The sequence below is a fragment of the Pseudonocardia phyllosphaerae genome, from assembly GCF_046546475.1.
Taxonomy (GTDB): Bacteria; Actinomycetota; Actinomycetes; order Mycobacteriales; family Pseudonocardiaceae; genus Pseudonocardia; species Pseudonocardia phyllosphaerae.
The window spans coordinates 1-57,671 of record NZ_JBKGXS010000015.1 but is presented as its reverse complement, the minus strand read 5'-3'; the positions used below and the strand labels follow the sequence as shown (position 1 = coordinate 57,671).

Annotated in this window: 45 protein-coding genes, 2 pseudogenes, 1 CRISPR repeat array and 1 other annotated feature (1 of these 49 running past the window's edge); of the genes and pseudogenes, 19 read left to right on the top strand and 28 right to left on the bottom strand. The window is 69.0% G+C overall.

Annotated features, from left to right (window positions below; translation table 11 throughout):
• Nucleotides 1-1,751, top strand: the final stretch of a protein-coding gene (gene mobF, locus ACLE50_RS22215; protein WP_410945561.1) for a MobF family relaxase. 2,641 nt of this gene lie to the left of the window's left edge; 1,751 of the gene's 4,392 nt are visible here — the last part of the coding sequence; its start codon lies beyond the left edge, outside the window; the stop codon is at nt 1,749-1,751.
• A gap of 5 nt (nt 1,752-1,756) precedes the next feature.
• Here the strand turns inward: mobF and ACLE50_RS22210 are convergent, their stop codons facing one another.
• The 7 genes from ACLE50_RS22210 to cas7g all read right to left on the bottom strand — a co-directional run bounded on the left by ACLE50_RS22210 (nt 1,757) and on the right by cas7g (nt 14,478).
• Complete coding sequence (locus ACLE50_RS22210) at nt 1,757-1,960, bottom strand: hypothetical protein (protein WP_410945560.1); 204 nt, start codon at nt 1,958-1,960, stop codon at nt 1,757-1,759.
• Nucleotides 1,961-2,347: 387 nt separating this feature from the next.
• Nucleotides 2,348-5,731: a CRISPR direct-repeat array (repeat unit 36 nt; unit sequence GCCTCGATGAAGGGCCGTTCCTGCCGGAACGGCGAC).
• A 182-nt stretch (nt 5,732-5,913) separates the two neighbouring features.
• The gene (gene cas2, locus ACLE50_RS22205) at nt 5,914-6,213 is read right to left on the bottom strand and encodes a CRISPR-associated endonuclease Cas2 (protein ID WP_410945559.1); all 300 of its coding nucleotides are present in this window, start codon (nt 6,211-6,213) and stop codon (nt 5,914-5,916) included.
• On the bottom strand, nt 6,210-7,796 hold the full coding sequence (gene cas1, locus ACLE50_RS22200) for a CRISPR-associated endonuclease Cas1 (protein WP_410945558.1): 1,587 nt from the start codon (nt 7,794-7,796) through the stop codon (nt 6,210-6,212). Before cas1 ends, cas2 begins: the two co-directional genes overlap by 4 nt.
• Nucleotides 7,793-8,797: a hypothetical protein gene (locus tag ACLE50_RS22195; RefSeq protein WP_410945557.1), complete on the bottom strand. Its 1,005-nt coding sequence runs from the start codon at nt 8,795-8,797 to the stop codon at nt 7,793-7,795. The genes cas1 and ACLE50_RS22195 overlap by 4 nt, the downstream gene beginning before the upstream one ends.
• Nucleotides 8,794-11,739 carry a type I-G CRISPR-associated helicase/endonuclease Cas3g gene (gene cas3g, locus ACLE50_RS22190; protein WP_410945556.1) on the bottom strand — a complete coding sequence of 982 codons (2,946 nt, stop codon included), beginning with the start codon at nt 11,737-11,739 and terminating at the stop codon, nt 8,794-8,796. Before cas3g ends, ACLE50_RS22195 begins: the two co-directional genes overlap by 4 nt.
• A complete protein-coding gene (gene csb2, locus ACLE50_RS22185) occupies nt 11,736-13,268 on the bottom strand; it encodes a type I-G CRISPR-associated protein Csb2 (protein ID WP_410945555.1) in 1,533 nt (510 codons plus the stop codon). The genes cas3g and csb2 overlap by 4 nt, the downstream gene beginning before the upstream one ends.
• Nucleotide 13,269: 1 nt before the next feature.
• On the bottom strand, nt 13,270-14,478 hold the full coding sequence (gene cas7g / locus ACLE50_RS22180) for a type I-G CRISPR-associated RAMP protein Csb1/Cas7g (protein WP_410945554.1): 1,209 nt from the start codon (nt 14,476-14,478) through the stop codon (nt 13,270-13,272).
• Nucleotides 14,479-15,072: 594 nt separating this feature from the next.
• On the opposite strand from cas7g, the gene ACLE50_RS22175 reads away from it, so the two are divergent.
• Nucleotides 15,073-15,771 carry an IS30 family transposase gene (locus ACLE50_RS22175; RefSeq protein ID WP_410945577.1) on the top strand — a complete coding sequence of 233 codons (699 nt, stop codon included), beginning with the start codon at nt 15,073-15,075 and terminating at the stop codon, nt 15,769-15,771.
• Between the two features lie 5 nt (nt 15,772-15,776).
• Here the strand turns inward: ACLE50_RS22175 and ACLE50_RS22170 are convergent, their stop codons facing one another.
• The gene (locus tag ACLE50_RS22170; protein WP_410945553.1) at nt 15,777-16,943 is read right to left on the bottom strand and encodes an IS110 family RNA-guided transposase; all 1,167 of its coding nucleotides are present in this window, start codon (nt 16,941-16,943) and stop codon (nt 15,777-15,779) included.
• A 200-nt stretch (nt 16,944-17,143) separates the two neighbouring features.
• On the opposite strand from ACLE50_RS22170, the pseudogene ACLE50_RS22165 reads away from it, so the two are divergent.
• A pseudogene (locus tag ACLE50_RS22165) lies at nt 17,144-17,596 on the top strand (IS30 family transposase); the annotation flags it as partial.
• Between the two features lie 141 nt (nt 17,597-17,737).
• Entirely contained in the window at nt 17,738-18,754 is a 1,017-nt protein-coding gene (locus ACLE50_RS22160) for a hypothetical protein (RefSeq protein WP_410945552.1), read from the top strand.
• Nucleotides 18,755-19,019: 265 nt separating this feature from the next.
• Here ACLE50_RS22160 and ACLE50_RS22155 read toward each other — a convergent pair whose 3' ends face one another.
• Both ACLE50_RS22155 and ACLE50_RS22150 read right to left on the bottom strand, forming a co-directional pair.
• Nucleotides 19,020-19,514 (bottom strand): deaminase, encoded by a 495-nt coding sequence (locus ACLE50_RS22155; protein ID WP_410945551.1) that lies wholly within the window; start codon nt 19,512-19,514, stop codon nt 19,020-19,022.
• On the bottom strand, nt 19,507-20,232 hold the full coding sequence (locus ACLE50_RS22150) for a RibD family protein (RefSeq protein ID WP_410945550.1): 726 nt from the start codon (nt 20,230-20,232) through the stop codon (nt 19,507-19,509). The genes ACLE50_RS22155 and ACLE50_RS22150 overlap by 8 nt, the downstream gene beginning before the upstream one ends.
• A 158-nt stretch (nt 20,233-20,390) precedes the next feature.
• Between ACLE50_RS22150 and ACLE50_RS22145 the strand changes: the two genes are divergently transcribed.
• The gene (locus tag ACLE50_RS22145) at nt 20,391-20,699 is read left to right on the top strand and encodes a transposase (RefSeq protein ID WP_410945549.1); all 309 of its coding nucleotides are present in this window, start codon (nt 20,391-20,393) and stop codon (nt 20,697-20,699) included.
• Nucleotides 20,700-20,714: 15 nt separating this feature from the next.
• On the opposite strand, the pseudogene ACLE50_RS22140 reads toward ACLE50_RS22145, so the two are convergent.
• From ACLE50_RS22140 to ACLE50_RS22125, 4 genes and pseudogenes are all read right to left on the bottom strand, one after another.
• Nucleotides 20,715-21,029 (bottom strand): annotated as a pseudogene (locus tag ACLE50_RS22140) (transposase); the annotation flags it as partial.
• A gap of 141 nt (nt 21,030-21,170) precedes the next feature.
• Nucleotides 21,171-22,082 (bottom strand): ATP-grasp domain-containing protein, encoded by a 912-nt coding sequence (locus ACLE50_RS22135; protein WP_410945548.1) that lies wholly within the window; start codon nt 22,080-22,082, stop codon nt 21,171-21,173.
• Between the two features lie 15 nt (nt 22,083-22,097).
• Nucleotides 22,098-23,597 (bottom strand): depupylase/deamidase Dop, encoded by a 1,500-nt coding sequence (dop, locus tag ACLE50_RS22130; RefSeq protein WP_410945576.1) that lies wholly within the window; start codon nt 23,595-23,597, stop codon nt 22,098-22,100.
• Between the two features lie 14 nt (nt 23,598-23,611).
• Entirely contained in the window at nt 23,612-24,976 is a 1,365-nt protein-coding gene (locus ACLE50_RS22125; protein WP_410945547.1) for a hypothetical protein, read from the bottom strand.
• Nucleotides 24,977-25,481: 505 nt separating this feature from the next.
• Here ACLE50_RS22125 and ACLE50_RS22120 point away from each other — a divergent pair.
• A complete protein-coding gene (locus ACLE50_RS22120) occupies nt 25,482-26,660 on the top strand; it encodes an ISL3 family transposase (protein WP_410945546.1) in 1,179 nt (392 codons plus the stop codon).
• Here the strand turns inward: ACLE50_RS22120 and ACLE50_RS22115 are convergent.
• Entirely contained in the window at nt 26,602-26,976 is a 375-nt protein-coding gene (locus tag ACLE50_RS22115) for a nuclear transport factor 2 family protein (protein WP_410945545.1), read from the bottom strand. The two genes, ACLE50_RS22120 and ACLE50_RS22115, sit on opposite strands and share 59 nt — an antisense overlap.
• Before the next feature lie 463 nt (nt 26,977-27,439).
• Between ACLE50_RS22115 and ACLE50_RS22110 the strand changes: the two genes are divergently transcribed.
• The 7 genes from ACLE50_RS22110 (at nt 27,440) to ACLE50_RS22080 (ending at nt 33,589) form a co-directional block, all read left to right on the top strand.
• Nucleotides 27,440-27,811, top strand: coding sequence for a 2OG-Fe(II) oxygenase family protein (locus ACLE50_RS22110; RefSeq protein WP_410945544.1), 372 nt, complete (start codon nt 27,440-27,442; stop codon nt 27,809-27,811).
• Nucleotides 27,812-27,905: 94 nt separating this feature from the next.
• The gene (locus ACLE50_RS22105; RefSeq protein ID WP_410945543.1) at nt 27,906-29,204 is read left to right on the top strand and encodes a B12-binding domain-containing radical SAM protein; all 1,299 of its coding nucleotides are present in this window, start codon (nt 27,906-27,908) and stop codon (nt 29,202-29,204) included.
• Nucleotides 29,149-29,943, top strand: coding sequence for a tyrosine-protein phosphatase (locus tag ACLE50_RS22100; protein WP_410945542.1), 795 nt, complete (start codon nt 29,149-29,151; stop codon nt 29,941-29,943). The genes ACLE50_RS22105 and ACLE50_RS22100 overlap by 56 nt, the downstream gene beginning before the upstream one ends.
• On the top strand, nt 29,940-31,040 hold the full coding sequence (locus ACLE50_RS22095) for an aminotransferase class I/II-fold pyridoxal phosphate-dependent enzyme (protein WP_410945541.1): 1,101 nt from the start codon (nt 29,940-29,942) through the stop codon (nt 31,038-31,040). Before ACLE50_RS22100 ends, ACLE50_RS22095 begins: the two co-directional genes overlap by 4 nt.
• Complete coding sequence (locus ACLE50_RS22090) at nt 31,037-31,588, top strand: AAA family ATPase (protein WP_410945540.1); 552 nt, start codon at nt 31,037-31,039, stop codon at nt 31,586-31,588. Before ACLE50_RS22095 ends, ACLE50_RS22090 begins: the two co-directional genes overlap by 4 nt.
• Nucleotides 31,588-32,958 carry a hypothetical protein gene (locus tag ACLE50_RS22085; RefSeq protein ID WP_410945539.1) on the top strand — a complete coding sequence of 457 codons (1,371 nt, stop codon included), beginning with the start codon at nt 31,588-31,590 and terminating at the stop codon, nt 32,956-32,958. Before ACLE50_RS22090 ends, ACLE50_RS22085 begins: the two co-directional genes overlap by 1 nt.
• The gene (locus tag ACLE50_RS22080; protein ID WP_410945538.1) at nt 32,933-33,589 is read left to right on the top strand and encodes a 2OG-Fe(II) oxygenase; all 657 of its coding nucleotides are present in this window, start codon (nt 32,933-32,935) and stop codon (nt 33,587-33,589) included. Before ACLE50_RS22085 ends, ACLE50_RS22080 begins: the two co-directional genes overlap by 26 nt.
• Here ACLE50_RS22080 and ACLE50_RS22075 read toward each other — a convergent pair.
• The gene (locus tag ACLE50_RS22075) at nt 33,571-34,146 is read right to left on the bottom strand and encodes a GrpB family protein (protein WP_410945537.1); all 576 of its coding nucleotides are present in this window, start codon (nt 34,144-34,146) and stop codon (nt 33,571-33,573) included. The genes ACLE50_RS22080 and ACLE50_RS22075 overlap by 19 nt on opposite strands.
• Nucleotides 34,147-34,199: 53 nt before the next feature.
• On the opposite strand from ACLE50_RS22075, the gene ACLE50_RS22070 reads away from it, so the two are divergent.
• The 4 genes from ACLE50_RS22070 to ACLE50_RS22055 are packed head-to-tail and all read left to right on the top strand — an operon-like array spanning nt 34,200 to nt 37,924.
• Nucleotides 34,200-35,489, top strand: a complete 1,290-nt coding sequence (locus tag ACLE50_RS22070) for an MFS transporter (protein ID WP_410945575.1) — start codon at nt 34,200-34,202, stop codon at nt 35,487-35,489.
• Nucleotides 35,486-36,100, top strand: a complete 615-nt coding sequence (locus ACLE50_RS22065) for a class I SAM-dependent methyltransferase (protein ID WP_410945536.1) — start codon at nt 35,486-35,488, stop codon at nt 36,098-36,100. The genes ACLE50_RS22070 and ACLE50_RS22065 overlap by 4 nt, the downstream gene beginning before the upstream one ends.
• Nucleotides 36,097-37,296, top strand: a complete 1,200-nt coding sequence (locus ACLE50_RS22060; RefSeq protein WP_410945535.1) for an ATP-grasp domain-containing protein — start codon at nt 36,097-36,099, stop codon at nt 37,294-37,296. The genes ACLE50_RS22065 and ACLE50_RS22060 overlap by 4 nt, the downstream gene beginning before the upstream one ends.
• Before the next feature lies 1 nt (nt 37,297).
• The gene (locus ACLE50_RS22055) at nt 37,298-37,924 is read left to right on the top strand and encodes a hypothetical protein (RefSeq protein ID WP_410945534.1); all 627 of its coding nucleotides are present in this window, start codon (nt 37,298-37,300) and stop codon (nt 37,922-37,924) included.
• Nucleotides 37,925-38,583: 659 nt separating this feature from the next.
• On the opposite strand, the gene ACLE50_RS22050 is transcribed toward ACLE50_RS22055, so the two are convergent.
• The 3 genes from ACLE50_RS22050 to istA all read right to left on the bottom strand — a co-directional run bounded on the left by ACLE50_RS22050 (nt 38,584) and on the right by istA (nt 41,848).
• A complete protein-coding gene (locus tag ACLE50_RS22050) occupies nt 38,584-39,258 on the bottom strand; it encodes a class I SAM-dependent methyltransferase (RefSeq protein ID WP_410945533.1) in 675 nt (224 codons plus the stop codon).
• Nucleotides 39,259-39,668: 410 nt separating this feature from the next.
• Nucleotides 39,669-40,478: an IS21-like element helper ATPase IstB gene (gene istB, locus ACLE50_RS22045; RefSeq protein WP_410945532.1), complete on the bottom strand. Its 810-nt coding sequence runs from the start codon at nt 40,476-40,478 to the stop codon at nt 39,669-39,671.
• A gap of 2 nt (nt 40,479-40,480) precedes the next feature.
• Nucleotides 40,481-41,848, bottom strand: coding sequence for an IS21 family transposase (gene istA / locus ACLE50_RS22040; protein WP_410945531.1), 1,368 nt, complete (start codon nt 41,846-41,848; stop codon nt 40,481-40,483).
• A gap of 310 nt (nt 41,849-42,158) precedes the next feature.
• On the opposite strand from istA, the gene ACLE50_RS22035 reads away from it, so the two are divergent.
• Nucleotides 42,159-43,405, top strand: a protein-coding gene (locus tag ACLE50_RS22035; protein WP_410945530.1) for an IS3 family transposase whose coding sequence is annotated in 2 segments (ribosomal slippage) — nt 42,159-42,450 and nt 42,450-43,405 — 1,248 coding nt in all. Because the reading frame shifts where the segments join, the coding sequence is not laid out codon by codon here.
• Nucleotides 42,440-42,568, top strand: a sequence feature (AL1L pseudoknot). (Overlaps the previous gene by 129 nt.)
• A gap of 440 nt (nt 43,406-43,845) precedes the next feature.
• Here the strand turns inward: ACLE50_RS22035 and ACLE50_RS22030 are convergent.
• The 9 genes from ACLE50_RS22030 to ACLE50_RS21990 form a co-directional block, all read right to left on the bottom strand.
• The gene (locus tag ACLE50_RS22030; RefSeq protein ID WP_410945529.1) at nt 43,846-44,988 is read right to left on the bottom strand and encodes an amidohydrolase family protein; all 1,143 of its coding nucleotides are present in this window, start codon (nt 44,986-44,988) and stop codon (nt 43,846-43,848) included.
• Nucleotides 44,989-45,009: 21 nt separating this feature from the next.
• Nucleotides 45,010-46,275, bottom strand: coding sequence for an MFS transporter (locus ACLE50_RS22025; protein ID WP_410945528.1), 1,266 nt, complete (start codon nt 46,273-46,275; stop codon nt 45,010-45,012).
• On the bottom strand, nt 46,272-48,680 hold the full coding sequence (locus ACLE50_RS22020) for a hypothetical protein (RefSeq protein WP_410945527.1): 2,409 nt from the start codon (nt 48,678-48,680) through the stop codon (nt 46,272-46,274). The genes ACLE50_RS22025 and ACLE50_RS22020 overlap by 4 nt, the downstream gene beginning before the upstream one ends.
• A gap of 72 nt (nt 48,681-48,752) precedes the next feature.
• On the bottom strand, nt 48,753-50,111 hold the full coding sequence (locus tag ACLE50_RS22015) for a preATP grasp domain-containing protein (RefSeq protein ID WP_410945526.1): 1,359 nt from the start codon (nt 50,109-50,111) through the stop codon (nt 48,753-48,755).
• Between the two features lie 16 nt (nt 50,112-50,127).
• Nucleotides 50,128-51,189 carry an amino acid--tRNA ligase-related protein gene (locus tag ACLE50_RS22010; protein ID WP_410945525.1) on the bottom strand — a complete coding sequence of 354 codons (1,062 nt, stop codon included), beginning with the start codon at nt 51,187-51,189 and terminating at the stop codon, nt 50,128-50,130.
• Nucleotides 51,190-51,204: 15 nt separating this feature from the next.
• Nucleotides 51,205-52,530: an FAD-binding oxidoreductase gene (locus ACLE50_RS22005; RefSeq protein WP_410945524.1), complete on the bottom strand. Its 1,326-nt coding sequence runs from the start codon at nt 52,528-52,530 to the stop codon at nt 51,205-51,207.
• The gene (locus ACLE50_RS22000; RefSeq protein WP_410945523.1) at nt 52,530-53,630 is read right to left on the bottom strand and encodes a hypothetical protein; all 1,101 of its coding nucleotides are present in this window, start codon (nt 53,628-53,630) and stop codon (nt 52,530-52,532) included. The genes ACLE50_RS22005 and ACLE50_RS22000 overlap by 1 nt, the downstream gene beginning before the upstream one ends.
• A gap of 51 nt (nt 53,631-53,681) precedes the next feature.
• Complete coding sequence (locus ACLE50_RS21995; protein ID WP_410945522.1) at nt 53,682-54,503, bottom strand: 2OG-Fe(II)-dependent halogenase WelO5 family protein; 822 nt, start codon at nt 54,501-54,503, stop codon at nt 53,682-53,684.
• A 614-nt stretch (nt 54,504-55,117) separates the two neighbouring features.
• Nucleotides 55,118-56,491 carry an IS110 family RNA-guided transposase gene (locus ACLE50_RS21990; protein WP_410945521.1) on the bottom strand — a complete coding sequence of 458 codons (1,374 nt, stop codon included), beginning with the start codon at nt 56,489-56,491 and terminating at the stop codon, nt 55,118-55,120.
• A 121-nt stretch (nt 56,492-56,612) separates the two neighbouring features.
• Between ACLE50_RS21990 and ACLE50_RS21985 the strand changes: the two genes are divergently transcribed.
• The gene (locus ACLE50_RS21985) at nt 56,613-57,440 is read left to right on the top strand and encodes an IS3 family transposase (protein WP_410945520.1); all 828 of its coding nucleotides are present in this window, start codon (nt 56,613-56,615) and stop codon (nt 57,438-57,440) included.
• The last annotated feature ends 231 nt before the right edge of the window (nt 57,441-57,671 follow it).

Below are 57,671 nucleotides of genomic sequence, written 5' to 3'. Positions count from 1 at the left end.
CGCTCGGCTACGCGGGCACCACCTACGCCGGCCAGGGATCCACCGTCGACACCACCCACACCGTGGTCACCCCGGCCACCCGCGCGAACTCGCTCTACGTCGGCATGTCCCGCGGCAGCGCCGCCAACACCGCGCACGTCACCACCCGGACCGCCCCCGACGACGCCGCCGACGGCAGCCCCGAACGGCACGAGCTGCGCCGCGACCCGGTCGCGGTCCTCGCGTCCATCCTCGACCGGAGCGAACACTCCCTGCCCAGGGCCGCGGTCACCATCGCCACCGAGTCCGCTGAGGACGCCGCAAGCACACGCACCGCCGTCGAGCTGCTCGCCGACGCCGCCCAGCTCGCCGCGACCGAACGCACCGCCACCGCACTCGACCGGCTCGTCGCCGACCGTGCACTGACCGAGGACCAGCGCAGCCGCATCGCCGCCGAGGACGGCACCCCCACACTGACCCGCGTCCTGCGGCGCGCCGAGCTCGCCGGTCACGACCCCGACGTCGTGCTCCGCGGCGCCGTCGGCCGTGGCCCGCTCGACGGCTCCCGCAACCTCAGCAACGTCGTCTACGCACGGATCCGCGACAGCCATCGGCTCGACCCGACGGGGGAGCGGTGGGCCGACTGGATCCCACGAACCGACAACCCCGAATGGCGCGACTACCTGACGCGCCTTGCCCGCGCCGCGGACGACCGGGCGTCGGATCTCGGCGCCGAGGCAGCCGAGGACCCGCCCCGGTGGGCGACCGACGCGTTCGGCGACGTGCCGACCGACCTCCGCGAGCTCGTGCAGTGGGAGGACCGCGTGGGGCGGATCGCCGCCTACCGCGAAGCCCGTGGCCACCACGATCCGAGCGAAGCACTCGGCCCGGCCCCGCAGCCCGGGAAGGTGGAGGAGTTCGCCGCCCACCGCGCCGCCTGGCGGGCCCTCGGACGCCCGGAGATCGACCGCGAGCAGTTCGAGTTGTCCAACGGACAGCTCCGCATGCGGGTCCGCGCCTACGAACGCGAACTCGCGGCGGCACCACGGTATGTCGCCAACGAACTCGCCGGCACCCGTCAGGCCGCCGCCGACCGTCGAAAGGATGCCGCGCTCCACCGTGCCTCGGCGCAGAACACGCTCGACCCGGCCGAGCGCGGACGGCTCGACACCGCCGCCACCCAGGCAGCTGCCACCGCCGAACTCCTCGACGCTCGTGCCCGGCAGCTCCAGGAGATCGACGAGGCCCGGGCGACCTGGCTGGCCCACACCGCACAGACCCGGCTCCAGGCCGAGCTGTCGAAAGCCGAGCTGTCCGCCCGCGACGCCGACGACGACCCGAACGACCACGTGACCGCCGCCGAGTGGAAGGCCGCGCACGACGCGGCGACGGCAGAGGACGATCGCCTCCGCGAGATCGGCGAGGACGACGTGGACGAGGTGCACGACGACAGCGCGGCACCCGACACCGACACAACGGTCGTCGAGCCGGCAGCAGAGAGCCTGCGGGAGGACATCCGCGACGAGACGACGAGCCGTGCAGCGCCTCGGCTGGAGGACTCGGTCCGGGTCCCGGACGCGGAGGAGACCAACGATCACCTGGAGTACGCCCGGCGGGTGCTGGACGAAGTCCGGTACCGCGACAGCGCCGAGGAACCCGACGACGAGGTCGCCCGCCGGCACACCGGGGAGGGTGACACCGACGAGCGGGATTCAGACGGATCCGACGTCGACCGTGAGGATCGCGAGGCGGCCGTCGACGAGGTGCCGTGAGCCGCTCACTGCTCCCCGGCCGCCTGGTCGGGGAGCGCGACGGGTGGTGGGCCTTGGCCGCGCCAGGCCCATCGGAGGGTTGCGCGGACGCCGTCACCCCAACCGGGGCGGCGCTGGGCACGTCGCGGATAGAGCTCCTCGAAGCGTTCGGCGGCCTGGTACTCGGCTTCGATGAGCTCCGCGTAGGCGGACTCGCGGGTCTGGGTCACGGGAGCCTCAGCGGGATGAGACGGCCCGTTCGACGGGCGGCTCTCCGCGCGGGCCAGCCACTCACACGTCGAGACGACGGCAGCTGCGCACCAGGCCGACTCGCTGCGGGGGCCGTGCGTGTCGATGTTGTGCTGGGCGGCAGACCAGACCGCCTCGAAGTCGCGAGCCGGTACGCGGAGGTTCGCCTCTGCCGCTCCCAGATCCCTGGAGCCCGGACCACCCATCCTGGAAGGATGACACGTGGACACGTCGTGGCGTTCTGGGACTGGAGCTCGCACCACTTCTAAATCGCCGCCGGCTGAAGGCGGCCCGTTCGCAGCTACAAGGTCCGCTTCAGCCTGAACAGCGACCCAAGGGCGTGACCCACGCCGGGAAGGCGCGTTCGTGCCTCGATGAAGGGCCGTTCCCGCCGGAACGGCGACCGGCCGCAGTTCGAATCCGGCGCAGCAGGTCGCGGCGGGCCTCGATGAAGGGCCGTCCCTGTCGGAACGGCGACCACCCGTGCTTCGGCGGAGGGTGTGACGGTCGTCCAGCCTCGATGAAGGGCCGTTCCTGCCGGAACGGCGACGGGGCTGTAGCCCTTCAACCCGACGCCGGCCTGGTTCGGGCCTCGATGAAGGGCCGTTCCTGCCGGAACGGCGACATGCCCCTGGCCTCGTTACCGCCGGTGTTCACGTCCACGCCTCGATGAAGGGCCGTTCCTGCCGGAACGGCGACACGGACCAGGTTCGGCATGGCCAGGATGTGGCCGCCTCGATGAAGGGCCGTTCCTGCCGGAACGGCGACCGGACGGGTTCCGCTTCAGGAACTCCACCGACGCCCGGCCTCGATGAAGGGCCGTTCCTGCCGGAACGGCGACCCAGGTCCGACTCCCGGTCCTGTCCGCGCTGCCCGTCGCGCCTCGATGAAGGGCCGTTCCTGCCGGAACGGCGACAACTGGATGCCCTCGTCGGACAGCCGACCGACGGGCTCGCCTCGATGAAGGGCCGTTCCTGCCGGAACGGCGACGGCGTGCCCCCGTCCGCCCGAGCGTTCGGGTTCCGCAGGCCTCGATGAAGGGCCGTTCCTGCCGGAACGGCGACGCCCGGGTGGGACCGGGTCGAACAACGGTGCGTCGCCTCGATGAAGGGCCGTTCCTGCCGGAACGGCGACCCAGATCGGAGTAGGACTGGCCCTGCACCTGCGGCCCGCCTCGATGAAGGGCCGTTCCTGCCGGAACGGCGACGGCGACGAAGCACTCCTGGACGTCGACGTCCCCTGGCCTCGATGAAGGGCCGTACCTGCCGGAACGGCGACAACCCCCCGACCAGTTCACCGTCGGGCGACTCCGCGCCTCGATGAAGGGCCGTTCCTGCCGGAACGGCGACAGGAGAACCCAGCCCAGCGGGACGTGTCCCCCGCGCTGCCTCGATGAAGGGCCGTTCCTGCCGGAACGGCGACGGTCCGAAGGGTGACCCCGGGGAATCGTCGGACACGCCTCGATGAAGGGCCGTTCCTGCCGGAACGGCGACCGGCACCCGCACAGCGCCCCGCTCCACCGCCGCATCCCGCCTCGATGAAGGGCCGTTCCTGCCGGAACGGCGACCACGGGACGAAGCGTTCGACCTCGTGCGGTCGTCACAGCCTCGATGAAGGGCCGTTCCTGCCGGAACGGCGACGCGCCGGCGGCACCCCGATCCTCGAGGACGGCATGCGGCCTCGATGAAGGGCCGTTCCTGCCGGAACGGCGACCAGCGACACGATCAGGTCACCGAAGCGCGTGTCGACGCCTCGATGAAGGGCCGTTCCTGCCGGAACGGCGACGCGGTCTTCCCGTCCCACGTCCACCGCAGCGTCCCCAGGCCTCGATGAAGGGCCGTTCCTGCCGGAACGGCGACCGGGCCTCTTGCACCCCGGCGCGTCCGGCGCTGGGGGCCTCGATGAAGGGCCGTTCCTGCCGGAACGGCGACCAGCCGTCGCGGCGCCATCGAGCGCGAGGCCGCCCGGGCCTCGATGAAGGGCCGTTCCTGCCGGAACGGCGACGTTCTGGGGCCAGACCCTCAACACCATCGCGTCCCTGCCTCGATGAAGGGCCGTTCCTGCCGGAACGGCGACGGGCTCACGATCGGCGACCACGTCTGGTCCGGTGACCAGCCTCGATGAAGGGCCGTTCCTGCCGGAACGGCGACCCGGCACCGCATCCCTGGTCGCCACCGACCGCGAACCGCCTCGATGAAGGGCCGTTCCTGCCGGAACGGCGACCGGTTCGTGGCCGCGGCGGCCGGGTCGGCTTTCGCGCTGCCTCGATGAAGGGCCGTTCCTGCCGGAACGGCGACTCGCGGCGGCGCGCGATCGAACCCGTCGCGCAGCAGCCTCGATGAAGGGCCGTTCCTGCCGGAACGGCGACACTGGGAAACCCGGATGCGGGTCACCGACCGCAACGCCAAGCCTCGATGAAGGGCCGTTCCTGCCGGAACGGCGACTGTACTGCGGGGAGTTGGTGACAGCGGGGCTGTTCATGCCTCGATGAAGGGCCGTTCCTGCCGGAACGGCGACCGGATCACCTGATCGTCGTCGTCCAGGTCCCGCTGCACGCCTCGATGAAGGGCCGTTCCTGCCGGAACGGCGACGCGCCGTCCCGCAACGGGCCCGGCACGATCACGCTGAAGCCTCGATGAAGGGCCGTTCCTGCCGGAACGGCGACCCGACCGAAGCACCCGACCCGCGAGCGACCCGCACCTTGCCTCGATGAAGGGCCGTTCCTGCCGGAACGGCGACTCGACCGGTACGAGCCGTCGTGCAGCACGACCTCGCCTCGATGAAGGGCCGTTCCTGCCGGAACGGCGACCCGAGGAGCGCGACGCCGAACGCGCCCGGCTGGTCGCGCCTCGATGAAGGGCCGTTCCTGCCGGAACGGCGACCCGCTTCCCCGGTCGCCGCTGCCACCCCGCTCGACGTGCCTCGATGAAGGGCCGTTCCTGCCGGAACGGCGACAAGCCGAGGTGGACGCCGCCCTCACCGTGGGCGGGCCTCGATGAAGGGCCGTTCCTGCCGGAACGGCGACCCACGGCATCGACGCGGCCGCCTTCCGCTCGCGGCCTCGATGAAGGGCCGTTCCTGCCGGAACGGCGACCGGCAGTCAAAAACACCCGCCAAGCGCCGTCGGAATCCTGCCTCGATGAAGGGCCGTTCCTGCCGGAACGGCGACTCCTGCCAGCAGACACGCATCCGCCTGCACATCGACTGCCTCGATGAAGGGCCGTTCCTGCCGGAACGGCGACCGCCAGTCCGCGCGCTCTTTCAGCGACGCGAGATCGGCCTCGATGAAGGGCCGTTCCTGCCGGAACGGCGACTCTGTGACATGGTTTCGTCGCGGGGTGGGAAGTACGGGCCTCGATGAAGGGCCGTTCCTGCCGGAACGGCGACCGTCTCTCGCGGCGCTGCTGGTGAAGCTGCTGGGTACGCCTCGATGAAGGGCCGTTCCTGCCGGAACGGCGACGGTGCGAGTCGGCACGGCGGGCCCGAGCGTGATTGCGGCCTCGATGAAGGGCCGTTCCTGCCGGAACGGCGACATGTCGTCGACCGGGGCGCGGCAGGAGGGCGGCGACTTGCCTCGATGAAGGGCCGTTCCTGCCGGAACGGCGACGTCGCGTCGAAATTGGACCAGGGACTTCCGTCGGTCGCGCCTCGATGAAGGGCCGTTCCTGCCGGAACGGCGACGAAGCTGATCAACCATGCGGATCAGCTTCCCCCACGCCTCGATGAAGGGCCGTTCCTGCCGGAACGGCGACAGGGTGCCGATTATGCACCGTCTGACCTGCTGATCTACCGCGACCCCGCGAACCCTGCAATGCCAGATGATCTTCGCTCGCCGGTGGACGGCTGTTCGGACACTCCACAAGCCTGTGAGCTGGGCGAACTCGATGCGAGCGCTTCCCCGGGTTTTCGCGGTGGGGCAGGGTTCGCGGTGGTGTCACAGGATGATGGGGCCGTGTGGGGTGAAGCTGCGTCGCGCCCCGATGAACTCGACGCGGTGGGTGTGGCCACTGACGAGGGGCCCGAGGTCGCAGATCAGCAGCGAGTCGACTCCCGCTTCCAGGCATGCGGTGACAGCGGCCTTCAATCGGACCATACGGGCGGGTTTGATGTCGACGAGGAAGACGCTGTACTGCAGGCGGTCGCCGTAGGATTCGAGCTTCTTCGCGACGCGGACTCTGCGGTTGTCGGAGGTGACGTCGTAGGCGAGGACGTAGCGGTGGACGACGTCGCTCATCGGATCGTGATGCCTTTGTAGCGGGGTTGGGTTCCGTCGATGACGCCGAGGACGAGCCGTGCCTGGATCTCCATGGCACGTCGCCAGGTGACTCGGTAGCCGAAGGTGGGATGGCGGAACTCGGTGGTCGCTCGTCGTTCGTAGGCTGCGAGCAGTGCTGTGCGGCCGGTGTCACGGAGTCGTGCCGCTCCGGTGACGGTGGAGAACGAGGACGGCTTGAGCTCGCCGTTATTGATCGCGCCGATGACGACGGAGTCGGCGATCGGGGCCCGGAACTCTTCGGCCAGGTCGAGGGCGAGCGCGGGCTTGTTACGGCCGGAGGAATGCAGGAAACCGGCGTGTGGGTCCAGGCCGCAGGCGACGACGGCGCGGATGCAGTCGGCGGTCAGCAGACCGTAGGCGAAGTTCAGTGCGGCGTTGAGCGGGTCGGTTGCCGGACGTCGTGATCGGCCCGGGAACTCTGCCGGTTCGTTGAGCATCGAGGTGAAGTCGTGGAAGTAGCGGGCGGCGGCGTCGCCTTCGATGCCGAAGATCTCCTGCAGCGATCCGGCCGCGGACACCGCGCGTTGCAGGCGGCGGAGCTCGACCACCGAGGCCGGGGCGTCGCCGTGTCGTCGTAGGAGTGTCGCCTGGTTGGCGATCTTGGCGGTGACGAAGGCGCGGGCCATGCCGAGGTGGCCGTTCTGGGAGATCAGGTGTTGGCGCGACCGTGGGCCGCCGTTGGGGGAGTGGGCGGTGTTCGCCCAGCCGACGACGCGCCCGGTGCCGGAACACCAGATGATCGGGAGTCGGCGCCACAGCAGTTCGCGGATCAGGGCGGAGGAGGCGTCGACGTTGCCGTGCAGGACCAGCGCCAGGACGCGTTCGATGGGGACGGTGCCGAGTTCGTCGTCGCCTTTGACGACTCGTATGCGTCCTGCGCGGAGTGCGGCCCGGGCGCCTGGTGTGGCGACGTGCACGACTTGGGTGTCGGGGTCGGCGACCAGGACGCGGCGGGTGACGGGGGCGAGTGTGCGTTCGTCGGGGAGGCAGATTCCGGCGTGGGAGCAGGTTCGGCAACGTGGGTCGTCGACGAGTGGTTCGGGTGCGTGGTCGGCGGCGAGTACGGCTCGCAGCCGGGTCAGGTGGTCGAGGGCGGCGGTGATCTGGTCGGTGCCGACGGCGACGTCGACCCGTTGGTTGTGGTCGACGAAGTGGACGGCTGCCGCGGTGGCGTCGATGCCGGAGCTGCGCAGGGCCAGGGTCTGCAGTGCGAGCTGGACGACCATGGGTTCGGTGACGTGGGCGCGTCGGCGTACGGGGGTGGACTTGTACTCCACGACGGTGGTGGTGCCGTGCTCGTCGGTCTCGACGGCGTCGCAGCGTCCGACGATCCCCAGTTCGTTGTCGGTGACGTCGACCGCTCGACGGGTGGTGGGACGCGACCGGGCAGGGTCGTCACTGGCGCGGTGGGCAGCGATCCCGACCGCCATCTGGTGGGTGTCGGTGGTCTCGCCCATCGCTTCCAGCCAGGCTCGTCGCGGGCAGAAGGCGTGGTGGGCGACAAGGCTGATCGGGATCGGGTCCCCGATGCTGCTGGTCATCGTGGGGTCGCGGTCGGCAGAAGCTCGGCGCGTAGTGCGCGTCGTTCCGGTGCGTTGTCGCTGCCGAAGCGGCCGATCGGGAAGCGTGCCACTGCGTCGGCTCCACGGGCGTGCAGCCAGGTCTGGGCTGCTCGAACCGCAAGGGGGTCGGCGAGGTCGGGTAGCCCGGCACAGGCTGCCGTCGATAGTTGTCGTGCGGCGAGGATCGTGCGCAGTCGGGCGGGTCGCCACGGCGTCGTCCAGTAGGGCGTGGTGAACCATTCGCGTCGGGGGCGGCCGAGATGTCCGCTGGTGAGGGCGGTGTGATTGATGCGGGGGGCGAGTGGGAACTGGCCGATCGCCCAGAGGGCGCACCACACGACGGCGTTGTCGACGGGGCCCGGTGTCGTCAGTCCGGTCGCGGACACGCTGTCGGGTTTGCCGCCGAGCTCGTCGCGGACGGAGCTGCCGTCGAGGCCACCGGCGATCGTCCCGGCGGGGCGTGCGGCGAGCTTGTCGATCAGTGGGCGTAGCCGGTTGCCGACGAACTCCGACCCGCGGTTGCGGGGTTGCATCTCCCAGCGGCTGGCCCCGTCGTCCTGCAGTACCTCGCCGCGGATGTTGCGGCTCCAGTAGGCCGGTTCGCCGAGTGCGGCGAGGTAGCGCAGGTCGGACCAGGCGTGCTGGTCGGTCAGCTGTTGCAGTACCGCGTGCCGGGCGTCGCGGAGCTCGGACCATGCCTCGTCGGTCTTGAGCACGGTCAGCCGTGGGCTCATGACGCCACGCTTGTCGGCACCGAGGCTCTGACCGACCCAGGGTGAGCGACCGGTGACGTGTGCGCGCACGGCGGCGTCGACAACATCGGGGGCGAGGCCGTCGCCGTCGAGGGTGGGGGTGGAGTGGTCCCAGCGCATGCGCAGGTCGGTGATGCCGGAGGTCTCCAGGATGTCGGCGAGGCCGTAGAAGGCCATGTGGTGGACCAGGACCGCGGGGTCGGCGCCGGTCATGGCGAAGGTGCTCATCGGCCCTCTCCGGAGATCTGTCCGTCGGCCGCGCGGAGCACGGCCTCCAGGTAGGCGCAGGCCCAGACGCCGTGGCGGTGGTGGGTCTGTTCGATCAGTTGGTCCCAGCGGCCCTCGTCGAACAGGTCAGCCGCCGGACCGGTCAGGGCCGGTTCGGCGTGGGGGCCCAGGAGTTCGGTCGCGGTGTGGGGGAACAGGGCACGGCCGTGGCCGTGTGTCGTTCCGATCAGCCTTGCGACGAGGTCGGCCAGTGGTAACGCCTGGATGTGCTGCCAGGCCCGGACGACGGAGAACTGTTCGTGCCGCCAACGTGGTGGTAGGCCGCTGCGGTCCAGGCGCCGTTGCAGGGTGGCCGGGCCGACCGCGCTGCGGCTCTTGGCCAGCGGCTCCAGCTCCATGTCAGCGACGTCGTCGGGGGCGACGCCGAGGCGGACCTGGAACCGGTGGTCGGCCTTGCCGTCGTCATGATGGTGGCCGGCCAGGCGCAGGGCCTCGACGAGTTCAGCGGGGAGTCCGAGCAAAGTGCCCAGACGCTGTGCGCGTTCGGCGACAGCGGCCTGGTGCGCGGCGAGCGTCACCGGGCGTGGTGCCCGCGTCCATTCCTGGCGGACGTACTCGTCGGCCTCGGCGCGGCGTCCGTCGACGACGATCACGCGTACGGGGGCATCGTCGATGTCGCGCTGCACGATCAGGTCCACCACCCGCGGCGGCTTCTCCAGGAGCAGCTCGCCGGCCGCTCTCGACATCCGGTCGGTGTGGGTGGTCAGTTCCTTGGCGACGATCGTGCGTTCGGCGTCGGCGTCGAGCAGGTCCTCGGCGCCGATCTCGAGGGCCTCGCGCAGCCGGCGGGTCTCGGGGCCGTCGTGGTCGGGATCGTCGTGGGCGAGGTTGTCGTCGAGGTCGCGCCGCAACACGACCTCGCCGGGTTCCAGATCTCGGTCGAGCAGAGCGACGGCTTCGAGAACGTCGGGTGCGGTGTGGCGGCGGCTCGGGTCGTCGACGGGGACGACGGCCTGGGGCGTGGCGCGATCGTCCTGCACGTTCGGTGCGGTGAACAGCTCGACGCGGGCGTCGAGGACGACGAGGTCGCCGGGGCGGAGCCGGTCCTCCGGGCCTCCACCATCGGACTCCGGGTACAGGGTGATCGCGGTGATCTCGTCGCCGCGGACGCGGATCGCGGCGAGCCGACGGACGGGGGTGCGATCGGCGGCCGCACGCAGCGCGTCGCGGGCAGTGTGGAAGCGGACGGTGAAGACCTCGTACCGGCGGGGGCGCAGCGTGGTGATCAGGTCGACCGCTTCGCCGGGGTCGTCGGGCAGGTCGTGGCGCACGATCAGACCGACCGAGGTGTCGTTGTCGGGGTTCTCGACGTCGTCGGACAACCACAGGTCGAGTTCGGGGCGGGCGGCCAGGTCGTCGCTGGTCCGCGCCCAGTGCCACACGTCGCCGAGTTCCGGGCGCTGCAGCCGCTGCCGGCGGTGCGCCGCAGGTGGCGGGTCGGTCCGCAGCGCCCAGGGCGACACGCCGTCGGGGTCCTCGGCGCGTCGTTGCAGCCAGGACCATGCCGCGCTCAGCGCGGGTTCGCGGTAGGGGCCGGAGTGGGAGTCACGGCGGATGGTGCTGTCGGGCACGATCACGGTGATCGGGCCGCTGCGGCGTTGTCCGCGGCGGTTGACCCGCCCGGCACGTTGTGCGAGGGCCGAGCCGTCGGCCAGTTCGGTGACCATCCCGGCGAGGTCGAGGTCGACGCCGACCTCCAGGGTCTGGGTGGAGACGATGACGTCGACGTCGGGGCTGCCGCTCGGGCTCAGCACTCCCGGGAATTGCCGGCGCAGCAGCTCGACGTCGATCGGGCGGACCTGCCCGCACACCATGACCACGGTCAGGCCGTGGCGGTTGCGCAGCAGACCGGTCACCGCTACCGCCCGGGCGACGGTGTTGACGAAACAACCGACGGTCCGGGCCGGCGGCACCGGCCGGTCCTCCGCGGCGGCTGTGTCGACCGCGCTGTCGGCGGCCGTACCGGCCGTGTCGGCGGCGACGCGGTCGTACAGCTCCGCGGTCCGGGCAGCGATGTCGGTCGCGATGGCCACCGAGGTGGCGTTCCAGTCCTTGCGGGCCACGAGCTCGACCGGTTTCGGGCGGCGGAGCCGGGTGGCGAGCACCGGATCGGTGTCGACGTCGGTGTCGGCGACACCGAAACGGTCCCCGCTGTCCTGCGGTGTCGCGGTGGTCGCGACGACCTGCAGCGGCGGCGGGCCGGTCCATGGTGTCTCGGCGACGGGGGCGAGTTCGGCGACCCGGCGTGCGGTGTGCAGGAGCTGGCGGGACAGGTGCGCCTCGTCGACGACGGCGACGGCATCGAAGGCCAGCAGACCGGCCTCCCGGGGCCACGCCTGCGCCGCGGAGCCGTAGCCGCGCAGCAGCACGCGGCTGCCCCACATGTCCGGGGTTGCGCACACCACGGCGGGTGCGGCCGGATGGTCGACCCAGCGCCGCGACGGTGGTTGACCACCCCGGAGCCGGGCGACCATCAGCGGTGACCGCTCCGGCACGGGCTCGCCCTGCACCGTCCACAGTGCTGCGGCGACCCGGCCGAGCACCTCGGAGTCCTCGGGCTCGGCCAACCGCGCGGCGAGGGCGTGCGCGTACTCGTACTGGGCGTCGACCAGCACCCGGCGCCCGACGATCAGGGCCAGTCGCCGTGGCGGCAGCCGGTCGCCGCGCGACGCGGCCAGGGCGAGGGCGAACACGTGGACGTCGATCGTCGCGGTCTTGCCGGACCCGGTGGGTGCGTCGATCGTCTCGGGCCACCCGGCGGCCAGCACCCGGTCCAGGAGACGTTCCTGCCAGGCGAAGGGGGCATTGTCGTCGTGCAGTGTCTTGAAGAAGGCGGCGAAGTCGCTGCGCTGCAGGTCGACGTCACGGTGCTGCAGGGTCACGGCTGCTCACCTCGTTCGGGGACGTCGGTGGGGACGAGCAGCCCGCCGCCGAGGTGCCGGCACTGACCGATGGCCTGGATGGTCGTGGACGGGCAGAGATCGCCCAGGCTCATCACCGCGGTGTAGGGGCGGACGACGGCGTCGGGGTGGACGCGGTGGACGTAGTCCGAGACCCGGGCGTTGCGCAGCGGGTCGGCCGAGAGCACGCCGACTCCGGCGGCGTTGACCTGCTCGACGATCGCGTTGTCGCGGGCCGCACCCCGTCCGCCGGGCGAGCGGAGCCGGTCGGTGCCGGTCCACACGAAGCCGAGCGAGAGAAGCGCGGCGTGCACGAACGTCCAGCCGTCGTGGCCGCGGGTGTCGGGGATCGCGGCGGGTTCGGTGCGCCACAGCCGGATCGTGCCGGGGGCGGGTTCGTCCCAGAACCGGTCACCGGCGCGGACCTGCGGGGAGTCGAGCCGCAGGGTCCGGGCCGTGCTGCCCCGCCCGAGGGTGAGCGACCGCAACGATCCGACCGCCTCGTACACCGCGTCCAGCTCGCTGCTCTCGGCGCCACGGGGAACCAGGACCGCGAGCGCGGCCTGTGCCCCGCCCAGGTCCACCGGGTTGCCGGCGTCGACGATCTGCAGGGCCAGCCGGTTCGACGGCCGCCGCACCCCTGCCGGGTAGGCGCCGGTGAGCAGCGGCGGGGACGCCTTGTCCAGCGTCCGGATCAGCGCACGGTGCGCGGCCACCGCCCACCGGACACGGTGCCGCTCGGGCACGGCGCTGGAGAGCGGCAGCAGCAGGACCTCGGGCCAGGGGACGTCGGCGACCGGACGGTCGACCTCGCGGTAGCGGGCCGCGCGGACCGCGCGCCGTGGCGGCACCGGGCTGGTCGAGCGCTCACTCGTACTCACCCGGTCGGACCCGACCCGCCCGGAGCGATCGGCGCGGTGAGCGGCGGTGAGCTCGGCGAGACGCCCCGCGACGGGGACGTCGACCTCGAGCCCGGGCCGGCCGTCGGCAAGCCCCGCGTCGGCGGCGTGGGTGTGGGTCGGGGTGTGCTCGGTGTCGCTGACCTGCAGCACGACCGGCGATTCCGCGGTGCCGAGGTGGGAGACGTCCGGGCACAGCTCGCGCAGAGCGTCGAGCACCTCGGGCGGGGGCGGCTCGGCCCACGTCCACACGAACGGCCCGTCGACCGCGGTGACCGAGTCCTGCTTGGGCAGCTTGTTGACGATCGTGGTGGGGCCTCGTTTACCGAGCGTCCCGTCATCGCGGTAGGCGATCGCTTCGCCCCGGCTGATCCGCAGCCGTGGGATCCGCACGTCGGTGGGTGGGTGGTTCTCCAGCCAGCGCAACGCGGCGGTGTCGGCCTCGCACGGCTCCCAGCCGTCGGCGCCGTCGACCGCGCGCGGGCCGAACCCGGCCGCGGCCAGCAACGCCGCCTGCAGGCGTGCGACCGAGGGCAGCGGCTCGTGCGTCCGGTCCGGCCGGTTACCGCGGTAGACACCGAGGGGGAGATCAGCAGTGATCGAGAACGACATGTCAGGAGGTGCTCTCGGGCTCGTCGTCGACGGCGCCGGCCCCGATCGCCGGATCGCCCGTCACCTGCAGGGCCACTCCCGACCAGGAGATCCCGGCGGTCTGCTCGGCGTGGGCCAGGGCCGCCTCGAGCAGCGCGTCCGCCTCCTCGATCGACAAGGCCGAGAACTCGCGGGTGGCGCCCGCACGCTCGTGCAGTATGACCGTCGTCGGACCGGCCTCGGTGAGGTCGCAGTTGGCGCGCAGGAGCAGTTCGGCGTCCGAACGCGCCAGCCCGGCCAGCGCCAACGCCGCCAGCAGCGCACGGCATGCGGTGTCGCCGTCGGACCCCTTGCCGAAGCGGATCTGGCGCAGCGCGGAGAAGCTCAGGACGTGCGAACGCACGATCTTGCGGCACGAGACCCCCGCCAGAGCATCCAGAGCCGGTGGGATACCCCCGAGCCCGATCATGGACGTCTTCGCGCGCTCGTCCTTCTTGGTGGCGGCCGCGGCCTTCAACGCCTTGTCCGCGGTGGTCTTGCTCAGCTCACCACGCTGGCGTTCCACCAAGTCCTTGAGTTGGGGGCCGGTCAGTTCGATCCGCATCCCGTGCGGATCGACCCGAGCTCCGCCCTTACGACTCCTGCCGTCCTCCGGTGGCTCGCAGAAGCCGATGATCTCGCCGGTCAGGATGCTGCGCCACCGCCCCTGCCGCGCCGCGCGGCTGGAGTCCCACGCCCCGAACACCAGGCTCGCCGGACTGGTCTCCAGCAGAGCCATCGCGTCGCCCGGGTTCGCGTCCCGGACCCGCTGATACGACGCATCCCGGGTCGTGGGTGTGCCGTCGATCGATCCGGCGCGGATGTGTCCGTCGAAGACGCGATGCGGCAGATTCAGGTCGGAATAGCTTGCGTTCTCGTAGGAGACGACGACGCGGGGGAGCCGGGCGAGGACCTCGTGGCCGTCGTCGATGGCGTCGCGCAGACACTGCTCGACCCGGTTGAGCTGACTCTGTTTCGAGTCGATCATGACGGCCGGACACGGGTTCCCGTCGTCGTAACGGGTCTCGTAGGCGTACAGAGGTTGATCCCCGCGGGGCGCAGCGAACTTCGCCGGAGCGACTGACGCATGCGGGCCGGCGGCCGCTTCCAGCTCGGTCACCGAGGTGAGGCAGCTGGCACCGGCGCGGTCGCACGCGGCGAGCAGGGTGTCGAGATCGATGGGGTCGGGCACGGGGACTCCGGAGTAGTGAGGTGTGATCGGGATCGCAGAGTCTGCACCAGGTGTGACACCCTGTCTAGATCAGGCCCATGAAGATCAGACCTTGCTTCGCCTAGCGGTTGCACGTAGACGCGAACCGTGCTCTGCTGACGACGCTGGCCCATCATCGAGGCGTGCAACCGCACGGCGACGGCAGGAGTTCGCCGGCCTGGCTCGGTGTCGAGGTTCGTCGGACCTCGACACCGGGTTCGTATCGACGCGTTCCAGGACGTTGAGGGCTGGGCGGTGCGGCTCGGTTCGGGCCGTGGCTCGTCGTGATCCGAACGAGTGGGAGGCACTGGTGCCGGCGTCGTCGCGATACTCGACCCAGGTGATGGTTGCGGCTGTCGAGCTGCATCGAACGCCTCGTCCGGTCAGGGGCGGACCGGGTGGAACGAGAGTTCGGTCCACCGGGCCCGGTGGGTGCGGATGATGAACATTCTTCAGGGTGTCAACGGATCCTGAAAATTGACCCTCGTGGGGTCCTCGGGTTCCAGACCTCGTCGCAACACCTGCTAGATCATCGGGGTGTTGATGGCTCGTCGAGGACGCAAGCGCCAGTTGGACGTGGAGGCCCGCTACTGGGAGCTGGTGCTCTCAGGTGTCGGGGTGGTGCAGGCTGCGAAGCTGGTTGGGATCGGCCGCAAGACCGGGTACCGGTGGCGGGCCGAACGCGGCGGTCTGGCCCCGCTCGGGCTCGACGAGGCGGCCCGGTCGAACCGGTTCCTATCGCGGTTGGAGCGCCAGCGCATCGCCACCCTACGCGGTCAGGGCCTGGGGGTGCGTGAGATCGCCCGCCGGATCGAGCGCTGCCCGGCCACGGTCAGTCGGGAGCTGCGCCGCAACCGGGCACCGCACGACCGCCACTACGACGCCGACCTGGCCCACCAGCGCGCCCGGGAGCGAGCCCGGCGACCGCGCCGCGGCCGGCTATGCGGCGACGCCGAGTTGCGGGCGGTGGTGCAGGGCAAGCTCGAACAGGAGTGGAGCCCCGAGCAGATCGCCGGTCATCTGCGGGCAGCGTTCCCTGACCGGGCGTCCTGGCACCTGTGCCACGAGACGATCTACCAGGCGCTCTACCACGGCGGCACCGGCGGCCTGAGCAGGACGCTGACCGTGCGGCTGCGCACCGGGCGCCCGCTGCGCCGTCGCCGGCGCCGCGCTGACCGGCGCCGGATCCGGTTCGTCGTGCCCAGCAGACTGATCGACCAACGCCCCGGCGTGGTCGCCGACCGCTCGCGGATCGGGGACTGGGAATCTCAATGATCTTGTCAAGCTGCCAGGGCGGGTTGTGGTGGTGCTGGCGTCCACGTCCGATTCTCACGCAATAGCGCCCAGAGGACGTCGATGCGGCGGCGGGCCAGGGCGATGACGGCTTGGCTGTGGGTGGCGCCGTGGGCTCGTTTCTTCAGGTAGTAGTCGCGGTTGGGTCCGGCGTGCATCATGCTGGTCTGGGCCGAGAGGTAGAACACGTGCCGCAGCGGTCGGCTGTAGCGCAACGGGCGGTGCAGGTTGCCGATGCGGCGCCCGGAATCGTTCGGGACCGGCACCAGTCCGGCGGCCGCGGCCAGATGACCGGCGCTGGGAAACGCACGCAGGTCTCCTGCGTGGACCAGCAGGCTAGCGCCGAGGAACGGCCCGAAGCCGGGCATGGACTGGATGCTCGCGGCCTGCGGGTGTTCGGCGAACAGGTCCTCGATCTGGGTGTTCAGAGTCTTCACTCGCTCGTCGAGGGCGACGATGCTGGTCGCCAGCTCGCTGATGATCCCCGCGGTCAGGTCCTGGCCGGGAAGCGTGATCGACTGGGCCTTCGCTGCGGTCACAGCTCGGGTGGCGACGCCGGCGGAGTTGCGCACCTTGCGGGCCCGCAGCCACCCGGTCAGTCGGCTCTGCCCGGCGCGGCGGATCCGATCCGGGCTGGCATAGCCGGTCAGCAGCACCAGCGCGCCCTTGCAGGCCGAGTAGTCGAACTCTCGCTCCAAGCTGGGGAACACGCTGGTCATCAGGTCGCGGAGTCGGTTGATCATCCGCACCCGATCGGCGATCAGGTCCGCCCGGTGCCCGGTGAGCACGGCCAGGTCACGGCGCAGACGCGCGGTCTCGGCGATGACGAAGGCGTCCTTGGTGTCGGTCTTCCCCTCGCCGGTGAACGCGGCGCTCATCGCGGCGACGATCCGGCCGGACGCGTAGTGCACCGACTGTCCGGCTTGGGCAAGCAGGGCCAGCAGCAGCGCCGAGGGCGAGCCGATGATGTCGACCGCCCACACCGGCTGCTGGGCCAAGACGCCAACGTTCGAGATGAGTTCGCCGATGTCGGCCTCGTCGTTGGCGACCTTGACCGACAGCAGCGTCGCGCCGCCGTCGTCGACCGCGCAGGCCCAGTGGTGGGTCTTGCCGACGTCGATCCCCACCCACACCCGGTCCCGATCATGCTTCACGCGTGTCTCCGTCTCCTGGCTGGCGTCGTCCTGAGAGCACCCGTGGGCATCCCGCTGACGCATCCGTAACCAGCGACCGAGCGCAGATCTCAATCAGCAGCCAGGACGCCCGGAGGGCCGGGTGGACATTCCCAGTAAGCGACCACAGCGCAAGGCGACCTCAGTCACGCCCGACCCTCCCGGGCACGCACAGTCTTACGGAGGGTGACCTGATCATCGGGCGCGGTTCGCGGTCGGCGATCGGCACCCTGGTCGAGCGCCGCAGTGGCCTGCTGCGTCTGGTCCATCTGCCCGACGGGCACGGCCCGGACAAGTTCTGTCGCGCGATCAGCCCGGTGCTCGACGCGCTTCCGGCTATCGCTCGGCGGACGTTGACCTGGGACCAGGGCACCGAGATGGCCCGACATGACCAGCTCGCCGGCTACTTCTGCGACGGGATCTTCTTCGCCTACCCGGCGAGTCCGTGGCTGCGTGGATGCAACGAGAACGCCAACGGCCTGCTGCGCCAGTACTTCCCGAAAGGCACCGACCTACGCGGCCACCCGGTCGGCGACCTCGCGCGCGTCGAGACGCTGCTCAACACCCGGCCGCGCAAGCGCCTCGGGTGGCGCACCCCGGCCGAGGTGTTCGCCGCCTCCGTGGAACGCTCTTGACCACCAACGTTGCGACGATCATCAGAATCCGCCCTGGAACCCGAGGAACGCCTGGGGGTCAGAGTTCAGGATCCGGCGACACAGGGGCTGACGCCGCTGGAAATTGCGGCGATCGGGGTAGCCGTCAGTTGCGTAGGACCCGTGGTCACCATTGTCACCAGCATTCGGTCTTCCCGGTCGGCCAAGGCTGGGCGGCGGATCAGTGAGGGTTCTGCCGAATTTGCGCGGCGGAGTCGCCGCGACGAGATCGTTCGACAGCTTCGGGAGGAAGGTGACTCGACCCAGCTCAGGCTTCTGGTGAACGAGGGCCGTCTGGTGGCGCAGGGGTGTCGCGAGGAGCGAATAGCTGTCGAGAAGGCGTACTACAGCAATCCTATGAGCCCGTTACCGATCGGCACCACGCGAATTTTAGGCGTCGACCGGGAGGGCAGGCGGGAGGTCGTGACCGCGATGATCGACTCACTGGAATCGCGCTGGCCTTCTGAAGGCGAGTTTCGCGCGAACGTTGCCAGTTCGATGGCCGGTCTGACCAGGGTGGCGACCGACCTTGACCTCGAGAGTCGTCGACCGAAGATCGCGGAGTTGCTCATCAGGCGTTCTGGATGCGGGCAAGGCGTTACCGCCTCAGCAATTCGATCGATCATCGCAGGCGGCCCGGAGTCTTTTTCTGGGCCGAACCCGGAGGCTGCTGCCGACTACATCTCCGCTGTTTCTCGGGGTAGATTCGCTCGTGATCAAGTAGTGAACGTCGTCGGCGGGGTATCGCTCGGTGTCGTCGACCTCTGCGGCGGCCACCGCGTCGGACTCGCCCCAAACTTTGCAAATCTGTATGTGGCGTACATATTGCTGATGCGGGGATCCTTCACGAGGCCCGGAGGGTGGGACGAGGAGATCGGAATGACCATCAGCCCTGAATACGCCGCGTCTGCGATGATGGATGCACTCGGGTGTTTGGCTCGTAATGATGCCTACCTGAACACGACCTGTATGAAATCTCTGATAGGAGTTCTGGAATCGATACCGCGCTCATTGATCTCAGACGCGTCGGCTGAAAGTATCGATCGATGGTTGCGGTCACTCCTTCAGGTTGAGGCTCGAGAAGACCTCAAGTCTCGACTTCGAACAGTCGTAGATCATCTTGTCGGTCATTGCGAGTGACGCGCTGATGGCCGGATTGGCTGATCAGCCTGGAGGCTGGTCGCATCTAATTCCTTCGCTGCAACCCCCGCAACGTGCTTACCTGCAAGGCTCTACCGTAGAGTGATTCAATTGTATTCTAAAGTCGAGACGTCAAGGCCGGTGGGGCCTCAAAGTAGGTCTACGAAGCGGTCGCGCATGATCACCGGTGAGTGGCTGCCGGTACAGACGACTCCGTGATTGCTCAATAGGGTCGGTCTGGGTTTATGCGCCGCATCGGCCCGACTCATGAATCTGGTTCCTCCTCGCACTTCCCGAGTCGGGTGGCCCCTCCTGGGAGCTCGGACAGAACGTCGTTGTTCACGGCTCTCGCAGCCTCGGCTAGATCAGGTATCTCGACGACATCTAAACCATGCCCACGCATCATGTGAACGCTTTCCGCGTTGGAAACAAAGTGGTCTGGCTCTCGCCAAGCGAACACGACTCTGCGGATTCCTGCCTCGATGATGAGCTCTGTGCAACAACGCGGTTTGCTGGCCCGCTGCGAGCATGGCTCAAGGGAGCTGTAGAGTGTGACTCCGGTCGGAGGCTGGTTTCCAAGGCGGGTAAGAGCGACTTCCTCGGCGTGCTCGGTCGGTCCGGTCTCCCGCGAGAAGCCGGTGCTGAGTAGCTCACCGTGCTCGTCGACGATCACCGAACCGACGGCGAACGCGGTCGAGCTGGGTGGGCACTGCTTGGCGAGTTCGATCGTCTGGCGGAGCCAGTGGCGGTCGTCAGGCATCGCTGCGCTCCTTGGGCAGGAATCGCATCAGCGTCACGTCGTCGATACGTCGGGTCTCGGCCAAGGTCAGGCGGGCGCGCGGACCGCCGGGGAAATGAGCCGAGTGCAGGAACCGTGGAGCGTCGGCCTGACCGACGAGCAGCGGAGCGACGACCATATGCAACTCGTCGGCCAGCCCCTGAGCGAGCAGCTCGGTGTGGATAGTTCCGCCGCCCTCCACCATGAGCCGGGTGACTCCGCGCCGCCCGAGATCGTCGAGCATGGCGGGGAAGTCGATGGTCGGGCCGAGACTGTGAACCTCGGCCAGGTCGCCGAGCTCGTTGCGGAGGCCAGGTGACCCGCGGTCGGTGGTGTACACAAGCTTTTCGCCGCCATGGTGCCAGAACTTGGCGGTAGCTGATAGGAGCCCGGTACCTGTGACCGTGACCTTCAACGGGTACTCATGTAGTCCGCGAGCGACACGGTCGGCACGCCGGCTCGGGCTGTTGACCAGCAGGCGCGGGTTGTCAGCACGGAGCGTCCCGGCGCCGATCAGGATGGCATCGGAGTCGGCCCGCACGGAGTCGACTCGATCGAAATCGGCGCTGTTGGACAGCAGCAGCCGATCGCTACCGAGGTCATCGATGTGGCCGTCGATACTGGTCGCGACACTGAGTAGGACGTGAGGTCGCACGTTCGAGTCCTTCCGTAGCTTCTCGTCGGACGTGACCTCCAGCATGCTCTCGCATCTTGCATGCTTGATCGACTGTGAGGTGCGTCCTGACAGCGAGTCTGCTGCCGACGCGCGAGCGTTCGGGATCGTTGCCTCGGGACTGCCCAGGGTTCGGTTGACTCCTGACCTGTGAGGACGTGTTCCTCGCTGGAAGGATCGTCATCGTGCCCAAGCCGTTCCCGGCCGAGTTCCGCCGCGACGTCGTCGCGGCCGCTCGCCAGAGCGATCAGTCGATCGCCGCGATCGCCCGCAGCTTCGGGGTGTCGGAGTCGTGCCTGTCGCGCTGGCTGCGCATCGCCGACCAAGAAGACGGCATCGCCACCGACGCGACCACGGCCCCGCCCAGCAAGACCGGTACCGATCTCGAGGCCGAGAATCGGGAGCTGCGCCGGCGCGCCAAGCAACTGGAGCAGGAAAACGAGATCCTGCGCCGAGCGACGGCCTACTTCGCCCGCGACGTCCTCCCAAAATGACGCTCCTATGGTCTGTCAAGCCATGGGCGCCGGTGCATGGTGGTGTTCGAGCACTCGCCAGAGCCGGCGGGCGAGGTAGCGCTTGAGGCAGCGTCGGGCCTCTCGTGGAGTCTTGCCGTGGGCGACGCGCCGGTTGACGTAGTCGCGGGTGACCGGGTCGGTCGCCAGACGGGTCAAGGTGATGTGGTGCAGGGCCCGGTTCAGGTGGCGATCACCGCCGCGGTTGAGACGATGCCGAGTTCGTTGACCGCTGCTCGCCTCGAGCGGGCTGGCCCCGGCGAGCGCGGCGAAGGCGGCCTCGGAGCGGATGCTCGACACCGCCCACGCGGCCTGACCCACCTACCAAGATCGGGTCAACCGAACTCTGGGCAGTCCCGCGACCGTTCAGAATGAACTGGAGCGGCCGCCCCGACGGAGTCAGCCGAAGACACGCCGGCGACGACCCGCGATGCGATCACCCGTAGGTGGCGCTCACACGCCCGGGGAGGCCGGTCCCGTGCGCCGTGCACGGTGGATGCCTTGGGCGACCTCGACGACGTCCTCGACGATCCGATGCCGCACCGACCGTTCGGCGAACTCCCAGCTCGGCGTGTTGTTGAACTCGACGATGCGGTAGCCGTCCCCGGTCGGCAGGAAGTCGAGGCCCGCGACCGTCACGCCCATGACCTCTGCGGCCCGCCTGCTGATGTCGATCAGCTCCGGCGACACGTCCGCCGGCACTGCGACCGCACCCATGTTCACGTTAGCCCGCCAGTCCGACGCGGCCGGGACCCGGTGGACCACCAGCGGTGCCCGGCCTCCGACGATCGTGACCCGGACGTCGCCGTCCGGGTGGGGGAAATACGGCTGGCAGACGACCTGCTCGTAGGCCGCCAATAGGCGCTCGGCCGCCGCCGGGCAGCCGTGGCGGTCACGGATGCGTTCGACGTCCACCCCGCCGAGCCCGAACGACGGTTTCAGCACGATCGGGCCCCACTCGGCGAAGGCCTGCTCGACATCGGCAACGCTGGCACAGGACCGGGTCGGGGCGATCGGGAGGCCTGCCGCGCTCAGCCGTTGGAGCCCCAGGAACTTGCTCTCGGCCTCGAGGTAGACGGAGGCGGGGTCCAGCACGGTCAGGCCGTCGACGTGGCACAACATCGCGTACCGGTCGTAGTCGAGCTGCGCGCGGTCCGGCCGGATCCGCGCGCGTGAGAGCACGACGTCGAACTCCGACGCCGGTACCCCGGCGATGCGTGGCAGGAGCCCGCCGTCCGGGGAGGACGCGCAGCTGACGTCGTCGAGCACGAACAGCGTCGTGTCGTGGCCGATCTCCCGCCCGACCTCCTCGAGGTCGATCGACTCGGGGTCGTCCCGCTCGTAGGCGAGCACTCCGATGTGCATGCGTGTCCCCTCCCGTCAGCCCGACCCGGTCAGCGCCCGCACTAGGTCGGCGGCCGTGGCGCATCGGTCCATCAGCTCGCCGACATGTGCGCGCGTGCCCCGCAGCGGGTCCGGGGTGGGGATCCGCGTGAGTGAGCTCCGGGCGGGGATGTCGAACACCACGGAGCTCCACGACGCGACGGACACCGCTCCCGGGAACTGCTGCACGCAGCGTCCACGGAAGTAGGCGCGCGTGTCCTCCGGCGCCGCGTCGACGGCGCGGGCGACGGTGTCGTCGTCGGTCAACCGGACCATGCGGTCCCGGGCGACGAGCCGGTGGTAGAGACCGCGGGACGGCCGGACGTCGTGGTACTGCAGGTCCAGCATCTGCAACGTCGGGGAGTTCCAGTCGAGGCCGTCCCGGCGCCGGTACCCCTCGAGCAACGCCAACTTGGCGACCCAGTCCAGCTCGCCTGACAGCTGCATCACGTCCTCGTCGAGCCGGGCGAGCACTGACTCCCACCGGCTCAGCACCTCCGCCGTGGCCGGGTCCGCGTCCACGCCGGGCCGGGCCCGGACGTGGGCGCGGGCCTGCTCCAGGTACCGGCCCTGCAGCTCCAGGGCCGTCATCCTCCGGCCGTCGCGCAGGGTCACGAGATGCCGCAGCGCCGGGTCGTGCGAGACCGCCCTCAGCTCCGTCAGCGGGGCGTCGAGCGTGAGATCCTCGGACAGCGCGCTGTCCTCGATCATCGACAGGACCAGCGACGTCGTCCCGAACCGGAGGTACGTTGAGACCTCGCTCATGGTGGCGTCGCCGATGATCAGATGCAGGCGCCGGTACCGCTCGGCGTCCGCGTGCGGCTCGTCGCGGGTGTTGACGATCGGCCGGCGCGACGTCGTTTCCAGGCCTACCTCGGCTTCGAAGAAGTCGGGCCGCTGGGAGATCTGGAACCCGTGCTCCCGGCCCTCGGTGCCGACGCCGACCCGGCCCGCGCCGCAGACGACCTGCCGGCTCACCAGGAACGGGATCAGCGCCCGGGCGATCTCGGAGAACGGCGTGGAACGCCGGACGAGGTAGTTCTCGTGCGCGCCGTACGTCGCGCCCTTGTTGTCGGTGTTGTTCTTGTACAGCTGGATCCCGGCGCCGCCGGGCAGGTCCGCGGCCCGTTCCGCAGCCTCGGCCACGATGCGCTCGCCCGCCTTGTCCCACACCACTACCGACAGCGGGTCCGCACACTCGGGCGTCGAGTACTCGGGGTGCGCGTGGTCGACGTAGAGCCGCCCGCCGTTGCGCAGGGTGAGGTTGGCGGGTTCGAGGCCGTCATCGGTGAGCAGGGCGGGGTCTGCCGCCGCCCGGGCGAGGTCGAACCCGCGGGCGTCGCGCAGCGGGTTCTCCTGCGCGAAGTCCCAGCCGGCGTGACGCGACGATCCCGCGGTGGCCGCCCGGTGGGCGTTGACCACCTGCGCCGGGGCGAGGAGCGCGTCGGGTTCCGACCGGCCGGGGGTGGCGATCCCGTACTCGGTCTCCGCGCCCATGATCCGTCGGACGCTCACGGCAGGTGCGCTGCCGACGGCTCGTGGAACGTGCACCCGCACAGGGCACCGCTGACGCGGTTGACCGCCCGGACCCTGTCCTCGGCCGGGAAGCCCCGCGTGATCGCCCCGGCGTAGCCGTCGCCCGTCATGAACACCCCCCAGAGGATGGTCCACTCCTCGAGCCCGCCCCGCACCTCGGACGGGAACATCTCGGGAGCCGGGCGGACGAGCCGCTGGACGACGTGGGCGTCGTTCCCGGCGGCGTCCAGGACGGCCTCGCGCCAGACCGTGCCGGTGACGTCCGGATCCGCGCCCAGCAGAACCCCCTGGCCGCCGTAGGACATGGTCGGCTTCAGGATCAGGTCGTGCTGGTGCTCGAGCACGTGGTCGACGAGGTCCACCACAGTCCCGTCGTCGAGCTCGGTGTCCCCCGGCCGGACCAGCCTCGTCCAGGGCAGCAGCCGCACACAGGCGTCGCGCTCGGCGTCGGTCAGGCCGTGCCGGCCCGACGGCTCCGACAGCAGGGCGAGCGCCCCCTTGCTGCCGTAGATCTCCGACGACAGCGGCGTGAAGACCGCCACCTCGCCGGCGGCCTCGGCGTCCAGGAGAGGTTCGAGGAGACCGTCCCCGGCGTGCGGGAGCACGTCCTCGAACGTGAACATGCGGTAGACGACGTCGACCGGCTCGCCCCGCAGCAGCAGCCGTCCCCCGGCCCGGTCCAGCTCCCCGAGATGTCCGACGACGGTCGGCACGCCGCGGTTGTTCCACCGCGCCGCCCTGATCCGCATGAGGTCCTCGACGTCGCCGAAGTCGCTCGGTGTCTCGACGAGGGCCATGACCGGCCCGGCGCCGGCGCGGGGGACACCCGCCTCCGCCCGGAGCGTGGACAGCACCGCCTCGAACGTCTCGCCGAACGCCAGCCCCTCGCGCGCGACGAAGTCCGCGACGTCCGGGATCCCGAGCAGGGCCCTGCACATGTCGACGCAGTCGATGCCGCCGACGGTGCTGCCGAGGTTCAGCTCCAGCAGGCGGAAGCCCGACCCGTCCCGGTAGAGGTCGGCGCGCGCGAACGTGGTCAGCCGGGGCGCCGACCCGTGGTCGCCCCGGACGGTGAGGGCGATCTGGTCCTCCGTCATCCCGACCGCCCGGGCGAAGGCGCGGAAGTCGCCGCCGAACACGCGGTCCGGCAGCGTGCCGAGCGCCGACCGTATCGCCGCCAGATCCCGCTCCAGCCGCTCACGGTCGGCGGCCCGGAGGAACATCGGCCGGGAAAGGTAGCTCCCGTCGAAGACGATGCGTTCCGCATCGGTCTGCGGCAGCGGAAGTATCGGCCGGTCGAATTGAGCGAGATAGCTCGCCGTCACCGAATCGTCCAGCATGTTCCCTCTCCTCCAGCGCGACATCCGCGCCGGGCCCACCGGGTCTGAGACGCTACCTCAATGGCTCATGCATGTCCGTTGTTCGACTGCCGACGCGCACCGCAGGCTACCGTTCGACACAGGAACCGCCCGGCGCGCGACCGGTGACATCGGCCCGGTCACCCGACCCCTTGGAGGACATGTCCGAGCACTTCGGAATCGCGATCGTCCGGCTCCGGCCGCACTCTCGCAGGCGCGTTTCCGGGACTGCGCACGGATACCCGACCACCGAGCGACCGGCACCGATACTTCGAAGATCGACGAACCGGTTGAACGGTTCACGGCACCCCCTTGACCGGCTCTTCCGGAAATGGAGTGCAGGTGAGGGCATGACCGGCCGCGGGGGTGGGGTCGTGTCGCTGCGGTGAGGTGGGCCCCGAGAAGTTGATGATGAAGGTTCCTAGGCCAAGATCGTCAACATCCCGGGGACCCGATGTCGCAGCTTACGTGCTCGCCTGCCCAGATCGTGGCCGACACGATCATCCGCACCGTCGAGCTCGGAGTGGCGATCACCGATGCCGCGCTGGACGGGGACATGACGGTGGTGTTCGCCGATCTGCTCGTCGACGGGCCGGGCCGCTGCCCCGGCTGCGGGGTGGTCGGGGTCTACCGCGACCGGGTCGAGCGTCGCGTCAGCGACGTCCCGGTGGCCGGGTATCCGCTGTTGCTGCGGGTTCGGGTGCCGCGCTACCGGTGCGTGTATGACGGCTGCGCGCGGGGGATCTTCGTCCACGACAGCAGCCGGTTGGCTCGTCCTGGGGCCTCGACCACGCGGCGCTGCGCCGGGTACGTGGTGCGGCGCTTGGCGATCGACAAGGCCACCGTCGCCGCGGTCGCCCGCGAGCTGGGACGCTCCTGGGACACCGTGAACGCCGTGGCGGTCGCTGCGACCGAGCAGCTCCTGCTGTGCGCCGGGCCCGTCCGTCTGGACGGGGTGCGGGTGATCGGGGTCGACGAGCATCGCTGGGCGCATGTGTTCGGCGCCGAGGGCGATGGGTTCGTCACCGTGATCACCGACCTGACCGCGGTGGTGGCCGGCCAGGGCCGGGCACGGCTGCTCGACCTGGTCCCGGGCCGCTCAGCAGAAGCGCTCAAGACGTGGCTCGAGGCCCGTGACCAGGGGTTCCGTGCCCGGGTCGAGGTCGTGGCGATGGACGGGTTCGGCGGCTACAAGAACGCCGCCACCGCCGCGGTCCCGGACGCGGTCACGGTGATGGACCCGTTCCACGTCGTCGCCCTGGCCGGGCACAAGCTCGACCTGTGTCGCCAACGCGTCCAGCAGGACACCTGCGGCCACCGCGGCCGCTCCGGTGATCCGCTCTACCGGGTGCGGCGCACGCTGCGCACCCGCCTGGGTCTGCTCACTGGCACACATGCGGTAATCCGAAGCTGTGGTGTTCCTCTGCCGGCAGACGGATCAGTCATAAGCTCAGGTTGGATCGGCTGCCGACTCGCAGGTTCGGCAACGTCGCTTCCCCGCCGTCACCACTCCGTCGACGTGACCGGGTCGGCGCGTGAACGCTCCTCCTCTGGAGGCCTCGCCGTGACCGCCAAGGCCGGCCCTGCGAGGCCGACCCGCGGTTGCCTCAGACCGCGGGTGTCGCGAAGAAGGTCGCGCGCCGGGTCACGCGGTGAGCCGGGCTGAATGTAAAGAGGTCCGCGAACCCAACGGTTACGGTCTGGCCGTCCTTCAAAACGCCGACGAACCTGCCAGCCACGGCGACCTGACGCGCATCCTCGACTACGTCCGTCAACGTATGCTCGCCACGATCAATTGCCCGCTCGGCTCGATAGAACCGATCAAGCTCGTCCCTCCCACGCATCGGCGCGTAACCGGGTCGGTCGTATGCCGCATTCACCTCGAAGAGGTCTAGTAGCTCGTCGACTTTGCCTGCGTCGACAAGCCGATAGTACTGCCGAATGACGTCAGAGGTGCGAGGAAGTGTCGCGTCTAGAGCCATGGCGCTCCTGTCATACGCAGACTCGGAGAGATCAATACGAACATTGGCAGGCACCGTTCCACAGCTACTGTTACGCGGGGCAACGTCGAATAGCAAGACAGTGTGATATATATCACTCAACCCTTGTCCGTGATCAGCTTCTGACTTAGGGTAATCGACCAGAAAGGGTCCGATACGTAGGGTAGATCACTGTTCGGCGGCGCAAATCATTCCTGGGGAGAGTGTTGCCGTGATACATCTTTCGTGGATGTCCGAAGGCCCTCTAGAGTCGCCGTATCGGTGGTCGAGCACAGAACCCGGCCAATTATTCGACGATTGCGCCGCGCGGGAACTCTACTCCAGCTTCCCGCAGAACAACTTCACGCGAACTGACGCGAGTGATCGAACTACGGGAAAAACGTACCGGAATCTGACCAGGTCAGTGGATCCAGTTACCCCTCTCCCAGATCCCTGGACTGAACTCGTGTCGGACCTTATGGGAAGCGAGTATCGGAAAGCGATCGCCGACTACCTGCAGCAGCCGATCGCGGAGGCGCTCGAAATTCGTCTTGTGCGGCATAAAGTGGGTGACTGGATCAGTCCGCATACCGATCGCGCGGACAAGCTCTTTAGCCATATTCTCTACTTCAATCCGACGTGGCAGGTGGAATGGGGCGGCTGTCTGCAGATCCTCCGATCGTCCGACCCGGACTCCGCTGTTGCGACTGTAATTCCAAACCTCGGAGCATCCGTCCTCCTCGCCCGGTCGCCGGAGTCATGGCACCAAGTGACGGCCGTACGGGGTGACGCTCCGGTGCGGGAACGCTCGTCACTTCTGGTCCACGGTCTGCGCTGATCGCGGGTAGAGCCGCGCGGATGGGTTCGCGCACGAATACCTCAAGCTCAAGGAGGGTCGAACAATGCGGGTATTGGTCATCTGGCCTCCACATGTGCCAAGTTACTTCAATGCTGGGCACCATCTTCCGACGTTTGTCATTGCGGAACACTTGCGCAACAACGGACACGACGTCATCGCAGTTGACGGGGGCGCGCTGAATCTGACGTGGAAGGAGTTTGCCGACCTCATCTTTCAGGGCCAGCACGACGCCGTAGTCATCGTCAACGAGTACGACGTCGTCGAAGGCGTGCGCCGAGCCGTCGACTACTGCCGGATGCTGAACCCGAAGGCGGTGCTCGTCACTGCCGGCCGACTGAGCCAACAGAATCCAGATTTCTTCCGCCGCTGGGAATTGGACGCTGTCGTGACACGCGGTGACTACGAGGCGGGAGTCGCTACAGCTCTGGAATGGTTCGAGCTTGCCCGACCAAAAACCGATGGTCTACCTGGTGTACTCCTGAACACTGGAGACGGTTGGCAGGCCCCCAGCGGCCCGGGAACATGGTTGCCGCCGGAAGAGTGGGCGCTTCCCAACCCCATCGAAATTCCGTACGACGCATACGAAGCGCTTTATCGCGACGACCGTAACCGATTCTGCGGAATACCCGAACGTCGCGAACTGGTAGTACCCGCCGCGCGGGGGTGCCCCGTGGGCTGCGAGTTCTGCGACGTACCCCCGATGCAGGGGTTACGCGAACGGCGACTCGCAGTCGACCGTACTCTCGACTACATTAGGACGTCGTTCGAGAATTTCCCCTTCGAGTACGTTGCGTTCTATGCTCCCACTTTCACACTTGACCGAAAGTGGGTGCGCGACTTCTGCTTGGCGATCAGGGCCGAGCCGCGACGCTACCCCTGGAAGTGCACCACAACGCTCCATCATCTCAACAAGTCCATGGTGCAGGACATGGCATCTGCTGGCTGCATCCGAATTTCGGTCGGCGTTGAGACGTTCGAGGAGTCCGGTGCTGAGGCCTTGCCACGCGTCAAGCAGTCGGCCGAGTCGCGGTTCGTCGAGGTGGTCGCGTGGTGTAATGACGTCGGTATCGAGTTGAACTGTTTCGTAATCGTCGGGCTCCCTGGTACGAGCCCAGATGGTGCCCTGCGCACGATGGACACGGTGCGAGCGTATTCGGCACGGGCCAGACCGACGCTCTACACACCATACCACCATATGCACGCCGATATGAGCGAGCGCGAACTGAGTAGCTTCAACCGTCAGACTTTCGTCGACGTCGACGAGGTCCGCGCGAACGGATTCAGTCCCACCGACTTCCTTGCCCTGATTTTCGGCGGTGATCAGTACGTCACCCCAGCAACCACGCAGGTACCACGTGCCCATTCACACTAAGCGATCGAGAAGACAGCGCAGGTATTCGCCCTGCGAGTTGGCCCCAGGTGTAAACGCCAGGGGGCTGGGCGGCACGTCGCTGGGAGACCTGGGGGTCATCCGATCGAAGACACTTCTTCGCTGTGCATCCCTCACAGTAGCTATCGCACCGGCCGTACGGAAGTGGGCATCCGCCGCGGGTGGAATTCACCTAATCGATCTCCGCGACTTGGACGAGATCGAGAGCGGCGCCAGCCACACTTGCGGCCTTCGCGGCCTAACCGTGCACCGGTTCACGCTGAAGGACCCGGCGACCCCCCGCCCCCTGGCACGTGACCGCGACCTTGACTATTTCCGGCGGGAGTACGCGACCATGTTGCTCCCTGCCCAGCACATTGCCGCCTATGCGGTCTCCTTGCTCGCCACTACCGACCTCCCAGTGGCCATCACCTGCCAACTCGGCAAGGACCGAACTGGAGTCGTGGTGATGGCGCTGCAGCACTTGCTCGGTGTCCCGCACGAACAGATCATCGACGAGTTTGACCGCACCGCGCAGTGGTTCGCTGACCACCCGGAGTGGGTCAACCGCTATGCCTGCCTTCGCTCGGAGGATCCGGTCGCGGTACGCCAGCGCGTGATGCTGCCGCGACAGATCGGTGAACAGGCAGCGGCTCGCCTCTTGTCCGAAACACCCGCGGTGGACCCCGCGACGCGCTTCCGGGCGCTGCGCCGCGTGAGCTCGTCGATGGTGATCCGGTGACGGCCGCAAGTATCGGGACGACCTGGCCCGTTCACCCCGTGCGTCCTCGACGCGGATCCGACAGGCGCGTAAATCTGAGTTCAAACGAGCTGATCCATCCTGCGGTGCCGCATCTTGTCAAGCGGATGACATCCGGGTTCGAGCCAGCCGACTTAACCCATTACCCGGTGCAGGACGCCCCCGCGGAATCTGCCGCAGAGCTACTTGGCAGGCGTCCGGACGAGATCCTGCTCGGTCCGGGATCAGACTCGATGATCCGGCTGATAGTGGCAGCAGTCCGCGACCACGTTGGCGGACAGCTCCTTACTCAGTACCCTAACTACGAGGCGTGGGAGGCTACCGCCGCCATTGCTGGCGGATGGGACGTCAGGCGCATCGGCAAACCGGCCGACGGCCGTTGGTTGCCTGCGATTCAGTCGGCAGCGGACGGCTGCGACCGTGCCCTGGTGGCGGTCTCCTGGCCGAACGGCCCGGATGGGCACTTACCCGACCGGCGTGAGCTCGCCGCATTGGCCGACACCTGCCAGCGCCGCGGGCACCTCCTAGTTCTCGACGGGTGCTATGCGGCCTTCTGCGGGGACCACGAGTGGTTGGCGCGGCTCGCCGACGACTCAATCGTCGTCCTCTTGAGCTGGTCGAAGATGTTTGGCCTCGCCGGGGGCAGGCTGGCCGTTGGAGTCGGCGGAAGCAAGGTCGTCCAGTATCTGCGGGCGTTTCGCCAGGAGGATCACGTCAACACCCTCATGTTAAGCGCATTGACAGCCACTACAGCCGTACACGACGACTTCCGAGCGGTGTGGGCGGACATCGGGGACTGTCGCGAACAGGCTCGAACGCTACTGTCCGAGGCCGGGCATGCCGTCGCCCCATCCGGTGGCAACTTCCTGCACGTGCCGCTCGCCGATGCCGCAACCTCGGGCCGAGTGACTCGACGGCTCAGCGACCTCGGCTACCGCGTGCGCGACATGGCGGAGACACCCGGTCTGCGGCACCACATGCGGTTCACGGTCGCGTGCGGCCCCGTGTGGGAGCGCTTCCTACAGGATCTCGAACCGTTGCTGTCGTCGGTCCCGCCCAGCGAGGCGATCGAGAGATGACCAGGATCGTGGTCCTCGGGCCTCCCGGATCGGGAAAGACGACTCTCGCCAGCCGTCTGGGCGGTCACACCGGATTGCCCGTTGTAGACCTTGACGACCTCTACTGGATGCCAGGGTGGGAACGACCGTCCTCCGCGAAGTGGATCGAGACGCAACGCCGCGTAGTGGCGGGCGGCCGATGGATCATCTCCGGGAACTTCGGTGCAACGGCAGATATCCGCATCGCGCGCGCCGCCCTCGTCGTCGTCGTCGACCCGGGGGCATGGACCTGCCTGTACCGGCTGGCCGTGCGCACGCTGCGGATCTACGCCGGTAACACATCGCTACTACCGGCCCGTCTCCGCGACAGGAGCCGGTTCTCGGCCCACCGCGGGATGCATAGGGTCGCCCGCATTGCCTGGCGTTACCGCTCCGACGATCTACCCGCCATTCGTGGGTTGGCCCGCTCCCGAGGCGTCCCCGTAGTCGTCGTCCACGGCGCCGGGGACCGGCGCACCCTGTTCTGCCAGCTCGCCCCTGCCCGGACCTGGCCCGCGGAGCTTCGCTGATGTCGACCGCAAGGACTATCCGCGGCGGAGCCCCGGTTGGTGGCGAAGTCGGGGTCTCCGGTTTCAAGCACGTGATGGTGCTCGCGCTGGCGTACCTGATCGGCGCTCGCGGGCGGGCGACTCTTGGCAATGTTCCGGACATCCTTGAGACGGCGGTCTACGGGCCGCTGGTTCGCGATCTCGGCGTGGACGTCGAGGTCCGCGGCCACGACCTACGCCTCGACGCCACTGCTGAGCTTCGGGGAACTCTTCCGGCCGCGGCCGCAGAGATTCACGGCAGCCTTTACCTGCTGCCGGCCCTGCTGGCCCGGACCGGATGCGTTCGCTTCGACAGCACGTTCGGGGGGTGCCGCATCGGGCCGGGCCACACCGGAGAGCGGCCGTGGCGACACGTCGTCGACGTGCTGGGCCGCTTCGGGGCCCGTCTTGTTAAGTCTGGGGCCGACTACGAACTGAGGACTGACCATCTCGTCGGCACAACCATCGACCTGCGGGACTACACCGTAGATCGAGCCACCCTTACTGGTCCTGAATACTCCGGAGCCAGCAAGGCGGCGATCCTGGCAGCGGCGCTCGCCGAGGGCACTACTCTGCTGCGGTACCCCTACCTCAAGGCTGAGGTCCTGAGCCTCCTCGAGCTGCTGAGGGCGGACGGGGTTGGGGTGCGATACGACGGGACGACTCTGTCCGTTCACGGACGGACAGAGCGGTCGACGCTTTCCGAATACAGGCTGCCACCGGACCTGCTCGAGGTGGTCACCTGGGTGACAGTTGCGGCGGTCACCGCCGGCACTGTGTCGCTGAGCGGTGTCTCCGCGCGAGATGTAGAGGACGGGCTCGGACCAGAGCTGCGGTTGTGGAAGGCGGTCGGGGTCGAAGTCACCGGCGGCGACAACCACGTCATGGCGGCGACAGCGACGAAGACCCTCAGCGAGCTACCAGACATCACCACACTTCCGAACTCTGTGTACAGCGACTCCCAGCCCCTGTTCGCTGTGTTGGCAACCCGTTGCGCAGGCGATAGCAGGATCGTGGACACCGTCTGGACCCGTCGCTACTCCTACGTTCCCGGCCTGACCCAGCTCGGTGGCCGCGTTCGGCAGGACAGCACCGGCATCACAATCGGTGCGAGCAGCCTACGGGCGGACCGTGTCGGTGTGGACGTGCACGCCACGGATCTCCGCTGTGCCGCGGCGCTGGTCACAGCGGCTCTCGCGTCGAGCGGCGGCCCCGTAACTGTGCACGGCACCCACCATCTCGAGCGGGGGTACGACCACCTGTTCGACAAGTTGACCGCTTGCGGCGCCGTGACCCTGCCTGCGCCGTCGAACTTGGAAGGAACCGATGCTAAGCCAACCCAATCTCGTTGAGCGTGAGACGCCGTTCCAGCTCTTTCTCGGCCGGGACTTGCTCAGCGATGACCAGCTGCGGAAGCTACACGAGGACGCGCCTACGACTGAGCTTGAACGCATCGCAGTCGAGGACCCTGAACACGAAAAGCAGTACCGCATGAACCTGATCAGCCTAGTCGAGGACGAAGCCGAGACCAGGGCAGCACGGCAGCTGCCGGCCAGCTGGCGGGCGTTGTTGGACGACCTCCGCGCCCCAAGATTCACGTCGTGGCTGGAGTCTGGCACTGGGATCAATCTGGCGGGACTGTCCCGCAGCATCGGTATCTACGTGCACCGCAACGGAGACTTCCTCTCGGTACACAAGGATAAACCGACCAAAGCGATCACCGCGATCCTCTACCTGAACCCGGAGTGGCCCGAAGAGGCCGGTGGCCAGTTCCAGATGTTCGCCAGCGGCGACGTGGGGCGGTCGCCAGTCGATGTGATCGCGCCTGTTGGCGGGCAGCTTCTCGCGTTCCGGCCCACGGACAAGTCCTGGCACGCTGTATCCGAGATAAGCCACCCCGCCGCTGTCGACAGGTTAACCGTCCAGATCGAGTACTGGCTGACGACCGAGCTGATGGGGTCGGCCTACCGCCCGTCGGCATGATCCGCCGGCACGGCCCAGTGGACGCTGTGAGCCCAGTCTCGGGCCCGACCCAGTATCTCGGCGATCAGGTCCGACTTAGCGGCAGAGTAGGCACCGACACTCTCCCAATCGCGAGTTGCCAGATCCTTCTTGAAACGTCCGTAGGTCTCCCGGTCGGCGGCGTCGCGCCGCAGCCAGTCGCGGAATAGCAGATGATCCCTTTCCCAGTCACTGCCGATAGTGCAAACGTGCACGTTGACGTCTCGCCCCGGCGTGCGCAACTGCCGGTGGCCCGGTTCCCGGACACGGAGGACGTATCCGGCGTCCACCAACGCGGGCAGATACGACGACTCAAGGTTGACATCGTCGACGCTCACGTCAATGTCGACCACCGGCTTCGCGGCGAGGCCAGGCACCGACGTCGAACCGACGTGATCGACCCGTCGCGCAGCGTGGCCCAGAGCATCCACGATCCGCAGTCGTTCTACAGCGAACCGCTGCAGCCAGGCGGGGTCATAATCGACCACGACGATCTGGGCCTGTTCGGGGCCACCGATGATCTCGACTCGATCTATCATGGTCGGCAGTGTGGCACGACGCTCCGCGCGGCCAGACAACACCGGGCCGACCGATGACGCCCAGTGGCGACGGTCCCCTAACTGGCTCGCCGACACTCGGGACGCCGAGTGACGACATGCGACGGACGTGGCGGCTTCGCTCGTTCCGGTCATTGGCGCTGTCGCGGACGGTATCGCTGTTTGGAGATAGTGCGGCGCCAGTGGCATTGGCCTTTGGCGTCCTCGGGCTGCCCTCTGGCAATGCCACGGACCTCGGCCTCGTCCTACTGTCCAGAACAGTAACGCAGATCGTAGTGGTGCTGTTCGGCGGGGTAATCGCGGATCGATGCGACCGGGCTCGACTGATGATCGGAGCCGACGTCATCGCGGGTGCATCCCAGCTCGTCGCAGCGATCCTCCTGTTGACCGGCTCAGCCTCGGTCAGCGCCCTCTCCGGCATCGCCGCCGTCAATGGAGCTGCTGCGGCGGTTGTGCTGCCTGCATCGTCGGGCTTGCTGCCACAGCTGGTTCCGCCCGACCTCGTGCGGCCAGCCAACATGCTGATGCGGTTAGGGACCAGCGCCGCTGCTGTTGCCGGCGCTTCGCTGTCCGGGGTTGTGGTCGCCGGTGCCGGTCCGGGCTGGGGGCTCGTAGCCGACTCGGTCACATTCCTGGTCTCAGCCGCACTGCTGTGGCGCGTACCCATCGGGGGCGGCTTGGCGCCCGGACGTTCAGGGCTGCTGGCCGATCTGCGCGAGGGGTGGCACGAGTTTGCCGGCCGCCCGTGGGTGTGGCGGGTGGTGGTCCAATTTGCGGTGGTGAATGCCTGCACGGCCAGCGGGATTCAGGTACTCGGGCCTGTAGTAGCCGACGAGCGCCTGGGTGGTCCCGCGGCCTGGTCAGTCGTCCTGGGCGCGCAGTCGGCCGGCGTGTTCTTGGGCACGTTCGCCCTCCTGCGGGTGCACCCACGCCGGCCACTACGGATCGGGGTCCTGGCAACGCTCGGATTTGTGCCGCAGTTCTTCCTGATCGCCGTCGGTGCCCCGCTATGGGCCATCGCGGTATCGACGTTCGTCAGCGGTGTATCCACCGACTTTTTCACCGTGTTCTGGTCGACATCGTTGCAGGTGCACATTCCGACTGCGCTGCTCTCCCGGATCAGCAGCTACGACGCATTGGGATCCTACCTGCTTAAACCTGTCGGTCTAGCGGTCGCAGGGCCGCTGGCCAGCACATTCGGCGTCTCGCAAGTCTTGGTCGTGTTCGGCGCGCTCGCCGCCTCGTTTTCGATCTTCACTCTGGCATCTCGCGATGTGTGGCGTCTGCCCGACACACCGCGGGACGCCGGGAAGGCCGTCCGATGAGTAGCGACCGCCTGCGCACGCTTGGGAAGCGACTGCGTCCGGCAGTAAGCCGTGCCGCGGACGCAGTACTGCGGCTGGACTCGACGGCCGCGGTTTCGCCCCGATTTGACGACGGGCGGATGCAGGGTTATCAGGCGTCCTATTGGTTGACCGTTCCGCTCGCCCTGCGCGATCTGCCAATCAGGGCGGATGACGCGTTCGTCGACCTGGGCTGTGGCAAGGGGCGCGCGTTGTACCTCGCGTCGTGGTACCCGTTCGGCCGAATCGTGGGAGTCGAGAAGGACCCCGCACTGGCCGATGTCGCCCGCCATAACACCACGCGGGGACGAGGGACCCGCCGGCTACGGCGCGTCGAGGTTGTGTGCGGTGACGCACGAAGCGCGGAACTCCCGCCCAGCCTTCGGGTGGCGTTCCTGTTTAACCCCTTCCGGGGCGCTGTGCTCGAGGAAGTGGTACGGCGGGTGCGTGACCACGCGCGTGCCGAAGGCCGCCCGGTTCGCCTGATATACGCCAACCCCACGGAGGCCGCGACGGTCCATGAGCTGGGTTTCCAGCTCGTACACCGATCCCGGCACTGCGACGTATACGACTACGAGGGAGGGGCTGGATGACCGCGCTGCTGCTGAACGGAAAGTACCCCCTGGCGGAGGTCTATCAGTGGATTGCGGGGGCAGAGGAGGAGTTCGTGGTCGCGTGCGGCCCTAGCGTCGACGTCACGGAGGCGTCACGCAACCGGTCGATGAGGGTCGTCCCGGTACCGGAGTACGACCGGGGCGATTGGATCGTGCCGCTATGCGTTGAGCGCGTCGTCGATCGAATCATCGCGATCTCCGAGCGTGACATCTTGCGGGCTGCGGCGGCGCGGGAACTTCTTGGGCTGCCGGGGCAGCCGATCTCCTCCGCCTTGGCGTATCGGGACAAATACGTGATGAAGTCCGTTGCGGCCACGGCGGGAGTGCCCGTTCCACCGATGGCAGCCGTCCGCACCCTGGCCGACGTTGCGGAATTCGCCAATGTCCACGGTTGGCCCGTGGTCGTCAAGCCGCGCGCCTCAGCCGCCTGCCAGGGAATCGTGACCCTCGACAACGAAACTGACCTGTGCCGACTGCCGAGAACGCTCGACCACATTGTGGAGGCTTGGCTGAACATGCCGACGTTCCATGTCGACGGCCTGATGCGCGACGGGGATGTGCTGCACTCGTCGCCGTCCCGTTATGCAATGCCGAACCTGGAGTCGATAGAGCGCCTCCGGCCGTGTGTAAGCGCGATGCTCGACCCGGTAAGTGATGCCCGCGTGCTCGCCCTGCGCACACAGACCGCCCGTGTAGTGCGCGCGCTGCCCGCAACATCGGCGGCGATGGCGTTTCACGCGGAGTTCTTCCTCGACGACAGCGAACCAGTGCTGTGCGAGATCGCGTCGCGCCCCGCAAACCCGACGCTGGCGGACGTTCAGTGGCGCGCCTACGGGTACAGCCTGCATCGCGAGGCAATCCTCGGGCAGGCCGTAGACTCGACGTTCGTCCCACCGAGCGGAGGGCCCACCGGGCTGTTCGGCTGGGCGTTCTTCCCGCGCCGCAACGGTGTTCTCGCCGCGCTGCCGCAAGATGCGCTGCCCGGCGAGGTGTGGCTCGACCTGCGCGCCGAGCTCGGTCGCACCTACACCAAGGCGACCGCCCCGCTAGATCATGTTGCCAAAGCGGTGTTCCGCGTGAATCCATCGAGAACTGAGGCTGGTGCTGAGGCGGTCGTCCGATGGTGGGAAGAGGGGGCTCGGTGGCTGGACGGGACCGACGAGGAGTGGAACTAGCATGATCAACCTGACCGCGAATATCGCAGAGTATCGCTTTCCGTTCCCGTACTTTCGTGGAACGGGTCTGGTAGACCAAGGCGATCTAGAGGCACTCGATTCCTCCGCACCGGCAGCGGAGAGGTTCGAGCACCTGGACCGCTCTGCCGGCGACGTCCGGCGACGCTACAGCTTGTCGGTTCTCCCTCTGTTAGACGAGGCGACCGGTCTGAAGCCGGATCTTGCGACGTTCGCAGAACCGTGGCGACAGTTGGTGACCGAGCTGCTGTCCGAGGAAGTCACAAGGTGGCTGGGAGCTGTGACCGGAGTCAACACGATCGGCCTGCGGAGGAACAGCTCGATTTTTCGGCACCAAGACGGTGATTTCCAAGGCCTTAGCACCGGTAAACTTGATAAGCGCCTGCAATTTTCGCTCCACTTGAACCCTAATTGGCCGGAAGACGGCGACGGCTGCTCAGAGCTGTACGCAGGCTCGGACCAAACTCCTGGACCCCACACACGGCTGCTTCCTATAGGTGGGAGCGCGATCCTCTATACCCCAACACCATCGTCGTGGCACAGGATGGCGCCAGTTGACCCGAACCGGGGGCTCCTGCGTCAGTGGATCACGCTAGCCTTCTTCCGGTAGCCCACGGATGCTGGCTGCCTAACGTCGACTTCCTCGCTGCACAGGCGGGAGCTGGTCGGCTGGGACGGTGCCGGGTCAAGAACAATGGAATGGGATCTAGCCTGGATCGTGACCGGATTCGTCCCGCTTTTCGGGTCAGTCACGATTCCTGTGGTCGAGCAGGCGTGCCGACTGCAGCTGCTTGTCGATGCCTACGACCTCGACGAGGCGGGGCGCCTCCGGCTCGTCAAACTCTTGAAACGTTTTCCAACCTGGTGGAGAGCCTGTCGGTAGGCGTGCGGCGTGGCGCCGCTGAGATGGGTGAAGCTCCTGGTAGACGGGTGAGGTTCCCCCGCTTGCTCGGAGATCGACGATCATGGCCGAAGGGCCGTGAAGGGAGTCTCGGTGGCAGCACCGAAGAAGTACCCCGACGAGCTGCGTGAGCGCGTGGTCCGTCTCTACCGGGAGTCCGACCCCAAGCCGGTGATCCGGCGGCTGGCCGAGTAGCTGGGCGTGCGCCACGAAGCGCTGCGGAACTGGATCCGCCAGGACCAGGCCGGCCACGGCGAACGCCACGACCGCCCGGCTACCACCGATGATGGCGCTAGTCGAAGTTCCTCGGAGCTGCTAGATCATCTTCCTCAGATTGGCAGAGCTTAGCTGGGGCTGCGCGGGGGTGGCTAGCGCCAGTTGGTGGTGCGGCCCCCGATGCCCCAGTAGAAGGGTCCGCTGGTCTGGTGGACTCGGATGTTCCATCCCAAGCGGGCGAGTTCGTGTTCGAGACGGTGAGGGGTGTGAGGGACCTTCACCGCGCGGTGCGCGGTGCCGTCGCGGAGTCGACGCTCGATGGTGGTGGATGCCTCGCCGTTGACGAGTTCCTGTTCGGTGCGGTGGGCGTCGTCGACGAACAACACCTGGCCTCCTGGCCGTAGGCTGCGGTCGACGAGCGCCCAGAACTCTGCGAAGCGTTCCCAGGGCACGTGGGAGAGCCAGAAGCCCATGAAGACGGCGTCGTAGCGTCGGTCGGGTTCCCAAGTGAACAGGTCGGCTAGGACGAACCGCACTCGTCCGAGATCGGCCGCGACTCGTTGCTTGGCCAGGGCCTGCATCTCGGGTGAGGCGTCGACGGCGGTGACGGTGTCGGCGCGACGGAGTAGTTGCGGTGTCCAGGTGCCTGGCCCGGATGCCAGCTCCAGGACATCGCCTGCAGGGCAGAACCTTTCGACCGCGAGGTCGAGTTCGTCGCCGCCGGGTTCATCGATTCGCCCGTCGAGATACTCGGCGGCGACCGCTCGGTAGTAGGCGACCTGCTCGGCCAGCACCTGCTGATCGCCACCACCTGCATCGACATCCATTACCGACCCCTTTCGCTCGACACTGCCCGGACAGCCTGATGGACGATGCCTGCCCTGAGTCACGCCGGCCACCTGCCAGGAAGCGCCTCAGCTGCTGTGGTCAGGCCCGCCGTAACGGGATGACCTGTGGCCCGGGCATCAGCGGTCGAGCTGCTTCTGGGGTGGTGAGCAGAGCGACGACGGTGACTGGCTCACCGCAGTGCGGACAAGCCCGCACTGTCACCGGCGCCGGGTCGATCGATGCCGTCGTCGGCGCTGTTGTCGATGTGGGTGCGGCGGGTGTCGCGTGACGACGGGCGTGGGAGGTCTTGCGGCACCGCGGTGAGCAGAAGGTGTGTTTCGGCTGGGAGGCCATGAAGGTGGTCCAGCAGATCGGACACCGTCGTTCGCCGTGCCAGGCCATGCGGGGATCAGCTGGCATTGCTGCCTCCCCGCAACCCAGCGGCGTTGACCGCCGCTCGGAGGGTGTCCGCGGTCTGTTGATGGGCTCGTAGGCGATAGGAGGGGCCGTCGATGCCGACGACGGTGGCGCGATGCAGGAGCCGGTCGAGCATCGCGGCGGCAACGGTGGCATCACCGAAGGCGTTCGCCCAGTCAGCGATCCCGACGTTGGTCGTCAAGATCGTGGACGACTTGAGGTAGCGCTGGTTGATCACCTGGAACAGCGCCGAGGCCCCATCGCCGGGCAGTGGCAGATAGCCCAGTTCATCGATGACCAACAGCCGAGGCCCAGCGAAGAACCGCATGCAGGTGTTCCACCGCCCCTCCAGCGCCGCCTTGTGACACTTCGCGGCGAGGTCGGCAGCGGTGGTGAAGTAGACCCGCGCGCCGGCCTCGGCTGCCCCGCGGGCCAACGCGACGGCCAACATGGTCTTCCCGACCCCGGGTGGCCCGACGAACAGCACGTTCGCCGCGTCGTCGAGAAACCTCAGCGTGGCCAGATCACGGACCAGCTTCTCGTCGACACCGGGTTGAGCAGCGAAGTCGAAGTCGGTAAGCGCCCATGGCGCGGGAAGACAGGCAAAACGCAACCGCGAGGCGAGACGGCGGGACTCGGTCGCAGTGACCTCCACCTCCAGCAGCCGCTCGAGCGCGGCGGTCAACGACAACCGCTCTGATCGCGCGGCGTCGAGAACGGTGTTCAACGCTTCGGCGGCGTCGTTGAGCTTGAGATAGCCCAGGTGCGCGCGCAGGTTCTGATAGCGGCGGGCCTCACTCATCGTCACTGGTCCCCACCACCGTTGACACTCTGCTCGGTGCCATGGACGGTGGCTCGTGCGGCCGCTGGGACCAGCGCCGCGTAGGTCGACAAGTCGATCACGACGCGCTCGGCCGTGCCCACCGCCAGGTGGCCAGACCCCTCACCACGCAGCCGATCCGCCTCAGCGAGAGCTGCTTCCCCAACCGGCCTGCGGACCTTGCCGCGGCAGCGGGGTGCGTCGGTGAACGCGGCGAGAACCCGGGTCTCCAGCGCGCGGACGTGGCCCTCGTCGCGGATCACCGCCCCGGCGCCGTCAGGGGCGCGCCGGTGCAGCGCGACCGTCGTTCCAGCCGCAGTGACGACCCGAACCTGGTCGGAGCCCAGACGGATCCGGACCACGACCTGGGCGCCGCCCATCCCCGGCGGGACCGAATAGCGGTTGCCGCGCAACGACACCAGCGCCTGAGCCGAGACGGTGCGGACCACGCTGAGCTCGGCAGGGAACGCTGCCGCCGGGACGGGGCGCAGCCGCTCGGCCGCAGCCAGCGCCGCGACCGTGGTCTTCTCCCCACCGCGACGTCGTGTCCGCTGGTCGAGCCGGACGCAGAGCTCGTCGAGGCTGCGTTCGGCCGCGGCGACGCTCGCGTCGTCGGCGACGGTGCGCCACCACCGCTGCGCCGCCGAGTGATTCGCCTTCTCGACCACGCCCTTGCGGTTGCCGTGCCGGGGCGGACACAGATCCACTCGGACCCCGTAGTGCTTCGCGGCCTGGGCGAACGCCGCCGACACCGTCCCCGACGACGGTGAACAGACCGTGGCCATCCGGTCGAAGCGCCAGCCGCGGGTCAGCCCACCGAGCTTGCGGGTCACGCGGTCCAGAGCCTCGATCAAGTGCGGGAAGTCCTCGGACTCGGCCAGCGCCGCCCGCCACCGCCCCGAGTGCGCCAACGACCCGACCAGCAGATGCGCGTGCGCGCCAAGACCCCACGCCGTCGGCGGGTCGGGCAGCTCGACCCAGTCCCACTGGGTCTCCTCACCCGGCGGGTGCGTGATCACCGCCGCGTCCCGGCCCCGCGAGGCCTGACAGGGCTCGCAGTGCGGCCGCAGGCCGTGGGTGCGGATCGCCGCGGTCAACGACGGATACGACCCGGCAAACCCCAGCCCGACCAGCTCGTCGTGCAGCGTCGACGCCCACAGATGTGGGTCCTCGCCCAGCCGCAGCCGGCAGTACTCCAGGAACGGCTCCGCCACGGTCGGCTCGCGGCGAACCCGCCGATCAGGAACCCGCGCGCCAGACAAGTACGCGCGGACGGTCTTGCGGTCATGGCCCAGATGCCGGGCGATCGCCGAGATCGTCCAGCCCTGCTCCCGAAGCGCGTGCGCTTCCACATCAGCCTCCCAGGACAACACCCGGGCCTCCCACCACTCCGCCGGTGATCACTCATCACCAGCAGCTCAGCGGCAAGCCCTGACTCGGTCTCGACGCCACGCCGGGACCCGTGCAACCTGGGGAAGTTGATCTAGCAGGACTGGGGAGATTCAGTTAGCGCCATCACCGAGACCGAGGAACTCCGCCGGCTGCGCAAGGAGAACACCGAACTGCGCCGGGCCAACGAGATCCTCAAGGCGGCGAGCTTAGACTCAACCTGTCTCGTCCCGGGTTTGATGGAGGCCATCAAGCCTGGAGGATGATCGAGCGATGGCCGCCCCGAGGAAGTACCCCGACGAGCTCCGGGAACGAGCGATCCGGCTCGTGCTCGACGCGAAGGTCGACCCGGCCTACGCCGGCACGAACGTGTTCCGCCGGATCGGTGAGCAGTTGGGGATCAACCCGGAGACGCTGCGGGGCTGGGTCAAGCAGGTCGAGATCGACAACGGTACCCGGCCGGGCACGACCACCGACGACGCAGCCCGGATGGCCGAGCTGGAACGTGAGGTCCGAGAACTGCGCCGGGCCAACGCCATTCTGAAGTCCGCTTCGGCTTTCTTTGCGGCGGAGCTCGACCGCCCCAACAGGTGATCCTCGACTACATCGAGGAGCACAAGACTGAATTCGGGGTCGAGCCGATCTGCGCGGTGCTGAAAGAGGCCGGATTGAAGATTGCCCCGAGCACCTATCACGCGTCGAAGACCCGCGAGCCGTCGGCGCGGTCCCTTCGCGATGCGGAGAACCTGGCCGAGATCGAGCGTGTACATCAGGAGAATTTCGGCGTGTACGGCAGTCGTAAGATCTGGGCGCAGCTGCGACGCGAGGCCCGTCCGGGAGCGCGTGGGGTGGCCCGGTGCACGGTGGAGCGGCTGATGCGCGCCGCCGGGCTACGCGGGGTGTCCCGGGTCGTCGCGCCGCGCACGACCGTCCGTGGAAAAGAACCGGACCAGCGCCTGGACCTGGTCGAACGCGACTTCACCGCTACTGCGCCGAACCGGCTGTGGGTCGCCGACATCACTTATGTCCGAACGTATTCGGGGTGGGTGTACGCGGCGTTTGTGATGGACGTGTTCTCCCGACGGGTCGTGGGCTGGCAGCTGTCGAAGAATCTGTACACCGACCTAGCGCTGCATGCATTGGACATGGGAATCTGGACCCGGGAACGCGAGGGTGTGAACCTGTCAGGGCTGACGCATCACTCGGATCGTGGAGTGCAATATGTCGCCGTCCGTTACGGTGAACGTCTCGCCGAGGTCGACGCGGTCGCGTCCGTGGGCTCGGTCGGCGATTCCTACGATAACGCGATGGCGGAGGCGTTCAACTCGCCGTTCAAGGCTGAGTTGGTTCGCAATCGGGGGCCGTGGCGCGGGATCGACGACCTCGAGCTGGCCGTCGCCGAGTACGTCGACTGGTACAACCACCGTCGCCTACACGGCGAGCTGGGTCTGATCCCGCCCGTCGAGCACGAGACCCTGCATGCCGCCACGGAACCGGTCCGGCAGCCTGCCGGAGCGTGAGAACCGAGCCTCTACCAAACCCGGGACTTGACAAGCACCGTCAGAGCCGTGCCCGCACCCATACCTACGGCCGCGCGTCGTCGCAGCTCAGCGCCCAGTCACCGCGACTTTGCCGACTCCTTGGCGTCGGTGCAGGCTTCGAAATAACACCAAACTCGACCAACCGGAATAGAGCAAATTATCCGCACTGCTACTCTAGTCGCACAGCAACCCGCGTAGTCGTAGAGTCGTTAACGAGATATATAAGTACAACTGTCGGCATGGCGTCGTGCTGCACGAATGGATTGAACCGGCTCGCCGTCAGCGCACTCGCCGAGATCGATAATGCGCCGCACCGGCGATACCAGCTCGGAGTACTCAATTCTGAACTCCCTTCGAGTCGCGTTGGGTAGACCTGCAGAGGTCGCCAGCCGATTGTTTTGCCGGAAATGGGGCGACCGTCAGCCAGCGGTCGTGACGACATGTCCATTCCTCCAGACCCGCCGGATTCGGGCGGGGAGATCGGCCGTGGAGAACGCGGGCCCGTCGAGCAGGACGAGATCCGCCCGCAGGCCCGGGGCGACGCGCCCGCGGTCGTGCTCCAGTCGGAGCAGGCGGGCCGCGTCGCTCGTCGCCGCCCGCAGCGCACCCAGGTCGCCGAGACCCGCCCGGGAGAGCAACGGCAGCTCGTCCAGGAGGTTGACGCGCGGCCGGGACGACATGTCCGAGCCGGCAGCAATGTCCACCCCCGCGTCGAGCGCCAGCCGGACGGACCGACGGTGTGCCTCATCCGTGGACGCGTCGCCCTCGGCGTGCACCCCGGCCATCGTCGGCACGTACCAGCAGCCGTTCTCCCGCAGGGCGGTCGCGGCCTCCCCGTCCAGGAACACGCCGTGCTCGACGCTGCGCACGCCGGCCCGGGCGGACGCGACGACGGCGGCGGACGTGTGCGCGTGGGCGAAGGCGTCCCGGCCGCACCGGGCCGCCTCATCGACGAGCGCCGAGAGCTCGTCGTCCGTCGGCCACACGCCGCGGCCCCTGCGCAGCGCGCCGAGCGTGCCCTCGGCGCCGATCTTGATCCAGTCCGCACCGGCGCGGACCATCCGCCGGACCGCGGCCCTGGCCCCGTCGACGCCGTCGAACCGCGGGTTCGGCATCGACGGGTCGCCGAACAGGTCGACCTCGCCGTGCTCCGGGGTCCAGTCGTCGCCCAGCCCACCGGTCGGCGACAGCTGACCGACGCAGATCAGCAGGTCGGGCCCGCTGATCCAGCCCGCTTCCAGCGCGTGGTGGAAGCCGGCGTCCGCGCCCAGGGCGTCGCGCACGGTCGTCGTGCCGCGTTCCAGCATCCCGCGGAGGACGGCGACGGCCTCGAACAGCCGGACGCTCCGGGGGAGCGGCTCCTCCAGCAGGAACGCGACGTGGGCGTGACAGTCGATCAGCCCGGGCACGATGAGGCCGCCCGAGCAGTCGACGCGGTCGTCCCCGCTCAGGCCCGGGCCGACGGCCTTGATCCGGTCGCCCCGCAGGACGACGTCCGCCCGCCGGGCCGTGCCCGTCCCGACGTCCAGCACGTCCGCTCCCGCCAGCAGCACCGTTCGCACGCCCGACCTCCGTTTCCGACGTCAGCGCTCGGCGACGCCCGTGACCTGCGGTTCGCCCGCGAAGTCGCGCATGCGCCGCAACGGCGAGAAGAACACCCACAACCCGGCGGCCCACGTCCCGAGGCACGCGACCAGCAGGGTCGGGCGGATCCCGACGGCCGTGCCGAGGACACCGGCGACCACCCCGCCGACGGGGATGGTGCTCCACACCACCCAGCGGATCGCCGCGTTCATCCGGCCGAGCAGCTCGGGCGGGCACACCGTCTGCCGGTAGGTGACCACGGCGACGTTGAACGAGACGATCGCGAAGTAGCTGAGCCCGAAGCCGATCGGGAACAGCACGACGCTCCAGCCCGGGTGGGCGAGCGCGGCCACGAACTGCGGCATGCCGAACACGAGGATCGACAGCCAGATGATGCGGGCGGAGCCGACCGTGCGGGCGAGCCACCCGGACAGGACGCCCCCGAGGATGCCGCCGAGCGCGCCGGCGGCGAGCAGCAGGCCGGTCACCGCCGGGTCGACCCCGAGCACGCGCACCAGGAACAGGACCTGCATCGCCGTCGCCATCGAGCTGAACAGGTTCGACGTGGCGCTGCACGCGACCACCCGTCGCAGGATCGGGTGCCGGAGCACGAAGCGCATGCCCTCGGCGATCTCCGCCCGCATCCGCGATCGCCGTCCCGCCCGTCCGGGCGGGGGTGACGGCCGGCGCGGCTCGCGGTGCCGGATCCGCGTCAGCGCGACGAGCGACACCAGGTACGACGCCGCGTCGGCGATCATGGCCCCGGCCACGCCGATCATGCCGACGAGCACGCTGCCCAGGCCGGGACCGGTCAGCTCGGCCAGCTCCTGGGTGGTGGTCAGCCTGCCGTTGGCGTCGGCGAGCTGGTCGCGCGCCACGATCGCCGGCACGTAGCTCTGGTAGGCGACGTCGAAGAACACCGTGCATGCACCCGCCGCGAGCGCGACCGCGTAGAGCTGGCCGATCCCCAGGAGCCCCACGTACCACGCCACCGGGACGGATCCGATGATCAGGAGGCGGGCCGCGTCGCAGATGATCATGATCGTTCGCTTCGGGAACCGGTCCACGATCGGTCCGGCCGGCAGCGTGACGACAATGAACGCGACGGTCGCCGCGGCCGTCAGCAACCCGACTTCGAACGGGCTCGCGTCCAGCACGACGACGGCGGTGAGCGGTAGCGCCAGCTTCGTGACGGCCGAGCCGATCTCACTGATCGACTGCCCGGCCCACAGGGACAGGAAATCCCGGTGCCTCCACAGGCTCATGTGGGTACCGCCCGGCCGCGGTCGCGCCACAGCAGGGTCCGCAGCTCCGACGGAACAGTGCCGTCGCCGGTGTTCAGCCACAGGTGGTCCGGGTCCGGAAGAGCCTCGGTCAGCACCACCCCCCGGGCCGTCCGCACGCACGCCGCGAAGTTGGCCACCGACACGACCGACGAGAAGTCCAGGAACATCGGCTTCTGCTCGGTGTCCGGCATGAAGTAGACCCGCCTCGGCAGGCCGAGACCGCGCCGCCAGACCTGGACGTCCAACCAGTCCTGCGCACCGGGCACGCGACCGGTCACGGCCGGGATGTCCGCCACCGCCACCTGCCAGCGGCGGCGCTGGACGACCACGCCGTCGACGACGATCCGCGGAGTGTGCGCGCCCACCGCGAACGACGCCAGGTGCAGGGCGGGGATGCAGCAGTGGATCAGGCCGCCGAGTTCGACGCCGGAGTCCGGGTACTCGGGCATCAGCCACAGGTCCCTGCCATCGTGCGGGTCGTGGAGCCCGATGAAACCGTCGGCCCACCGGCGCACGACGACGCGGTCCATCGGTACCGGCGTCCCGTCCGGGACGGGCAGGCCCCGGTCCAGGCACAGCACGGCGTGGCCGTGGGCGGTCGAGTCGGTCGCCTTCTCGTTGCGGACGATCTCCTGCAGCGTGGGCACGGCCGGCGCGAGCTCGTCGGCGACGATCCGCCACAGCTCGCCGTTGCCGAGCACGTCGTCGTCGTAGAGGGCCCGGACCCAGCACGCCAGCGTCGGCCAGATGTGGTGCAGCTCGCTGAGGACGGGCGGCCCGTCCGCGCCGGATAGCATGACGTCCGCAGCACCGAACACCGGCCAGTCGGCGATGTCGTCGGCGAGCACGCCGGCCTCGGTCAGGTCGGCCCGGCCGAGCTCGATGCACGGCAGGTCCGTGTCCACCAGCCGCTGGAGGCGTTCCCGCCGCGTCGACGGCCCGCCCGCGCGCTGCACGCCCGGCAGAGCCCGCACGTCGGCCGCCGGCAACTCGTCGACCCTCCGCCGGTCGAGCTCTGCGGCCAGCAGCGACTGGCCAGCCGCCCGGTCCTCGACCGCGAACGACGCGACGAGGTCCAGCGCGGTGGACAGCCGATCGGTCAAGCCGCGGGCACCGGCCGCGTCGATCCAGGACTCCGTTACGTTGTCGATCGCCTCCTCGTAGACGACGGCCCGATCCGTCCGCAGGCCGCCGGCGCCGCGCCAGGCCGGTCGGCCGGTCAGCTCGGTGAACCGCCGCGCGATCGACCCAAGCAGCGCCGGCCGCTCCTCCAGGGAGGCGTGGGCGAACCCGCGGACGTCGGACACCAGCTCGGACGTGCGCTCCGTCCCCGCCGTCCCGATCGCCTCGGCCAGCTTCTGGACGTCGTCGCCGGGGTCGTTGGTGAAGTACGGCGCCCACCAGGTGTCGTCGAGCACGCCGCGCCGGACCAGGCCGTCCACCAGCGCGTCCACGTCGTCGACGGCCGTCCCGGTGAGCATCGCGAGCGCGCTGACCGGGGTCTGTCCGTCGATGTGCCGCAGCAGGTCCAGCTCGGCGGGCGAGGCACCCGTCACCGGCGTCGCATACACCCGGAACGGCCGGCGCTCCCGGTGTGCGCCGGGGTCGCGCAGCAGCGAGCGCCCCAGCTCGCACGCCGCCCAGTAGCTCAGCAGCGACCGCCGCCGCGCCGACCGGCCGTCACCGACGGCCGCGTAGTGCACCCGTCCGACGGTCGCGTCCTCAACGGACCTGACGCCGACCGCCGTCCCCGCGGCGGCCAGCCGTGCCGGCTCGCCCCCGACCGACATCAGGTTCAGCGGCCCGATCGACCCGCCGGTCTCGCACTTGGCCGAGAACCGCTGCAGGAACCGGTAGGCCGCCAGCGCGAACTTGCTGCCGCGGAACCGGTCGGCTTCGTCGTTGCGGACGAACGACTCGTACGCCGCCGGGCTGCTCAGCAGCACGGCGTCGCGGAACTCCGCCGACGACGTGTGTGCGAGCAGCAGGTCCACCTCGCGGTCGTACTCGCTCGCCAGCGCCGTCGTCAGCTCGGCGACGACGGACGCGTGCACCGTCGCGAGGTCGGCGTTCACGGCGTTCCACGCCGACACGCACGCGAGGACCCGCTCGCTGGAGTCGACCACGTTGCGGCTGCCACGGACCGTCCGGACGGCCCGGTTGACCACCGTCCGCTCCGGCCCGTCCACCGATCCGCGCATGTCCCACAGCGTCTGCAACGTCGTGGTCCGGGTGCGCTCCCACCGGTCGCGCGCCTCCACGTACCGCTCGGCGAGGCGGTCCGGTCCCTCTGCAGCCAGGGAACCGAGCCACTCCGACGGGAAGCCTGCCGATCGCAGCAGGGCGGTCCGGAAGACGTTCCATCGCGCCGTGTCGTCACCCATGACCCTCTTCCGTCCCCTCCGTCCCACCGCCCGGAGCCAGCACCCGTGCCGCGGCGTCGTCGCCGGGCGGGCTCAGTCCGGACGGTCCGACCCGCCCAGCACGCGCCGCAGCCCGGCCTCGTACTCTTCCGCCTCCTCCCGCGTGCGGCCGACGACTACGTACTCGACGGTGCCGGTCGCCACCGTGTTGTCCTGGGCGATGATCACACCCGCACCCCGTCCACGATCGAGATGCAGCGACGCCGCGTCGAGACCCCGCACCAGGTCGTCGAACCCGGGGGAGGGCACCGCGTTGCTGGTGAGCAGGATCCTCTCGTCGAGGTAGCCGGGTCCGAGGATCCGCGTGCACAACGCGTCGATGTGGGTGGCGCCGCCGACCCGCCCGTTGAACTCGTTGAAGATCATCTCGCCGTCCTCGGTGACGATCGCGTCGCAGTCGAGGTTGCCGACGTAGCCGAACGAGCGGGAGAGCTCGGCGAGCTGCCGGGCGCCCGTGCACAGCAACTCGGTGTGCTCGGAGCCGAGGGTCCGCGGCGGGATCTCGAAGCCGGACCACAGCGGCGTCATCCGCGACTCGCCGTAGTTGCTCAGGCGCACGGGCCCGTCGCGCGGCACCTCCATCTCGACGTAGAACGACGAGCAGCGGGGGTGGAACACCTCGACGACGTACGCCGCCGGGCCGTACCCGACCGGCGCGGCCGTGGGGTCGGCGAGGTGCCGGCCGGACAGGGCCCGCTCGACGTCCTCCCGTCCCGGCCCGTCGACCGTCAGCACCGACCGCGCACCGGGCGCGACGGCACCGACCCGGCCCGGCCGGGCGATGACGACGTTGCCGTCCCCACCCGAGTTCATGTCCTGCTTGACGATGACGACGCCGGTCGTCGCGAGCAGCTCGGTGACGGTGTCGACGAGCTCGGCCCCGCCGGCCACGACCCGGCCGTCGGCGATCGGGAACCCGGCCGCGCGGGCGACCGCCCGGAAGATCGACTTCGTGTTCAGCATCTCGGCGACGTTGTCGGCGAACGCCGCCGACGCCGCGTCGGCCGTCCCGAGCGCGCGCTCCCAGGCCACAACGTGCCGGTCCCGGATATAGCAGGTGACGTGCCAGTCCCGGTCCCGGCCGAGGCGGTCCACGGCGTCCGCCACGTCGGCGACCAGCTTCGGGTTCGCGCCCGGGTACCAGCTCGACGACTCGTACCCGGTCAGGCTCAGCATCGTGAGCTGCTCCGGGGCGAAGCCGAGGAGATCGCACATGTAGGATAGGAAGCGGTGGTTCACCGGCCCCGGGACGACGCCGACGTCGCCGGGCCCCAGGGTCCACAGCAGACGGTCCGCCATGGCGTCGTAGTACGGGACCACGTCGTCCGGGATGTCCTCCGGACGGGCGGCCATGGCGTGGCTGAACGGATTGGCCAGCAGCACCCGAGGCATGTCCGCTCCACTCGTCTCAGGGACGGTCGACGCTCGACGGCCAGGACCTCGGCTCGTCGACCCGGGAGATCATCGGGATGTCCCGGATGTCGTCGTGACCCACCACCCACATGAGATAGCGCTCCACGCCCATCCCGAAGCCGGCGGTGCGTCGCGGGAAGCGGTCCTTCATGCGCACGTACCAGTCGTAGTCGTGCTCCGGCACGGCGTGCATCTCCAGCGCCCGCCGCACCTCGTCCCCGGTCCGGTGGCGCTCGCCCGATCCGACCACCTCGCCCATACCGAAGAACAGGTCCGCGCACCGCGCGACACCGGTCTGGTCGCCGTCGAACGCCTGGTAGAAGGGCACCGACAGGTGGTCGAGGTGGGTGAGCCACACGAACTCGTCCACGATCTCCATGAGGCGCCGCTCGCCGCGGCGGGTCAGCGACCGCCACCGGTCGGTCCCGGTGAAGCAGTCGGGCGAGCCGGACAGCAGTCGTTCCGCCTCGTCCAGCGTCACCCGCGGGAACGGGCCCGACCCGTTCGCCATGCGCTCGACGTGCGAGACGTCCTCGACCGCCTCCGCCAGCTCGCCGCCGTACTCGTCGAGGATACTCCGGCCGAGGTGGCGCAGGTACCGCTCCACGTATCCGATGACCTCGTCCAGGCCGCCCGGGATCTCGGCCTCGCTGTGCGTGAACTGGGTCAGGTGCGACCCGTCCGGGATCTCGTTGCGGAACGACGGCAGGATCGTGTAGCAGCCGTTGTCGGCCAACCGGCACCCGTACTCGAGCGGGAACTGCGCGGAGTCCGAGAGGTAGGTGTTGACCCCGCTGACGGTCACCGCGACCGGCTCCGCGTCGCTACCCAGGCCGTTCGGGCAGGTGACGGTACGGGTCGTCAGGGGAAGGTGCACCGCCCGCAGGCCCTCGCCGCGGGCGAAGTCGGCGGTCGCCCGGGTGACGATGTCCCCGAGGTCCACCATCAGCCGGCACCAGGGCGAGTCGAGTCCGGCCAGGAACGCCGAGGGCGTGTTCCCCCAGGTGCCGGGCGGGGTGACGCGACCGGTCGCCGCGCTGGTTGCAGGAGTTACCACTGGTCGCAGCTCCGTTCATGAGGACAGTGCCTTCGTGCCGTAGAGCGTGTTCGTGCCGTCGTAGCGCTGCTTCAACCGGGCGAGCCGCTCCCCGCGCTCCGGCCCGAAGAGCGCTATCGCGCCGACCGGGTCCTGGACGTAGTTGGAGTACGGGCTCCCGACGTGCCACGCGCCGAGCTGCTCGACGGTGTGCCGTGCCCACGCGGCGTTCGGCGCGTCCTCGGACGGGGCCGTCCAGTGCGCGGACGCCGTGCAGATGTAGGGCGCGTCCCGGTGCGGGAACGCGGATCGCGTGGACGGGGTGGCGATCGCCCCCCTCAGGAACTCGAAGTCGATGGACGACAGCGGTGAGGGGCTGTCCCGCGCGGCCTCGGCGAGCGTGACCGCGGCCGCGGCCGGGAGGTCGGTGAGGTAGCAGGACTTCGTGAAGTAGCGGTGGCCCGGCGGCTCCGTCCCGTCCCCCGCCCGCTGCAGGTCGAGGAACGGGCGAAGCTGCTCCACCGAGCTGTCCGGCCCGGACATGTCGGCGAGCCGGCCGGTCGCGCGGCGACCGTCGTCCGGGTCCCCGGTCCACAGCGCGGTGACGACCAGCTCCGGGCGCCCGTCGGCCCCGGCCGGCTTCACCGCCGCGACGGTGTGCAGGTCGTCCGGCTGGGACACGGCGGCGTCCCGGTAGAACCCGATCGCCTCGACGATCCGCCCGGCGGAGTACGTCGACCGGCAGACGAGGACGTCGGTCACCGGCCGCAGTGCGAGCCGGAACCGGGTCACGACACCGAGGTTGCCGCCACCACCACCGCGCAGCGCCCACATCAGGTCGGGATTGGACTCGTCGTCCACGTCGCGGACGCTGCCGTCGGTGAGGACGATCTCGACCCCCACGACGTGGTCGCAGGTCAGGCCCCACCTGCGGGCCAGCCACCCGTACCCGCCACCGAGGGCGAGACCGCCGAGCCCGGTGTCCGCCACGACACCGCTCGGGCAGGCCAGCCCGTGCGGTGCCGTCGCCTCGTCGAGGTCACGCAGCAGGCAGCCCCCGTCCGCGACGGCGACGCGCTGCTCCGGCGCGACCGTCACCCCGCGCATCGGCGACAGATCGATCAGGGCGGCGTCGTCGGCCAGGGCCAGCCCGGCGACGTTGTGCCCCCCACCGCGCACGGTGGCGCGCAGCCCGCGCTCGCGGACGTACCGCACGATCGCCGCGACGTCGGCGGTGCCGGTGCAGCGCGCGATAATCGACGGCCGGCGGTCAATCATGCCGTTCCAGACCTGCCGGGCCTCGTCGTAGCCGTCGTCGCCTGGGAACAGGAGCGTGCCCGCGAAGCCGTCCACCCGCGCCACTACCGCGTCTCCGTGCCGTGGTCGGTGCCGTCGGTGCCGTCGACGTACCGGACGTCGATTGTGCCGTGCTCGTTCAAGGTCGCCGAGTCCGGCAGGCGGTAACCGGGGTTCCAGCACAGGCGGTCCGCGAGCCGGTACGCCGTCCGGAACGTGACGATCCCGTCGTGCTCGGAGAGGATGCTGCCGTCGTAGAGCGTCACCTTCCCGATGTCGGTCATGACGGTGAACATCGGCTTCCCGAGGCCGCTCAGCCGGCCCGACGAGCTCAGCTGCTGGGCGAGGTCCAGGCCGCGGCGCACGGACGTCCGGAAGTCGTCGGTCCCGACCATCGGCACGGCGTGGAACAGGTAGTGCGGGTCGACGCCCAGCTCCCGCAGCCGGTCGTACAGGTCGACGAGGGTGTCGAGGTCGTCATTGACGTTCTTCAACAGAACGTTCTGGCTGTAGACGCGGACACCGCAGGCGGTGAGCCGGTCCAGGACCCCGACGGTCTCGTCCTGCAGCTCGAACGGGTGGTTCACCTGGAGCGCGATCTCGAACCGGAACCGCCGCGCGTGCTCGCGGAACAGGTCGTCGAGCTGCTCGTCGACGCCCGGCGGGTTCTGGACGGGGAGCCGCGTGCCGATCCGAACCGAACGAATGTTCGGCGCCGCCGTCGCGATCCGGGAGAGCAGGTCCGCCAGCTTCGCAGGCGCGATCAGGGGGTCCCCACCGGTGACGAGCACCTCGGACAGCTCGGGGTCACCGCCGAGGTAGTCCGCGATCGCGTCCATCTCCTGCCTGCTGAGGGTGTGCGGCTCGTAGAGGCCGCGGATGCAGAACACGCACTCGCTCGCGCAGGCCGTGACGAGGTCGACGACGGCGACCCTGCGGTACAGGCGTTCGACGCCCGGCGGGAGGTCGCCCAACGCGTGGTAGTGCCTGTCGCTCCGGGCGACCCCGGGCGTCGTCGTCGGCATCCGGAAGTACTGGTTCCAGATGCCGCGGAAGGCCGACGAGTCCCGGCCGTGACGTCGTTGCGCGCGGTCGAGAAGCTCCCGCGTGTACCGGTGGACCCGGGGCTCCTGGGTGTTCGTGATGACGGTGAGCAGGCCAGCCATGATGGGCTCCTCGTGGAGTTGCCTTGCGGGCCGGGACGTGAGCCTCCGCCCTCACGTCCAGAACATGACGCGGTGGTCGTCGTCCGAGAGCCCCACGAACCGTCCCGCGGTGATGCGCTCGCCGACGACCGGTTCGACGCCGTGCAGGAACGACGCGTTCAGGAAGTAGCTGTCGCCGGGCTCGAGCACGATGGTGGTGTGGGGGATGTCCTCGACGAACTCCGCCGGGTAGGGGTAGCCGGTGTCGTGGAGGCCGAGCGAACGCCGCGTCGTCGGGGACGGCCGGAGGTCCCACACGCGGACCGCGCCGCCGGAGCCGTCGCTCCGGACGCAGATGTTGAACGACATAGTGTTCTGGCCGGTCGTCTGAATCTCGAACTCGTCCGCCCGGGCGGCCTCGACCTGGGAGATGTCCTCGTGCGGCTGGAGCGACATCTCGCCGTTGCGGAGCCAGGCACGGATCGTGCAGTAGTTCGAGTACGTGCTCTTGAAGCGGGCCGGGCCGAAGTGGAGCCCGCGAGCCAGGAAACCGGTGCGCAGCTCGTCATCGAGCATGAAGCGGGAGGTCTCGTCCGCGGACAGCCCGTCGAACAGCGAGAGCATCGATACCTGCAGACGGGCGGTGTTGAGGGCGTACTCCTGGCCGGACTTCTTGAACTGGGTCGCCCCGACCTGGTCGGCCTTGATGATGTCGTCGAGGGCCCGCTGCGTGCCCTCGACGGAGATGATCGTCCGGAAATTCGCGTGCACGGTCTCGCACACGGCGGCCGGGACGGCTCCGCGCACCACGTAGGCGATGGCGCCGTCGTGATGGCCATCGCGCAGGAGGTTCTCCACGATGCCGATGTCGAAATCGTCGGCCGCCGACTCCACGTATCCGAATCGGGATCCCAGGTGCATTCCGTGGACATCGGTAACTGTGTGCACGATATTTTCCTCCGCCTCCCGTCGTCGGGCATTGTTCGCCACGGGCTCTGCGGGTGGGTGCCGATCGTGTCATCGGTCGAAACCATCGTCATCCAGACCCTAATGCTCCGGTTCAGGCACGGTCAAGGGGCTCTTCCGGTTTTAGAGTGCGAGGGCTCCGCAGTGCAGGAGTGACCGGATCCGGTAGTTGAGCAGGTTGCGGAAGCCCAGGGCGTTGCGGCGCAGTGCCTCGAGGCGGCCGTTGACCGTCGTAAGGCGCCGAACGCAAGGGGTGGTCTCGCGAACGGTGCGCTGGCGGCGTGGCTGCCAGGTGTTCGTGCGGGCACGGCGAGATCCGGTGTCGGGTGAGCTCGCGTGGGCTGGTCGTCCCTGCATAGCTGGAAGCGGGTTGGTCCCGGCAACGCGTAATCGGGCTTGGTGACCAGGGCGGGCGAGCGGCTCATGATCAACGGCGAGATCCCGGGTGGGTCTGCCAGGCTTCGGTTGGAGCTTGCTCACCCTGGCGGCCTCGGCCCTGCGCGGGGCCGGGGTCGCGGTCTGTGTGCCGCGCTGGTGGCAGGTCAGGCAGCCATCGTGCTCCCGCTGGCGGCCGGCGCCGGGGTGGTGGGCTGACGGCGTCCGGCGGCGATGTCGGCGTCGAACGGAACGCGGCGGGTGACGATGGCGTGCAGCCAGCGCAGCAGGGTCGCCGCGCAGGCGGCGCGGGCCTGCCCGTCGCTGAGCCGGTTGCGCTCCCGGCCGGTCAGGTGGGCGTGGCGCGCGGCCAGCACCGGATTGCCGTGTTGGGCGCCCCAGACCGCGCACCAGGCGGCGGCGCGTAGCTCGGGACGTCCGCGCTTAGAGAGCCGAGAGCGCCCGCGGTGTTCGCCGCTGGATTTCTCGCGGGGGCAGAGCCCGGAGTGTTTGACCAGCGCCCTCGCGCTGGTGAACCGGGCAGGGTCACCGGTCTCGGCCAGCACCGCGGCCGCCCCGATCACCGAGACGCCGGGGATGGAATCGAGCAGGTCGGTGAGCTCGAGCGCGTCGAGGACGGCGAGCATGCGGGTCTCAACCTCGTTGCGGCGGACCCGGGTCTGGCTCCAGTCGTCGATGACGAACTCGGCGCGTTCCAGCGCGCCGTGGCGATGCGAGACGACCCCGACGATGTCGTCGAGGGCGTGGAACAGGCCGGTGATGATGCGCTGGCAGATGCGGGTGGCGCCCCAGGCCGGTAGCTCGCGGCGGACCGCGGCGGTGAACCGGGTCAACCCCATCCGCCGGGCCGGGGCGAGGTCACCGCCGTGGGCCTTGCGCAGCGCCACCGCGAGCGCGGCGCACCACGACGCGGATTCCAGCGGCTTGGCCGCGGCCTCCAGCGCAGCCGGCCACACACATTCCAGCAGATCACGCAGCTGCAGCGCCGATGCAGTGGATTCGGTGCACAGACGGCGGCGGCGAGCGCCGAGCTGACGCAGCCGCGACCAGGTCTCGTCGCTGTGCTCGGGCTCGTAGCAGTGCAGCTCGGTGGTGAGCCGGGCGATGAGCATGGCGTCTTTCGGGTCGGACTTGTCGAAGGTCAAGTCCTCGCGCTCGCGGGCCCGGCACACCTGCAGGCCCTGTACGCACACCATGGACACGCCTCGTTCGGCGGCCAGTTGCTGCAGAACTTGCCAGCGGTGCCCGGTGGCCTCGCAAGCCACCGTGATCGACTCATAGCCGGCCGCCTGAGCTTGTTCGGTCGCCCAGTCCAGCAGCGGTCCCAGCTGCCAGGCCCGGCAGAGCATACGTTTCCGGGCCAGAACCCGAGAGTCGTGATCGGTCAGCGCAGCGGCCTGCTTCTTGTCAGCCAGGTCGATCCCGAGCACCGCATTGGTGATCGGCACCAATGTCCGGAGCCGCTCGAGTCGACGATTGCGGTTGCGGTCGCCGCGGGTCAGGCCAGTAGTTTTGGACACGGGACGCCCTCCTCGTGCGTGAGATTCCAAGCCCGTTCACTGCATCAGGAGGGCGTCCCCCAGCCCGCCTGACGCGCCGTTCCTCAGGTACTGGACTCCTTACTATGGCTTCGCCGTCGCGGTGACCTGCCGGGTTCTGGGCGTGTCCCGCTCGGGCTACTACGACTGGGCCACCCGCCCGCCCTCAGCGCGAGCGGTCGCCGACGCCGCGCTGAGCGCCACGATCGTCGAGATCCACACCGGAGCCCGGCGCAGCTACGGGGCGCCTCGGGTGCACAGCGAGCTGCGGATGGCTCGAGACATCCGCTGTGGACGCAAGCGGGTCGCCCGGCTGATGCGCACAGCGGGGATCACGGGCATCTGTCACCGGCGTACACGCTCCGGTCAGCGCCCCGCGCCGGCCCCGCACGACGACCTCGTGCGCCGTCGTTTCGTCGCTGACGCCCCGGACCGGCTCTGGGCCACCGACATCACCGAACACCCCACCGCCACCGGCGGGAAGGTGTACTGCTGCGCGGTCATCGATGCCTACTCCCGCATGATCGTGGGCTGGTCGATCGCCGAGCACATGCGCAGCGAGCTGGTCGTCGACGCCCTGCAGATGGCGACCTGGCGGCGCCGACCCGCACCCGGCGCGATCGTGCACGCCGACCGCGGAGCCCAGTACACCTCGTGGATCTTCGGGCACCGCCTGCGCGAGGCCGGGCTGCTCGGCTCGATGGGCCGGGTCGCCTCCAGCGTGGACAACACCATGATCGAGTCGTTCTGGTCGACCATGCAGCGCGAACTGCTCGACACCCGCGACTGGGACACCCCCGAACAACTCGGATCGGCGATCTTCGAGTGGATCGAAACCTGGTACAACCCACGCCGACGCCACACCAGCATCGGACACCAGTCCCCGGCCGACTACGAACGACTCCACAGACCCGCCGCTGCCGCGGCATGATCCCCACACCGTCCGTGTCCGGGAATCCGGGTCAGGCTCCCTCAACCCATTTCAAGATCGTTGATCGCGTGCCGGGCCGTCACCAACGTGCCCGGACAGCACACCTAGGGCGTGTCTCCCAATTCGCGTAGCCAGGTGACGATCGCCTTCAGCACCACTCCGCCACGGAAGGTCAGCGCGAGCTTGTCGTATCGGGTGGCGAGCCCGCGCCACTGTTTGACGTGGCAGAAC

Coding starts and splice junctions, on each gene's coding strand:
- ACLE50_RS22070 (WP_410945575.1), top strand. CDS start 34,200: ATGACGCCCAGTGGCGACGGTCCCCTAACTGGCTCGCCGACACTCGGG.
- ACLE50_RS22065 (WP_410945536.1), top strand. CDS start 35,486: ATGAGTAGCGACCGCCTGCGCACGCTTGGGAAGCGACTGCGTCCGGCA.
- ACLE50_RS22085 (WP_410945539.1), top strand. CDS start 31,588: ATGTCGACCGCAAGGACTATCCGCGGCGGAGCCCCGGTTGGTGGCGAA.
- ACLE50_RS22125 (WP_410945547.1), bottom strand. CDS start 24,976: ATGCTGGACGATTCGGTGACGGCGAGCTATCTCGCTCAATTCGACCGG.
- ACLE50_RS22135 (WP_410945548.1), bottom strand. CDS start 22,082: ATGCACATCGGAGTGCTCGCCTACGAGCGGGACGACCCCGAGTCGATC.
- ACLE50_RS22015 (WP_410945526.1), bottom strand. CDS start 50,111: ATGCCTCGGGTGCTGCTGGCCAATCCGTTCAGCCACGCCATGGCCGCC.
- cas2 (WP_410945559.1), bottom strand. CDS start 6,213: ATGAGCGACGTCGTCCACCGCTACGTCCTCGCCTACGACGTCACCTCC.
- ACLE50_RS22150 (WP_410945550.1), bottom strand. CDS start 20,232: ATGCTGGAGGTCACGTCCGACGAGAAGCTACGGAAGGACTCGAACGTG.
- ACLE50_RS22020 (WP_410945527.1), bottom strand. CDS start 48,680: ATGGGTGACGACACGGCGCGATGGAACGTCTTCCGGACCGCCCTGCTG.
- ACLE50_RS22155 (WP_410945551.1), bottom strand. CDS start 19,514: ATGCCTGACGACCGCCACTGGCTCCGCCAGACGATCGAACTCGCCAAG.
- istB (WP_410945532.1), bottom strand. CDS start 40,478: ATGAGTGAGGCCCGCCGCTATCAGAACCTGCGCGCGCACCTGGGCTAT.
- cas1 (WP_410945558.1), bottom strand. CDS start 7,796: ATGACCAGCAGCATCGGGGACCCGATCCCGATCAGCCTTGTCGCCCAC.
- ACLE50_RS22080 (WP_410945538.1), top strand. CDS start 32,933: ATGCTAAGCCAACCCAATCTCGTTGAGCGTGAGACGCCGTTCCAGCTC.
- ACLE50_RS22050 (WP_410945533.1), bottom strand. CDS start 39,258: ATGGATGTCGATGCAGGTGGTGGCGATCAGCAGGTGCTGGCCGAGCAG.
- ACLE50_RS22025 (WP_410945528.1), bottom strand. CDS start 46,275: ATGAGCCTGTGGAGGCACCGGGATTTCCTGTCCCTGTGGGCCGGGCAG.
- ACLE50_RS22055 (WP_410945534.1), top strand. CDS start 37,298: ATGATCAACCTGACCGCGAATATCGCAGAGTATCGCTTTCCGTTCCCG.
- dop (WP_410945576.1), bottom strand. CDS start 23,597: ATGGGCGCGGAGACCGAGTACGGGATCGCCACCCCCGGCCGGTCGGAA.
- ACLE50_RS22090 (WP_410945540.1), top strand. CDS start 31,037: ATGACCAGGATCGTGGTCCTCGGGCCTCCCGGATCGGGAAAGACGACT.
- csb2 (WP_410945555.1), bottom strand. CDS start 13,268: ATGTCGTTCTCGATCACTGCTGATCTCCCCCTCGGTGTCTACCGCGGT.
- ACLE50_RS22000 (WP_410945523.1), bottom strand. CDS start 53,630: ATGGCTGGCCTGCTCACCGTCATCACGAACACCCAGGAGCCCCGGGTC.
- ACLE50_RS22060 (WP_410945535.1), top strand. CDS start 36,097: ATGACCGCGCTGCTGCTGAACGGAAAGTACCCCCTGGCGGAGGTCTAT.
- ACLE50_RS22115 (WP_410945545.1), bottom strand. CDS start 26,976: ATGGCTCTAGACGCGACACTTCCTCGCACCTCTGACGTCATTCGGCAG.
- ACLE50_RS22075 (WP_410945537.1), bottom strand. CDS start 34,146: ATGATAGATCGAGTCGAGATCATCGGTGGCCCCGAACAGGCCCAGATC.
- ACLE50_RS22195 (WP_410945557.1), bottom strand. CDS start 8,797: ATGAGCACCTTCGCCATGACCGGCGCCGACCCCGCGGTCCTGGTCCAC.